The organism is Chelatococcus sp. KU-N122, from assembly GCF_055391085.1.
In genome coordinates this window covers 3307110-3362850 of record NZ_AP043981.1, presented here as the reverse complement: position 1 = coordinate 3362850, position 55741 = coordinate 3307110, and the positions used below count along the sequence as shown (strand labels likewise).

The following is a 55741-nucleotide window of genomic DNA, read 5'->3' as shown; positions in this document are numbered from 1 at the left end:
CCTGTCGGCCAGGGCTTTCTGCAGAATCGGGAAGATCTCGTCGCCGCGGAAGAGGTAGTCCCAGAGGAAGGCCACCGTCAGCCCGTCGAGCGTCGACGGTCTCGGCGCAGGCGCGAAGGTCGGAACGGCGGGCCCGCCACCGGGCCAGAGCGTTTCGTATTGGGCAGTAGGAATAGAGGAGAGATCGCGCATCTTGCTGTTCCATTCCGTGTTGCGACGACAAATGTCTTGCGCAGCGCGCCACCAGGACCTCTACACGGAGGTTTTGACTGGTTTGGCGTCGGCGGAGCCGCTGCGGACGTAGCCTCGCTGGCGGCTGTCGCAGGCGCACATCGTTTACCGCGTCATGGCCGGGCTTGACCCGGCCATCCATCCACTTGAAAAACAACACCATTCGGGCAGCCCTGTCGGGCCGGGGCTGCTCATTTTGATGGATGGCCGGGTCAAGCCCGGCCATGACGGTGGCGGGTGACCTCCACCTTTTTTGGATCATCTCCAAATTCAAGCGACGCGGCGGGTGTGCTTGTCCCAGAAGGGTTTTCGCAGGTCGCGCTTCAGGATCTTGCCGGCGCCGGACATGGGCAGGGGCTCGGAGCGCACCTCGACGCTGCGCGGGCACTTGTAGCCGGCGATCAGTTGCTTGCAGTGGTCGATGACCGCCGCCGGGTCGATCGTCGTGTCCGGTCTCACCACGACGATGGCGTGCACCGCTTCCCCCCAGCGCTCGTCCGGGATGCCGATGACGGCGCATTGCAGCACGCCGGGATACTGCGCCACCGCGTTCTCCACCTCGGTCGAGTACACGTTCTCGCCGCCGGAGATGATCATGTCCTTGATGCGGTCGACCACGTAGATGTAGCCGTCCTCGTCCATGGTACCGCCGTCGCCGGTGTGCATCCAGCCGTCGACGACTGCCTTGGCCGTCTCCTCCGGGCGGTTCCAGTAGCCCATCATGACGTTGCCACCGCGGGCGACGATCTCTCCGACAGTGCCGCGGGGCACCTCGCTGTCATCGGCATCGACGATGCGCACGTCGACGCCGATGGCCGCCCGGCCTGCCGAGCGGTGGCGGCCGGTGGCGCGGCCGGCAACGTGGTCGTACCACGGCAGCACCGTCGCGATCGGCGACAGCTCGGTCATGCCGTAGAGCTGGGTGAAGCTCGCCCCCGGCAGCGCCGCGGCCGCCCGGTCGAGCACCGCCTCGGAGATCGGCGAGGCGCCGTACATCACGCTCTTCAGCGACGACAGATCGCGCGTGTGGATGCCGGGATGGTCCACGAACATCTGGATCATCGTCGGGACGAGGAGGACGTCGGTCACCTTGTGCCGGTCGACGGCCTCCGCCACCGCATCGGGCGTGAAGGAGCGAATGACCGCGTGGGTGCCGGCGGCCGCCAGCATGGCGTACATGGCGGCACCGTTGGCGATGTGGAACATGGGTGCGGCGTGCAGGTAGACCGAGGAGGCCGAGACCAGGCCTTCAGCCAGCGCATGCAGTGCGTCGGTCATCAGGTTGCCGTGGCTCAGCATCACGCCCTTGGAGCGCCCGGTCGTGCCGCCGGTGTAGAAGATGCCCGCGAGATCCTCGCTCGTGCGCATGGCGTCCGGGATCGCCTCCGCCGCCGCCAGAAGCCCCTCGGTGTCGTGCAGGCCGGCCGGCACCTCGCCGTCGTCCATGTAGGCCATCACGAGGCCGGGAACGGCCTGGCCGAGAGCCTCGCCGGCCTGTGCGAACGCCTTGTCGACGAACAGGATCCGGGCGCCGCAGTCGCGCAGCGCGTCGGTGTTCTCGATGACGCTCCAGCGGATGTTGAGCGGCACGATCACCGTGCCGGCCCAGGCGGTGGCGAGGTAGAGCTCCAGGTAGCGGGCGCTGTTCAGCGCCATCACCGCCACGCGGTCGCCCTGGGCGGCGCCGAGCCCGCGGAGCACGTCGGCGAGCTTCGCCACCCGCGCCCCCAGTTCGCCCCAGGTCAACGTCTTGTCGCCCTCCAACACCGCCGTTCCATGCCTGTTGATCTGGAGCGCGCGCCGCAAACCTTGCGTGATGTTCATCGTCGTCCTCCCTGGCCTTTGCCGTCCGGAGCGGGCCGGATCTATTGGCCCTTCGCCAACGGACATTCGCTCTCGGCGAGGGGTCGGAAGGCCTGGTCTGCCGGTACTTTGGCGACAAGCTTGTAGTAATCCCAAGATCCTTTCGACTCGGCCGGCGATTTGACCTCGAATAGATACATGTCGCGCATGACGCGCCCGTCCTTCCGAATCTGAACATCCTTGCTCATGAAGTCGTTCACCAGCAGCTCACGCATCTTCGCGGCGACAGTCGGGCCATCATCTGTGCCGGCAGCCTGAGCGGCTTTGAGGTAGTGGTTGACCGCGCTGTAGACTCCGGCCTGGACCATGTTCGGCTTCTTCTTCGCCTCTGCTTCGAAGCGAGTGCTGAAGGCGCGGGTGCCCTCGTCCAAATCCCAGTAGAAGGATTCCGCGACCATGACGCCCTGAGCGGCGCCGAGGCCCAGCCCATGGATCTGATTGATCAGGAGCAGCAGGCCGCCCAGCCTCTGGCCGCCCGCCACCACCCCGAACTCCGCCGCCTGCTTGATGGCGTTGAGCGCATCGTTCCCGGAGTTCGCAAGCCCGACGATCTTGGCCTTCGAGGCTTGCGCCTGGAGGATGAAGGACGAGAAATCAGCCGTGTTCAGCGGGTGCCGAGCGTGTCCCAGAATCGTCCCCCCGTTGGCGACGATGACCCGGCTCGCATCCCGTTCCAGAGCGTGCCCGAACGCGTAGTCGCTGGTGACGAAGAACCAGGTGTCGGCGCCTTGGCGCACGAGGGCGCCGGCCGTGCTGGCGGCGAGCGCGTAGGTATCGTAGGCCCAGTGAAAGCCGGTTGGCGAACAGGCCTTGCCCGTGATGTCGGAGCTTGCCGGGCCCGACAGCAGGGCGATGCGCTTGAGCTCACGCGCGATGTCCTGGATGGCGAGGCCGGCCGACGAGGAGCCGCCGTCGACGATCGCTTTGACGTCATCCACGTCGATCCACCGCCGGACGATGCTGGCGGTGACGTCGGGCTTGTTCTGGTTGTCCGCCGTCAGCAGCTCGATCGGACGGCCGAGCACCTTGCCGCCGAAGTCCGCAATGGCCAGGCGCGCAGCGATCGCCGAGCCTTCGCCGGTGACGTCGGCCAACGGGCCTGCCCGATCATTCACGACACCGATGCGCAGCGGGCCGTCCGATGCTTGCGCACTCGGGCTGAGCCATAAGACCGCGGCGAGCAACGCGGTGAGCCTCGCAATGACGGCAGCCCGAGCCATAGATAGACCTCCGATTTCGGCAGTTCGATCAATAGGTTGAGATCGCCGAGCCAGCGTTGGGGACGGCGCGATCCAGCTGCCAGCTGGACACGCGGCCTCAACTGACACATCATTCAGTGATGATGCGTAAAGACATATCAGCATCCATAAATGTGTCAACGAGGTTTCCGCTATGGATGAGACGGTCCAGCTTCAGCCACTCGCTCAGGCGCTGGGAGATCCGGTTCGGCTGATGGTGCTCCAGCACCTGATGGGAGGGCCGACGACGGTCTCCGAGCTGGTGTCCCTCACCGGCTCGAGCCAGTCGAACATTTCCAACCACCTGGCCGTCCTGCGCCAAAGCAGGCTGGTGCGCTCGGTCAAGCAGGGCCGTCAGAACGTCTATGAGATTCGCGATGAGCGCGTGGCGCAGCTGATCGAGGCGCTCTCCACGCTCGCCGGTCCGGCGCCCAAGTCGGTGCGCGAGTCACCTGCCCTGGCAAAGGCGCGGACCTGCTACGATCATCTCGCCGGTCAAGCCGGCGTGCAGATCTTCAAGGTGCTTCTGGAGCGAGGAGCCATTACCAAGCCAGTGACCCTGCGGACGCTGAAGAACGCCGGCTCGCCGGTCGAGCTCGGCGAGCACGGGGCCGAGATCTTCGGTGCGTTGGGGATCGACGTCAAAGAGGTGATCAACGGACGCAAGCCCTACGCGTTCGGATGCCGCGACTGGACCGAGCAGGAGGCCCATCTCGGCGGGCGCCTCGGCGCCGCGCTCTGGGCGCGCTTCATCGAGCTGGGCTGGGTCGAGCGGCAAGCCGGAACCCGCGCCGTGGTGATCACGCCGGAAGGGCGGCGAGGTATCGAGAAGGCCTTTGGTATTTCTTTGGCAAACTGAGGCCGGTGCGCGACGACGACTGCCCTCGGACGTGCGCCGACGCGGTGTCGACGCGGCGTGGCGCTTTGGTAGCCTGCCGTCTGCTCGACGTAGCTGCTCGCCACGGCCCGCGACACGGGGCCTCGTGCTTCTTCAATGAGGAAGCACCGGTCCTCCTGACGCTAAAGATATACAGCGCATCCACGGTCTTCGAGTTCAGCAAACCACGGGGGCGGCGCGAGCGTGGTCACCCATCTCAGGTCGAGCTTCTCCAGGCGTGGGAGGGCCAGCAGGCTGTCGGGCAGGCTCGCGATGGGGTTTCCCCGAAGATCGATCTGCCGAAGCTCCGCCAATGCACCGACCGGCTCCGGCAGTGTAGCCAAACGGTTGTTGCGGAGATGCAGCTCGCGCAGCCGCGTCAGCTTCGAGATTGTCGGTGGGAGGCTGGCGAGGCGGTTGTCGGAGACCCGCAGCTCGATCAGGCTGGACATATCCGTTACCGCTTCGGGCAGCACCTCGAAGGCATTGTCGCTGATGTTCAGGTAGCGCAGCCGCGCAAGGCGCCCCAGCGACAACGGAAGCTCGGTCAGCGCGTTATCGTGCAGGTACAGGAAGTCGGTCAGATCAACGAGCTCGCCCAGTCGCTCCGGCACGCGCTGTAGCTTGTTGTGGCCGAGGTCGAGCATTCTCAGCGCCCGCAACCCACCGACCCGGTCCGAGATTGCCGTCAAATTGTTGTCGGCAAGCACCAGCGTCCGCAGTTCGGTTCTGTCCCACACGTGATCGGGCACGACGCCGAGCCTCTGCTTCCACAGCGAGAGATCCAGGTCCGACGTGTTTCCCATGCGCGGAGGATACCGTTCAGCAGAGCGGTGGCCAAGATTGCCGGTCCCCGACGGCCGCCATATCGCGACGGGGCTTCCGATCAGACGGGATCGGCGCGGTCCGCCAGAAAGGCATCGTCGACCGGCACGCCGAGCGCGGTCACCAGCCTGTTCGTCTCCGCGGCCATGCCGACGATGGCGATGAGCTCGGCGTATTCAGCCTCGGTCATGCCCTTGGCCCGCGCCGCAGCCGTGTGGGAATGGATGCAGTAGCTGCATCCATGAGCCGCCGATACGGCGATGTACAGCATCTCCTTGACCTTGGGGTCGAGTGCGCCGGGCCCCATCACCTCTTGAATGCTCTCCCAAGTCCGCTTCAGCGTCTTGGGATCGTGGGCGAGCGCCCGCCAGAAGTTGTTGACGAACTCAGTTTTGCGCTTTGCGCGTATATCGTCAAAGACGTCCTTGGCCTCCGGGGATAGCTCATGATCCTGGAGAAGCTTTACGGTCGCCATCGGCCTATCCTCGGTGGGTTCTCATCTGCGGGATCGTAAACGCGAACCGAGCGCCGATTGAAGAGTGGTGCACGGATGCGCCGGGCCGCCGGCTCGTCATGTATGGCCGCCCCCTTCGTCCGCAAGGCCCTCAAGCCGCTTGCGCATGACGACGAAATGCAGGTCCGCCCGCCTGGGGCGGCCGAAGCGGTCTTCGCCATATGGGAAGGGCTCGGTCTCGCCGGTCAGCGCGTAGCCGCGGCGCCGGTACCAGGCGATCAGCGTGTCGCGCACGTGGACGACCGTCATCCTGACCTCCCGGCCGCCGTGGGCCTGGACCCAGGCCTCGGCTGCGGCCAGAAGCTGGCGGCCGAGGCCGCTATTCTGCTGGCCGGGGACGACGGTGAGCGAGCCCAGATACCAGGCGCCCTCACCCTCGGGCGCGAGCCAAACGCAGCCCAGCAGAGGGGCCCCCGACGTCCGCCGCCACACCAGCATGGCCGCATCCGGATCGTAGGCCATGTCCTGCCGCAGCATGGTCTCGGTCGTCCGGGCGCCGTCGATGTAGTCGCCCTCGGTGGTCCAGCCCGCATCGGTCCCGCGGCCGCGGTAGGCCGCATTCATCAACGCCACGATGGCCGGGAGGTCCGCCTCCGTCGCGGCGCTCAGGTGGGGAACTGCCAAGGCGGCCACGCGGCCGCTGAGCGGGCGGGCCTCCAGGCGCGCCTCGATCTCGGCGATCTGCACCAGGAACGGCCCCCGCAGGCCGTCCGTGATCTCCTTCACTGCCGCCTCGACGAGCGGCCACACCTCGCGCTTGGAGCGCTCCAGCACACGGGCGCCGGCGGCCGACAGCGACAAGACCGTCTGGCGACGATCCGCCTCGCCGCGCCTGATCTCGATCAGCCCCGCCTCGGCCAGACGCTCTGCATTCCTGGTGATCGCGGGCTGGCTCATCCGCATGGCCTGGGCCAGCGCGCCGATCGTCTGCGGCCCGGCGTCGTCGAGGGTGGCGAGCAGCGGATACTGGCCGGGCTGGATCGCCATGCCGGCGCGCTGGGCCGCGAGCGTCACGTCCGCCTGCATCCGTTCGGCCAGGCGTTTGAGGCGGCTGCCGAGGAACAGATGCGGCCTGTCCTGGATCACGTCGGATGTCATGCTACTCTCACGGAAGATCCATAACCGGTTATATATATGCGGCCGCGGGGCGCTGGCAAATCGCGGCAGCCCCCGGCCCGTGCCCTGACCCGGCTCCGGTGCGCGTCAGCTGCGCTGGAGATCCCTGAGGTATGCACAGAACATGTCGGCCATGGCCTCGGCATAGGCGTCGATCTCGGCAGGCGTGCGCGGCGTCTCCGAGAATTGCTTGCCCACCGCGCCGAGCGTCGTGGTGATGAGGTCGCCGGCCAATGCCCGGGCCGCGTCAGAGGCCTCGGGCAGCGCCTCGCGCATGAAGACCTCGACCGTGCGGGCTCCCGACGCCTTCGCCTTCCGCGCCTCGGGCGCATCGCGGTACAGGGGAGCAGCGTCGTCGAGCGCCACGCGTACGGCGGCCTCGTCGCATTCCGATCGAACGAAGGTGTGGACCAGCGTGCGCAGCCGTTCGAGCGGCGGCCGGCCGGCATCCGCGAGGATGGCGCGCAGCAACTCGCCCGTCTGCCGCCACTCGTCGCTCTGCAGCCGGAACAGGATCGCCGCCTTGTTCGGAAAATACTGGTAGAGCGATCCGACGCTCACGCCGGCCTTCTCCGCCACCCGCGCCGTGGTGAAGCGCTGCGCGCCTTCCTTCGCCAAAACCTGAACGGCGGCGTCGAGGATCGCGGCGACGAGCTCCGTCGAGCGCGCCTGCCTGGGCTGCTTTCGTGAGGAAATCGAGGCGCTTCGGCGAACGGTCATGGGCGCGCGCGGCAATGCGAATAGGGAACCTGACGAATTAGTCGTATTTCTGATGCGGCGCAAGAATGCGCTCACCTCAGACCGGAGACCTGCATGACCACCCTCACCACCGCCCCGCTCGCGCCCCTGCTGGACCGCCTGTTCGACGAGGCCGCCCGGGCGTGGCCGGAAGCGAGCCCCGCCGTGGCCGCGCTATCCAGCGAGGAGCGATCACGCCTGATGCGGAGCAAGACCGATTACCTGGACCTCTACGGACGTCTGAAGGATGTTCCGCTCGCCGTCTCGCGCGAGACCGGTGTGCTGCTCTACATGCTGGCGCGCAGCATCGGCGCGCGGACCATCGTCGAGTTCGGCACCTCGTTCGGCATCTCGACCCTGCACCTCGCGGCAGCCCTGCGGGACAACGGCGGCGGGCGACTGATCACCACAGAATTCGAGCCGTCCAAGGTGGCGCGCGCCCGCGATCATCTGACGGCTGGCGGCCTCATCGACCTCGTGGAGATCCGGGAGGGGGACGCTTTGCAGACGCTGAGCGTCGATCTCCCCGAAACCATCGACCTCGTCCTGCTCGACGGCGCCAAGGCGCTCTATCCCGACATCCTGAATCGTCTGGAGAGCCGCCTGAGGTCCGGCGCCCTCATCGTCGCCGACAACGCGGATTATAGCCCCGAGTATCTGGCCCGCGTGCGCTCGCCGGCACATGGCTACCTGTCGACGCCCTTCGCCGACGACGTCGAGCTCTCCATGCGGGTCGGCTGAAGCCGACCTGCACGGCCCAGCCTCCGAGCGTGGGCGGCAGCTCCGATCCCATCGGAATGCCGCCACACTTGTTACTCCCGCCGGTCGATCGCCCGGTGCGAAACTGCCTCACGATCAACGACGGGCGATGAGCCGCGCCTGAAGCGGGCTTCGGCCTTGCGGCGCAGGCATCTGCCCAGATCAGGAGGTTTCCCTATGGCCATGGCTCAATCAACGCAGAACGGACGGACCGATGGACAGCCAGCCCTGCACGCGCCACCGGTGGTGTCGGCCGAAGCGTGGGAGGCGGCCCGTCAGCAGTTGCTCGTCAAGGAGAAGGCTCACAGCCGCGCCCGCGACGCCCTGGCCGCCGAGCGCCGGCGCATGCCTTGGGTGGCTGTCGAGACGGCGTATGCGTTTGAAGGGCCTGCGGGCAAGGTCAGCCTGCTCGACCTGTTCGACGGCCGACGCCAGCTCATCATCTACCGCGCCTTCTTCGAGCCGGGGGTGTTCGGCTGGCCCGACCACGCCTGCCGCGGCTGCTCCATGGTGGCCGACCAGGTGGCTCACCTCGCCCACCTGAACGCCCGCGACACCACCCTCGTCTTCGTCTCGCGGGCGCCGCAGGCGGACATCGCGCGGCTCAAGGCGCGCATGGGCTGGACGATGCCGTGGTTCACCGTCACCGACAGCTTCGACGCCGACTTCGGCGTCGGCGAATGGCACGGCACCAACGTGTTCTATCGCGACGGCGACCGGGTGTTCCGCACCTACTTCGTCAACAACCGGGGCGACGAGCAGATGGGGGGCACCTGGAACTACCTCGACATCACGCCGCTCGGCCGCCAGGAGGTCTGGGAGGACTCGCCTGCGGGCTATCCGCAGACCCCGACCTACAAATGGTGGAACTGGCACGACAGCTACGTCGCCGACGCAGCGCCCGACAAGCGGTGGGTCGAGGTGTCCGATGCCGGCGAGGCGGCGTTCCGGAACCAGGACGCGAGCCCGACGCCATGAGCCAAGCCTGCTTCGGCGAAGCCGGCGGGGAGACGCCCCGCCGGACGGCCGCCGCGCTCGGGGTCGCCGACAGGCTGGCGCTGGCGGCGTCGCCGACCTTCGCCTTCATGGCCCTGTTGACCGGCGTTGCGGGCGCCGACCCGGCGCAGATGCTGTGCTCGGCCGGACATCCGTCGCCGCTGACCGGAATGGTCACGATGTACCTGCTGATGAGCGGCTTCCACGCTGGCGCATGGCTGAAGTTGCTCCGCGCAAGGCGCATCAGGGCAGGCGCTCCCGCTTGATGAAATCGACGAAGGCGCGCAGCGGCGCCGGCAGGTGGCGGCGGCCCGGATAGTAGAGGAACGGGCCCGAAAAGCTCTGCCACCAGGGCTCCAGCACCGGCTCGAGGGCGCCGCTCGCCAGGTGAGGGTGCAGCCATTCCTCGAACAGGTGGATGATCCCTAGCCCGTCCACCGCGGCACCGATGGCGAGATCGACCGCCGCGCCGAGGCGCACGAGCAAGGGGCCCGTCGGATTGATCCTGACCACCTCGCCGGCGCGCTCGAATTCCCAGACGGGCGTCCTGCCACTCGCGAACTGCCCGCGCAGGCAGGCGTGGCCGAGCAGGTCGCCGGGGTGCTTGGGGCGGCCGTTGAGATCGAGATAGGCTGGGGAGGCGGCGGTGGCGAAGCGCTGCACCCGGGGCCCGATCGGAACGGCGATCATGTCCTGCTCGAGCCGCTCGTCGTAGCGGATACCCGCGTCGCCGCCCGCCGCGATGACGTCGACGAAACCGTCCTCGACGACCACCTCCAGGCCGATGTCGGGATAGGCCTTCAGAAACGGCGTGACGATCGACGGAAGCACCAGCCGGGCCACGCTCGCCGGAACATTCAGCCTGAGCGTGCCCGCCGGCCGATCCCGAAAGCTGTTGACCACGTCGAGCGCCGCCTCGACCTCGCCGAGCGCCGGCACCAGCCGGTCCATCAGCCGCGCCCCCGCTTCCGTGGGCGCGACGCTGCGGGTCGTCCGATTGAGGAGCCTGACGCCGTTCCTCGCCTCGAGGCGCTTCACCGCTTCGCTCAGGCCCGACGCCGACGTGCCGCCCGCGCGGGCGGCGTTCCGGAAGCCGCCGGCCCGCACCACAGCCACGAACGCCGCCAAGTCGCTGAGGTCGGTCATTGTGCGCGTGCCCGAACACCCTGTTCTTATTGTCAGGTCTTATCGGACAACAACGGGAAGTCCACATCCGTGCCAATCAAACGGCAGGAGAGATGCCATGCCCGATACCGCCACCGCCGGCACGTTCAAGCTCGGCGACTTCACCGTGAACCGCGTCGGCTATGGGGCGATGCAGCTCGCCGGCCCCGGCGTCTTCGGACCGCCGAAGGATCACGCGACGGCGCTGGCGGTGCTGCGCGAAGCCGTCGCCAGCGGCGTCAATCATATCGACACGAGCGACTTCTACGGGCCTCATGTCACCAACCGGCTCATTCGCGAGGCGCTGCATCCCTACCCCAAGGATCTGCTCATCGTCACCAAGGTCGGCGCGGTGCGCGGCGACGACGCCTCCTGGATCCCCGCGCTCACGCCGGCCGACCTCACGCGCGGCGTGCACGACAACCTGCGCAATCTCGGCGTCGATGTGCTCGATGCGGTGAACCTGCGGGTCGGCGGCCTCCACGGCCCCGCCGAGGGCTCCATCGAGGAGCCATTCGCCACGCTCGCCGACCTCCAGCGCCAGGGCCTCATCCGGCATCTGGGCCTCAGCAACGTGACCTCGGCCCAGTTGGCGCAGGCCCGCGCCATCGCGGCCGTGGTCTGCGTGCAGAACCATTACAATCTCGCCCATCGCGACGACGATCCGCTGATCGACGAGCTCGAGGCCCTGGGCATCGCCTACGTGCCGTTCTTTCCCCTCGGCGGCTTCACGCCCCTGCAATCCTCCACCCTGTCGGCGGTGGCCGCGCGGCTGGGGGCGACGCCCATGCATACCGCCCTGGCGTGGCTGCTCCAGCGCGCACCGAACATTCTGCTGATCCCCGGCACCTCGTCGCTCGCCCATTTGCGCGAGAATCTCGCGGCGGGACAGCTGTCGCTGGCGCCGGGCGTCTGTGCCGAGCTCGACCGCGTCGCCCGTGGCGGTGCCGGCGGGGACAACTAGAGCGCGCTTCGCGCTTGGGTGGAATCATCCAATCGCAGAGAAGCGGCCCAGATTCAAAAGGTTATGAGCATGTCTCCGCCATTGGATGACGTTCATTCAATGGCGGAATGCTCTAGTGTGGCGAATCCGAAATTCGCACCACCTCGGGGCATCGTTCGGAGCGAATTTCGGATTCCTAAGCCACACTAGCAACTCTATGATTCTAGTGTGGTTTAATGGATCTGAAGTTCCTGAACGTTGATGCCATGTGGGGAGCAGGAACTTCAGATCCACCACACTAGGATCGGGCGCCGCCGGCGCCGCGCCGGAAATTCGAGATACCGTGTCGGGCCGATGCGGCCTCGTTCGTCCTCGGGGCGTGGATCGGCGTTGCCGCCCATTCCGTCAATGCAGGGGATCAACGAGCATGCCCAACACCATACGCTTGCACCGCGTTCTGGCCACCAGCCCGGAGAAGGTCTATCGCGCCTTCCTCGAGGCGGACGCCCTGGCGAAATGGCTTCCGCCCAACGGCTTCGCCTGCACCGTGCACCATCAGGAGGCGAAGGTCGGCGGCACGTTCAAGATGTCCTTCCGCAACTTCACGACAGGCGAGAGCCACGCCTTCGGCGGGGAATACGTCGAGCTCGTCCCGGGCGAACGGCTGCGCTACACGGACAAGTTCGACGACCCGAACCTGCCCGGCGAGATGCAGGTGACGGTGGCGCTGAAGAAGGTGTCGTGCGGCACGGAGCTCGATATCACGCAGGCCGGCGTGCCCGACGTTATCCCGCCCGAGGCCTGCTATCTCGGCTGGCAGGAGTCGCTGCAAAACCTGGCCAGGCTCGTCGAACCCGACATCAAGGCGTAGCGCGACAGAGTCGAGCCGAGGCTCCGGCATCGGATCGCGCCGCCGACGCCCGCGATCCGGGGCCGGCGCTTGGCCCTTCTCCCATCGGGTGGCTTCTCCGGATCGGCAGGCACGCCTCAGCGAGGGGCTTCCCGGCGTTCGCAGCCTGGGCTATGGGAACGTCGGTCTTCATAGTCGGCGTCGTATCTGCTTTGCCTAAGTAGCCCCCGGTCTCGTCAGCCCACCAGATCACGCGGCCACGCGAATGCGTCGCCGTGCTCTTCAGCATGAAGCTCTTCATGGTGGCGGTTCGAGACCGGTTTGGCTTGGCTGAACCGTGCCGGCTTTGGTCGGCCGCCATCACATCTCGACACATTTCGCGCCCCCGCCACACCGCTCGATCCAGCCGTCGCCTGGTGAGCTTCCCGATCGGAAGCGCGAACCGGCATGTGCGACGTCCTACGGGTCAAGTGGACCATTGTTCCGCAAAAGGCGCCTCGACCCCTGCTCCACTGCAAGCGATGCGGCGGCATCAGCCCTTTCAGGGCGAGCGACAAAATCAGGGTGAACGCCAATGGCAAGCAAATCGATGCCTGGCTCATCTACAAATGCACGTCTTGTGACGACACCTGGAACCGACCGATCCTCGAGCGCCGGCATATCCGCTCGATCGATCCGCTCTTCCTGAGAGCGCTGCGGAGCAACGAGCCGGCACTGGCGCATCGCCTCGCCTTCGATATCGAAGGCCTCGGGCGTCGGGCGCCCCGGCTGGAGACGTTCGCCGAGGTCGCCATCCTGAAAGAGAGGCTGTCGGAGAGTTCTGAATCACCGCGCCGACTGGACATTCTCTGCGTGGCTCCGCATCCCGTCGCCCTGCGCATGGACCGCATGCTTGCGTCGGAACTGCTGCTATCCCGAAGCCAGATCCAAAGGCTGGCAAAATCCGGAGAGCTGGTTGTCGTCTCTGGCATTTCTCTGCCATCGGATGGGTCCGTCCCATGGCGAAATGCGCTAGGCCGGCCGGTGCGCGATGGCATGCGCTTGCTCATCGACCTTCGCGCGCAGGACGCGGGCCGGATAGCCGCCGCAGCTCACGACGGTGCTCGTCCCGCAATCGAGCGAACGCTCTGAACGGGTGAGCGCAAAGGACCGGGTGCCGTTCTGTTTCGGCCGCCGAAGGGCCGCGTGTCACCCTGCGCCGGAACGGGACGGGCTCGCCTCGACCTCGGGAACGAACTGCACCCCTTGCGACGGGACCAGGACGAAGGGCGCCTCGACCGCGGGAGCGGCGGCGCGCGACACCGCCCGGGCCGCCGCCGCCAGGGCCAGCAGGGCCGCAGCCGCGGCGCAGAAGTAGAGCACCCCGTCGATGTCGAGATGGTACATCAGCCATGAGCCCACGAACGGGCCGATGATGGAGCCGATGCCGCTGACGAGGATGAGTCGGCCGCTGACGGCGACGGCCATGTCGCCGCCCATGTTGTCCATCGCGTTCGAGACGCAGACCGGATACATCGTCGACATGAAGCCGCCGAGAATGGCGGCGAGCGGCAGCACCGCGCTCAGGTTGCGCGGCACGATGATCAGCGCCAGCGCGGCGACCGCATAGCCGAGCGCCAGGGCGCTCAGCAGCAACCGGCGGTCGAGGCGGTCCGACAGCAAGCCCACCGGCACCTGAAAGGCCAGTCCGCCCAGCACGGCGCTGAGCATGACCAGGCCGATGGTCTCCTGCGGGACGGACCGGGCCATCATCCACGTGGGCACCACGGCGTAGAAGGTGGCGCTGATCATGCCTGCGATGCCGGCGCCGAGCACGGCCAGCGGGGCGACGCGCGCCAGGGCCCCGTAGGGCAGCCTCGCCTCCTTCACGATGGACGGCGGCTCGGCCCGCGTCATGCTGACGATGACCAGCGCCAGCGCGAACAGCGCCACGATGATGTCGAACGAGGCCGAGCCGGTCGGCGACAGCCGCCCCGCCAGCAACTGCCCGCCGGCCAGCGCCAGGAACGTGCCGACCATGTAGGTGGAGAAGATGCGCCCACGCAGCGCCGGGCCGGCCTTGGCGTTGAGCCAGCTCTCCGTCGCCACGAACAGCCCCACGCAGCCGAAGCCGATGGCCGCCCGCAGCACGGCCCAGGCATAGCCGTCGACGACGAGGCTCATGCCGATCGTGGCGCAGATGACGATGCCGCCGAACGCCGCATAGCCGCGAATGTGCCCGATACGCTGGATGATGCGCCCGCAGGTCAGCGAGCCGATGGTGAAGCCCACGAAAAAGGCGCTCATGATCACGCCCTCCAACGCGGGCGCGAAATCCTCGCTGCCGAGGCGCAGCGCCACCAGCGTCGTGAAGAACCCGTTCGCCAGTTGAACGAGACTCGTGGCCAATATTATGGCTGCAACTTGTGCGTACAAATGCGAACCCCGCTGTACTCGGGACACCGATCCGGGCCGTGGCGCTGAGCGCGAGCGACGACCTTATCGGACAATGCTTGCCATGTCAGCGCTGGCGAGCGCAACGCTCGCCAGCGCCTTGGAAAGGGTCCTGGAGCATATCCCGATCAGGCGGACTCATCTGCTCGGAGTATGCGCCAAGTCTATGAATCTGGGGCGTTTCTACTGATCGAGCGCCCTGCCGATCAGGACGCGCTCCAGCCGGCGACGCCTGACGGTACGTCGACAAGATGGCGCGTCTTCAGGATCGCATGCAGGGAGGAAGCTTCGACGGCGACGGTGCGCCAACCGATCGGGTGGGCCATCGCATCACGTCCCGCTGACGTCGATGACGGCCTGCGCGAAGGCTTGCGGCGCCTCTTGCGGCGGATTGTGCCTGGTACCGCCAGTGATCAGCCCCGCCGATGCTCCTGCGTGCTGCTCGGAAACGCCGATATTGCTCATGGTCGGGCGTCGTCATGATGCGCTCATGAGGCACGCGGGGCAGCCTATGCAAGGGCGCGCCGCCTGCCCCTTGGGCCCCGCTCCTAGACGGGCAGTTCCTTGCCGGCCTGCTCGGCCACCAGGTAGGCGGCGTACCAGTCGGGCCAATTCTCATCATGTCGGCCGCCGTCCCGCGCCTCGTGCTCGCCATGGGCGGCGGCCGCCCGGCGGAGGGCGGCGGCGAGATCTGCGGTCGAGGCGAAGCTCGTCGCGTCCGGGTCGGTCCGCCCCGGGAGCCGGGCGGTGACCTCCTGAAGCAGCCAGCCGTTGCCGTCGGGATCCTTGAACGTGGCGAAGGAGACGTAGCTGCGGCCTTCCGGATCCCGGCCGTTCAGGGCCGGCTGTCCGGGGCCTGCGCGGTGGAACACCTCGCCCACGGCTGCACCGTGCGCGGTCAGCTCGGCGCGCGCCGCCTCGATGTCGGCGACGACGAGATAGAGGCCTTCGGCCGTTCCTGGCGCAGCCGCGGTGAGGCCCCTGCCGAAGTGGATCGAGCACGGCGAGCCCGGCGGCGTGAACTGCACGACCCGGAATCTGTCGCCCACCACGAAATCGGCATCGAGCCGCCAGCCGAGGCCGCCGTAGAAGCGCTTGGCGCGATCGACATCCGCGACGGGGAGGACCACCACCTCGAGCTTCATGTCCAGGGTTGGGGTCCGTGTCGCCGCGGCCGCCGTTTCCAAGATCCTCTCGTTTGACATGACGTGTCCTCCCTTCTCAGTTGTGGCAAGGCGTCCCTGAGGCGTTCCAGGCCGCGACGACCGGCCGATGGCGCTGCGCGCACTAGAACGAGGCCGCCGCCGCGGCGCGCCAGGCGGTCGGCGTAGATCGCTCCGATTCCGTTGCAGGCGCCGATGATCACGGCGGTGCCCTTCGCAGACGTGCTCATCGTCTTTCTCCCCTTTGATCTCGTTGATTCGGGGGCAGAGTGCCGATCGACCGTTGAATTCTCCGAGTTCCCCGGTTATATTTCCAGATATATTGTTCGAGGCTTCCATATATTCGAGGCTCCCGTGGCGAACTCGCAGAGGCGCGCCGTACAGAACTACCGGTCTCGCTTGAGTGAACGCGGCTTGGCACGCTTTGAAGTGCTGGGGCGCGATGGGGATCGTGATCTGATCCGCGCCCTGGCCCGCCGCCTCGCGGAGGATGACGCCGACGCATCCAGGCTGCGCGCCCTCGTCGGTCAAGCGGTCACCGGCGAGCCCCCGAAGGCTGGCGGGATCCTGGCTGCGCTCCGCAGGTCACCGCTCGTGGGGGCCGATCTCGATCTCAGCCGTGAGCGCGCAGAGGGGCGCAAGGTCGACCTGTGACCCGCTACCTGCTCGACACCAATATCATCAGCAACGTCGTCAAGCCGCGCCCATCGGAATCGTTGCTGGAATGGATGGCGGCGCAACGGGACGACGATCTGTTCATCGCCTCACTGACGATCGCCGAGATCCGACGCGGCATTCTAGAGAAGCCGCGCGGCAAGAAGCGCGAAGCGCTCGATGCCTGGTTCTCCGGCCCCGAGGGGCCGCAGGCCCTGTTCGCGGGCCGCATTCTGCCGTTCGACGACAAGGCGGCGCTGATCTGGGCGGAGCTCATGGCGGACGGCACAGCCGCGGGCCGGCCGAGGAGCGGGCTCGACATGATCATTGCCGCCGTGGCCGGCGCCAACGGGTGCGTTGTGGTAACGGACAACGAGACCGATTTTGCTGGGCTTAGGATCGTCAATCCGATGCGGGGGACGGCCTGAGGCTGCACACCGGCGCGTCCGATCGCATGCCCTACCCCTCCGGCATCCTGACCGGTGCCTCGATGTCGAGGTTGGCCAGCTCATACCCCCGGCGGAAATCGACGATGTGCTTGTCCATCCAGGCGCGGGCTTCAGTCGCGTCGCCGGCACGCAGCGCGGCGAGGATGCGCTCGTGGGCGAAGATCAACCGCTCGCCGGCGTTGAGGCGGGAGAACACCTGGAGGAAGGCAGGGTAGAACAGGCGGCTGATGGGCTCGCGGCAGAGCTGCAAGGCGCGGTTGCGCGAGGCCTTGGCGACGAGGTCGTGGAACTCGATGTCGAGCTCGGTGAGGCTGCGCTCGTCGCTGAGCGCCCGGTGGGTGCGCTGCACGTTGTCGGCGATGGCGTCGAGCTCGTCCGCCGTGATGCGGCCGGCCGCGCCTTCGGCCAGGCCCGGCTCCAGGCTCAGCATCGCCTCCCACAGCTCGAAGAAGCTCATCTCGCGCAGCACCATGGCGGCGGCGACGCGGGAGGCAATGTCGGCGTCGCGCGGCGCGCTGACGAACAGCCGCTTGCCGCCCTCGTGGCGCCGCACCAGCCCGTTCTGCTCGAGCACGCGGATCGCCTCGCGCATGGTGGAGCGGTTGACGCCCAGCTGTTCGGCCAGCGCCGTCTCGGACGGCAGCCGGGCGCCCACGGCCCAGTCGCCGCGCAGGATGCGGTCTTCGATGAAGCTCGCCACCGCGCGGTAGGCGAGGCCGGTGCGGGCCGGGACCAGGCCGAGGTCGACGCCGGTCATGGCTTGAGGTCCGGCTTGGAGGCCACTTTCGCGTATTCCTGGTCGCGCAGGTCGCGCCGCTTGATCTTGCCGGTCACCGTCAACGGCAGCGCCTCGATGAAGGCGACGGCGCGCGGATATTTGTAGGGCGCGGTGACGCGCTTGACGTGGTCCTGCAGCTCGCGCACGAGCGCGTCGGACGGAGCGTAGCCGCTGCGCAGCACGACGAAAGCCTTGACGATCTCGCCGCGCTCCGCGTCCGGGCTGCCGACCACGGCGCAGCCCTGCACGGCCGCATGCTCGAGCAGCGCGTTCTCCACCTCGAGCGGCCCGATGCGGTAGCCCGCCGAATTGATGACGTCGTCGGCGCGGCCGCGGTACCAGAGGTAGCCGTCCGCGTCGAAGCTGGCGCGGTCGCCGGTCAGGTACCAGCGCCCCTCCGGTCCCTCCACGTGGGCGGCCACGGTGCGCGCCTCGTCCTGCCAGTAGCTGAGCATCATCTGCGGGTTGGGCGTGAGCAGCGCCAAGGCGCCCTCCTCGCCCTGGGGCAGCCGCCGGCCCGTCTCGTCGATGACGGCCAGCTCGCTCCCCGGCGACGGCCGGCCCATGGCGCCGTACTTCACCGGCTCGCCGGGATAGTTGAGCACCGTCATCAGGGTCTCGGTCTGGCCGTAGGCCTCGTCGACGCGGATGCCGGTGGCGGCCTCCCAGCGGCCGGCGACGACCGGGTTCATGGCCTCGCCCGAGGAGACGACGCGGCGGAGCGCCGAGAGGTCGTAGGCCTTGATGTCCTCGTCGACGATGCGGAACAGCTCGGTCGCCGGCGCGCAATAGACGGTGACGCCATGCTCGGCGATGAGCTTGAGGCGCTCGCTCGGCACGAACGGGCCGTCGTAGAAGAAGCTCGCGGCGCCGCAGCTGAGCGGCCCGAACAGGATACTGGTGCCGGCCTTGCTCCAGCCGGTGTCGGCGGTGCACCAGATGCGCTCGCCGGGCCGCAGGTCGAGCCAGTACATGGCCGAGACGCGCCAGGCATAGAGGGCACGCGCCGCATGCAGCACGCCCTTGGGATGCCCGGTGGAGCCCGAGGTGTAGTACATGATCGCCGGGTCGTCGGCCTTCACCACGGCGGGCTCCAGCGTCCCGGCCGCCGCGGCCAGCTCGCGGCCCCAGTCGAGCCAGCCGGTCGGCGCGCCGGCCTCGCCGCCGATGGCGATGCGGACCGGCACCTCGCCGGCGACAGCGGTGAACTTGTCCGCCTGCTCGGCCCGGCAGATCACCGCCTTGGCGCCGGAATTGCGCACGCGGTACTCCAGGTCCCGCGGCGTCAGCATCTCGATGCAGGGGATCGGCACGGCACCGATCTTGAGCGCGCCGATCAGCGCGATCATCCACTCCGGGATGCGCGGCAGCATGACGAGGATGCGGTCGCCGGCTGCGACGCCGTGGGCGCGCAGGACGTTGCCGAGCCGGTTGGTCTCGGCCGCCATGTCGGAATAGTTGAGCGTGCGCGCGGCGCCCGCGGCGTTGCGCCAGATCAGCGCCGGCCCGTCCCGCTCCCTTGCCCAGCGGTCGATGACGTCGCTACCGAAGTTGAAGGTGGCGGGCACGTCCCAGCGGAAGCCGGCGCGCATGGCTTCGTAGCTCTCCGCCCGATCCTCGGCGCCCGCCGTCCAGATGTCCCGCATGGTCGTCCTCCCGCTCTCCTTAGGCCAGCCCGAGTTTCCTCTCGCGCGATGTGCCTCTGCCGTCATGGCCGGGCTTGACCCGGCCATCCATCAATCGAAACAAGTCAGCCCGCCAGGGCTGGCTAATCGGGCGTGTTCCCAAGTGGATGGATGGCCGGGTCAAGCCCGGCCATGACGCTGGGAGCGCCCTCGCCTTCTTCAATAACTGAGCTCGCCCTTGGCGATGCGCTGGCCCAGGGCCCAGCGGTGCACCTCGGACGGGCCGTCGTAGATCCGGAACGAGCGCACATCACGAAAAATGCGCTCGACGATGGCGTCGCGAGTGACGCCCAAGCCGCCGAGCACCTGCAGCGAGCGGTCGACCACCCGGTAGATCGCCTCCGAGCAGATCACCTTGGCCATGGAGCTCTCGTTGCCGCCCTGCTCGCCGCGGTCGAGCAGCCAGGCGGCGTGCAGGATGGTGAGTCGCGACGTGTGGATGTCCATCAGGTTGTCGGCCAGCATGAAGGAGATGCCCTCGTGCTCGGCCAGCGTCTTGCCGAAGGCGGTGCGGGTGCGGGCGTAGTCCGCCGCCACGTCGTGGGCGCGCATGGCGGAGCCGAGCCAGCGCATGCAGTGGGTGAGGCGCGCCGGCGCCAGCCGCACCTGGGCGTAGCGCAGCCCCTGCCCCGGCTGTCCGAGCACGGCGCTCGCCGGCACGCGCAGCTCGTCGAAGCGCACCACCGCGTGGCCGCCGGTAAAACTCGAATCGAGCGAGTCGAGGGCGCGCTCGATGACGATGCCGGGCGCATCCATGGGGCTCAGGAACATGGTGGCCTTGCCGTCGCCCTCACCGCCCTCGATGCGGGCCATGATGATGGCGAAGGCCGCGCCATAGGCGCCGGTGATCAGCCACTTCTGGCCACTGATGACGAAGTCTTCGCCGTCGCGCCGGGCCACGGTGGCGAGCTGGCGCGGATCGGAGCCGGCGCCGGGCGCGGGCTCGGTCATGCAGAAGCACGAGCGCACCTCGCCGCTCGCCAAGGGCTTCAGGTAGCGCTCGCGCTGCTCCGGCGTGGCGACGATCTCGAGCAGGTGGATGTTGCCCTCGTCGGGCGCGGCGCAGTGCAGCGCGATCGGCCCGAGCATGGAGTAGCCGGCGGCGATGAAGCTCACGGCGCGGCCGAGATGGCCGAGGCCGAGGCCGCCGAACTCGACCGGGGAATGCGGGGCGAAGACGCCGGCCTTGCGGGCGAGGCCGTTCAGCTCGCGGCGCAGCTCGTCGCTCGGGCCGTGGGCGCCCCAGCGCGGGTCGTTCTCGTAGGGGATGATCTCGCTGCGGACGAAGGCGCCGATGCGATCGGCGAGCTCCGTCAGCTCGGCCGGGATCTCGAATCCGAACGCGGCGCTGGTGGTGGGCTTCGACATCTCGTGGGATCTCCCTGGAACAGCAACGCCGCAGCACTAGCACCGCTGCGCCGCGATGGCATGCCCCGCCGACGAGGCGACGTCGGTGCCGCGCTGGTGCTCCTTATTGTCGGACAATAAAGTGTGTCGCGCGTCCGAGGCCCGACTGTCAAGCGGCGGATTGAGGCCGGCGTTCTTTGGTGGATGTATGGTCGGGTCAAGCCCGACCATGACACGTTTTGGCCGATGAGGCTTACCTTCCAACGTCATGGTCGGGCTTGATCCGACCATCCATCGCCACTCGGAATCGAACCCGAGCGCACGCCATTGACGGATCGGCGTCGTGCCCCTAGGCTATTTTTGTCGGACAATAATAGCCCGAAGATTAGGGAGGACGTGCATGCGCAAGCTATGGATCGCCGCGGCGGCGGTGGGCGCGGTGTGGGCCGGCGGAGCGTTGGGCCAGGGGGCGGAGAAGCCGGCAGCGGCCGCCACGACCGGCGGCATCTCTGACGGCGTCGTCAGGATCGGCGTCCTCAACGACCAGTCGGGCCTCTACGCGGACCTGAGCGGGCCGGGCTCGGTGCTGGCGGCCAGGATGGCGGTGGAGGACTTTGGCGGCACCGTGCTCGGCAAGCCGATCGAGATCCTCGCCGGCGACCACCAGAACAAGCCGGACGTGGGTTCGGCCATCGCGCGCAAGTGGATCGATGTCGACAAGGTCGACGCCATCGCCGACGTGCCGAGCTCGGCCACCGCGCTCGGCGTGCTCAGCGTCACCCGTGACCGCAACCGCATGCTGCTGCTGTCGGGGCCGGCGCTGTCGGACTTCACCGGCAAGCTGTGCGCGCCGACGACGATCCACTGGACCTACGACAGCTACGCCATGGCCAACGGCACGGCGCGGGCGCTGATCAAGCAGGGCGGCGACAGCTGGTTCTTCATCACCGCCGACAACGCCGGCAGCCACTCCCAGGAAAAGGACGCCGTGCGCTTCGTCGAGCAGGGCGGCGGCAAGGTGGCCGGCACGGTGCGCCACCCGCTCAACACCCTCGATTTCTCCTCCTACCTTTTGCAGGCCCAGGCCTCGAAGGCCAAGGTGATCGGGCTCGCCAACGCCGGCGGCGACACGGTGAACGCCATCAAGCAGGCCAAGGAGTTCGGCATCACGCCGGGGCAGACACTCGCCGGCCTGCTGATGTTCATCACCGACGTGCACGCCATCGGCCTGGCCGACGCGCAGGGGCTGGTGATCACCGAATCCTTCTACTGGAACCTGGACGCCAAGACCCGCGACTGGTCACGCCGCTTCATGGCCCGCCACGGCGGCAAGGCGCCGACCGCCGACCAGGCCGGCGTCTACGGCGCCGTGCTGCACTACCTCAAGGCGGTCCAGGCCGCCGGCACGGACGAGTCCCTCGTGGTGGCGGCGAAGATGAAGGAGCTGCCGGTCAACGACTTCTGGAGTGACAATTTCAGGATCCGCCAGGACGGCCGCCTGGTCCGCGACATGTACCTGCTGAAGGTGAAATCACCCGCGGAATCGAAGGAGCCCTGGGACTACTACGAGGTGCTCGCCCGCATCCCCGGCGACGAAGCCTTTCGCCCGATGGCCGACGGCGGCTGCCCGCTCGTGAAGTCGTGACCGGTCACCCCCGGTCCAAAGCCGCAATGCCTGATATGAAATGGCCTGCCGAGCGGACAGGATAGGCCCCTCTCCCGCGCGTGCCTCCCGGCGGGACAGCGACGTCTGGGAGGCTGCTTGCATCAAGGCGGGTCATGGCTCGGGCTGAACGTGATTGCCGCCACGCGGCCGAGCATGACCCTCAGATCAGCCGCCTCCTTCTTACCGAGCGCAGCCTCAAACGCGGCATGGGCGTGCCTCCATAGCGGCTCGGCCTCGGCCAATATCGCCCGCCCCGCATCGGTCAGGCTGACCTCCCGGCTACGACGGTCTTCGCCGATGGTCAGGCTGACGTAGCCCTTTGCTTCGAGCGGACGCAGGTTGTGCCCCAAGGTCGCTCGGTCCATCACCATGGACTCGGCGAGTGGAAGCAAGGATATCGGGCCCCGCTTATCGATCTCGTAGAGCATCGTATATTGGGTGACCCGCAGCCCCGACGGCGCGAGGATCTGATCGTAGAACTGCGAAACGTGGCGGCTTGCCTGGCGCAAGGCGTAGCAGTTGCAGAACGCGGTCATGCCTGTTTCCTGATCCGGCGCCCTGCGCCCTCATCGCTACGCTCGGGGCCACGGCGTCAGTCGAGGCGGCCCCCCCGGGTCGGCGCCAACCGACTCTTGCATCGGCGAGCGCTTGAATATTTAGTCTTATATGCCCATATATGAGGTGTAGCCGGCTGGTGTCCAGCGGCGTGCAGCAAAAGACCTGCGCGACGGAGGCCCCGTCGCGGGCAGGAGAAGGATCGACTCGGCTTCGTCCCGGCGCCGCCGTGCGGCGCCAAAAAGCGGCATCGATCAATATAGTCTTATATGCCCGTAATTCGGGAGCATTGCGCGCACGCCATGGGCGCGCCTGCCCTTCACAGCCCAGGAGAGATTCCGTGACAGATGCCCAGATCCCGCCATTTCCTGCCTTCGCCGAACACCGCATCGCCCGCGACCGCGGCGGGCTTCATGTCCGCGACTTTGCCGGAGACGGCCCCGCCTTCGTGCTGCTCCATGGCTTTCCGGACAATGCGCGCATCTATGACGGGATCATCCCCCATCTGGTCGCGGCCGGAAGGCGGGTCGTGACGGTCGATTTCCTCGGCTTTGGCGCTTCCGACAAGCCGCTCGACGCGGTGTACAGCTTCCCGCAGCAGCTCGGCGACCTGGAGGCGGTCGTCGAGGCCCTGCGGCTCGAACGGATCGTTCCGGTGGGTCACGACGCCGGAGGGCCGGCAGCCGTCAACTTCAGCCTGCGGCACCCCGAGCGCACCGCGGCCGTTACCTTGATGAACGCCTTCTACGGAGCCTCGCCGGGGCTCCGGGTCCCCGAGCTCATCGGACTGTTCTCGAACAAGGAGCTGCAGGCGCTCAGTCGCCATTTCCTGAGAAGCCCGGCCCAGTTTGCCTGGCTACTCGACTTTCAGCGGCACGAGCTTCTGAGCGGGCTGACCGACGCACAGAAGCGGCACAACCTCGAATTCCTGGGGCCGATCATCGACGACAATTTCCGGCAGCAGCCCAGCGCCGCCTTCGCTTTTGCGCAGATGACAGCCCAGTTGAGTGACGAAGTTGCCGCCAACACGGCGCGCCTTGTCGAGTTCCGCCGCTCCGACGTGCCGTTGCGGCTGATCTGGGGGAAGGCCGACCCCTATCTGCATGTCGGCGTCGCCGAGCATCTTCGGTCGCAGGCGCGGAGCGCGACGCAGCATGTCGTGGAAGCGGGCCACTGGCCGCAGGTGGATGCCGCCGCGCAGGTAGCCGGCATCATGATCGACGAACGGTAGCCATCGCGTGGCGCCGGGCAGGACGCCCGACGAGGTTCGCCGGCGGCCGGCTCGGGCGTGCCGGACGGCCCTGCTTTCAGCCTAGATCTGCATGCCGCCGGCGACTTCGATCCGCTGCGCGTTGACCCAGCCGAAGTCGTCGGACAGTAATCCCGCGATGACCGGGCCGACATCCTCCGGCAGGCCCGTGCGCCCGAGCGCGGTATGCTCGGCGACCATCCTGTTCACCTGCGGGTTGTCCCGCACGATGCCGCCGCTGAAGTCGGTGGCGATGGCGCCGGGCGCCACGACGTTGACTGCGATCCGGCGCGGCCCGAGCTCCAGCGCCATGTAGCGCGTGAGGGCCTCCACCGCCGCCTTCATCGGGCCATAGACGGCACGGCCGTTCATGGCGACGCGGGCGAGCCCGGACGAAATGTTCACGATCCGGCCGCCATCGTTGATGAGCGGCAACAGCTTCTGCGTCAACAGGAAGACGCCCTTGAAGTGGACGGCGAACTGCGCATCGAGCTCCGCTTCGGTGCCGTTCGCCAGCGTGGCAGTCGAGGAAATGCCGGCATTGTTGACGAGATAGTCGAAACGCTCGGCGCCCATCTGCACCAGGGCCTCCCTGACGCCGCCGACGAAGGCGTCGAACGAGCCGGCGTCGCCGGTGTCGAGCTGCAAGGCCGTCGCCGGCACGCCGGCTTCGGCCGCGAGCGCAACCACCTTCTCGGCCTCCGCCCGGTTGGTCTTGTAGGTCAGGATCGGCCGAACCTCGCGCCCGGCGAGGTTGAGCACCGTGCTGCGTCCGATGCCGCGGCTGCCGCCGGTGACGATTACTGTCCTTGGCACGGGCTTCTCAGTGTTTCCTGTCGACATTTCAGGCTCCGAGCTCAATTCGACCGAGCCTGTTACCTAAGCTGACCGCCGATCCTCGCGAATGCCGGAAGGCACCGATTTCTTGCCTATTCCTGCCCGCTCCTTTATTCCGGCTGGGAAGCCGAGGCGAGAAGGACCATGGGCATGTCAGGTGAATTGGCAGCGGCGCTCCTGCGCTACACCGATTTCCATCCCGGCATCAGCATCATCGACACCGGCGTGGGAGAGCTGGGCGTGCTTCGCTCGGACCACCCCAGGCCGCCGACCCACATGCTCTCCAGGCCGGCGATGTGCATCGTGGCGCAGGGCGCCAAATGGGCGACGTTCGGCGGCCATCGGCTGGTCTACAGAGCGGGCGAGGCTCTGGTGGTCGGGATCGCGACACCGTCGGTCGGCCGCGTCGTCGAGGCCACGCCCGAAAGGCCCTGCCTCGTGCTCGTGCTCGCGCTCGATCTCGCGATCATGCGCGACGTCGCCGAAGCGATGGACACGCCGCCGAGGGCCGCCGGCGAGGCCCGCCGCGGCGTGTTCGTGACGGATTTCCAGGGGCCGCTTGCCGACTGCGCGCTGCGCGTGGTGCGCCTGCTCGAGACGCCCAAGGCGATGGCGGCGCTCTATCCGCTGATCATTCGCGAGATCTGTTATTGGCTTCTCACCGGCCCGCATGGTGCGGACGTCATGCGGATGAGCCTGGCGGACAGTCCGTCGCAACGCATCGTTGACGCGGTTCACTGCCTGCGGGAGCGGTTCACGGAGCCGATCCGGGTCGAGGAGCTGGCCGCCATCGCGCGGATGAGCCCCTCGGCCTTCCATCGCCAGTTCAAGGCGCTGACCGCGCTGACGCCGTTGCAGTATCAGAAGCAGCTTCGCCTGCTGGAGGCGCGCCGGCTGATGATCTCGGACGCCTTGAACGTGGAGTCCGCGGCCTTTCAGGTGGGCTATGAAAGCCCGTCCCAGTTCAGCCGCGAATACTCCCGCATGTTCGGCACCCCGCCCAAGCGCGACACCAGGCGGATGGAAGCCGCATAGCGACGCGTCGGGACCGGCCGGCCGGCGACCCGCCCCGCGGGGGCATGCGCCTCGCCGCGGCGATCCGTCTACAGCAGTGCCTTGGCCAGCAGCATGTGGATGCCCTTGTTACCGTCGACGAGCTGGGTGACGCGCAGGTTGCCGGCCAGTGAGCACAGCATGTAGGCCTGATTGCGCGACAGGTTGGTGCGCTGGCAGATGTGCTTGACCATCTCGCGCGTCGCCTGCTTGGCGGCGTCGTCGAGGTCCTCGTCCAGGCCGATCGACATGAGGTGTGTCGCGCTCTCGGCGAACGGCCAGTCGAGCTCCATGTCTTTGCGTACGGTGAGGCGGAAGGTCCCGGTGACACCGGTTTCGAGCGCGGTGATGCAGACCTCGCCGTCGCCCTGCACGCCATGCCCGTCACCGGCGAAGAACAGCGCGCCCTCGTTGAAGATCGGCAGATAGAGCGTCGTGCCGGCGCGCAGCTCCTTGTTGTCCATGTTGCCGCCGAAGGCGCGCGGTACCGGTGAGCCGCAGCGCCCCCAGGCCGGCGGCGGCGCCGTGGCGATAATGCCGAAGAACGGGTCGAGCGGGATCTCCGTGCCCCAGGGCGTGATGCAGACGTTGCGGGCGTGATCGACCGTCGGATGGATCGTTTCGTAGTCGGTGAACTCGTCCGGCAGCGTGCCGAGCAGCGGCAGGATGGAGACGAAGCCCCAGTCCTGGCGCACCTTCACGTCGAGGATGTCCACCTGCAGCGCATCGCCGGGCCGCGCGTCCTTCACGTGGACAGGGCCGGTGATGAAATGCGGCCCGGCGCCCTGCGGCAGCGTGTTCAGCGCCGCCATGTAGTCGTCCGGCACGGGCAGGTTGTCCGGCAGCGTCTCCTTGCCGCCGGCCGGGAACGAGTGCAGCGTCACCACATCGCCCGAGGCGACCTCCAGCACCGGCGGCGTCGAGCTGTCGAGATAGCCCCACACCATGTTCTCGGGCGTGGCGGGGATTTCAAAGCGGCGCGACATGCGTGTCTCCTGGGATCGGGGGGCGGGGATGCGGTCAGACGGCGATGAAGCGGGTGAGGCGCTCACGGCTCATCGCCTCGGCGCGGCCGGCCTCGACGACGGCGCCGCGCGACAGGATGACGAAGGCGTCCGCGGTGGCGATGGCGAAGTCGAGGTACTGCTCCACCAGGAGGATCGACATCCGCCCCTTCAGCGCGCGCAGCACCTCGCCGATGGCGGCGACGAGGTTGGGCTGGATGCCCTCGGTCGGCTCGTCGAGAATCAGCAGGCGGGGGCGGGTGACGAGGGCGCGGGCGATGGCGAGCTGCTGCTGCTGGCCGCCCGACAGGGCGCCGCCCGGCCGCTTCCACATCTCGCGCAGCACCGGAAACAGGCTCACCGCCTCGTCCATCGCCGGCGTGGCGTGGGTGCCGTGGGCGCGGGCCGCGGCCTCGATGTTCTCGCCGACGGTCAGCTCGGAGAAGATCTCCCGGCCCTGCGGCACATAGGCGACACCGGCGCGCGAGCGCCGGTTGGGCGGCCAGGCGGTCATGTCGGCGCCGTCGAGCAGCACCCGCCCGGACGTCGGCGCGACGAGCCCCATGATGCAGCGGAGCAGCGTCGTCTTGCCGGCGCCGTTGCGGCCGAGCACGGCCAGGCACTCGCCCGGCGCGATCGTCAGGCCGACCTGGCGCAGCACCTGCGCCGAGCCGTAATGCTGGTCCAGAGCCTCGACACGGAACTCCATGCTCAACGCCCCAGATAGACCTCGACGACGCCCGCGTCGGCCCGCACCTTGTGCATCGGGCCTTCGAACAGCGTGCGCCCCTCGTGCAGCACGGTGACGCGATCCGCGATGCGCTCGACGAAGTCCATGTCGTGCTCGACGACGACGATGGCGCGGTCAGGCCGGTTGAGGGCGCGCACCAGCATGGCCGTGCGCTCGGTCTCCTCGTCGGTCAGGCCGGCCACCGGCTCGTCCAGCATCACCACCTTGGGGTCGCCGGCGAGCACCATGCCGATCTCCAGCCACTGCTTGTGGCCGTGGCCGAGCTCGCCGGCGAGGCGCTCGCTCTGATCGGCGAGCCCGACCGTCGCGAGCACCTCGTCGACCCGCTCCGCGAGCGCCGCGGCGGCGAGGCGCGCGCGGAAGCCGACGTCGGCGCCGATGGCGATATGCTGGCGCACGGTGAGCCCCTCGAACACGCTCGGCTTCTGGAACTTGCGACGGATGCCGGCGCGGGCGATCGCCGCCTCGCTCCGGCCGGTCAGCTCCACGGCGCCGTCGAACAGCACCCGGCCCTGCTGGGGCCGGGTGATGCCGGAGATCACGTCGAGCAGCGTCGTCTTGCCGGCGCCGTTCGGGCCGATGACGGCGCGCACCTCGCCGTAGTCGATGGCCAGCGAGAGGTCGTCGATCGCCCGAAAGCTGCCGAAGCTGACGGTGACCCCGTCGACCAGGAGCGCCGTGAGGCTCATGAGCGCGCCTCGCCGATCTCGGCGGCGAGCCGCCGTGCGCCCATGGGCCGGGCGAGCCTGAGCTTCGCCAGGTCGACCAGCCCGTTGGGAAAGACGAGCACGACCAGAACGATCAGGCCCGAGAGGATGAAGGGCCACACGTCCGGCGCAGCCGTGGAGAGCCAGAACTTCACCGCGTTGACGAGGAGCGCGCCGATGACCGCGCCGACGAGATGGCCGCGGCCGCCGATGGCCACCCACACGGCGATCTCTAGCGACAGCTCCGGCGACAGCAGGCGCGGGTTGATGATGCCGACCTGCGGCACGTAAAGCATGCCGGCGACCATGGCGATGAGCGCCGAGACGCACCAGACGATGAGCTTCAGCCGCAGCGTCTCGTAGCCGAGGGTGCGCAGGCGCGTCTCGTCGTCCCGGGTGGCCAGCATCAGCGCGCCGAAGCGGCCGCCGACGAGACGGCGGCACACCACCAGCATGAGCGCCAGCACCAGGACCGAGGCGACGGCGAGTGCCGTGATCGTGCCGCTGGTGCCCATCGGCCAGCCGAACAGGACGGAGAAGCCGGTCATGCCGTTGTTGCCGCCGAAGCCGGTGTCGTTGCGGAACATCAGCAGCATGGCGACGTAGACGAGCGCCTGGGTGATGATGGCGAAATAGACGCCGCCGACCCGCGAGCGGAACGAGACATAGCCGAACACGCCCGAGATCAGCAGCGTTGCGACGACCGCGACGGCGAGTGCGTAGGGGAAGGCGCCGAAGCCCGCCCAGTAGAAGGGAAACTCCTTCCAGCCCATGAACTGGAGGAAGTCCGGCACCGTGCCCGTGATCTCGAAGGAGTGCTTGAGCAGATACATGGCCATGACGTAGCCGCCCAGCGCGAAGAACAGGCCGTGGCCGAGCGACAGGATGCCGAGATAGCCCCAGATCAGGTCGAGCGAGAGCGCCAGCACGGCGAAGGCGGCGAGCTGGCCGATCGCGTTGGTGAGGTAGCGCGACGGCGCCAGCGGCGTTCCGGCGAGCAGCGGCATCGCCAGGGCGACGAGGCCGAGCAGCCCGACGGCGACGAGAAAAGGGCAGTCGGCTGTCCAGCCCTTCATTTGCGGCGGCCCTTCACGGCGAACAGGCCCTCCGGCCGCCATTGCAGGAAGGCGATGATCATCAGCAGCACGATCACCTTGGCGGCGACGGCGCCCCAGAGCGGCTCGATCAGCACGTTGATCTGGCCGATGCCCAGCGCCGCGGCCACGGTGCCGGCGATGGTGCCGACGCCGCCGAGCACGACGACCATGAAGCTGTCGATGATGAAGTTCTGCCCCATCTGCGGGTTCACGCTGTAGATGGGCGACAGCGCGAGGCCGGCGAGCCCGGCCAGGCCGGAGCCGAGGCCGAAGGCCATCATGTCGACCCGCCGCGTCGGGATGCCGATGCAGGCCGCCATGTCGCGGTTCTGCGTCACGGCGCGGATGTTGAGGCCGAGCGGCGTGCGCCGGACGACCGCCCAGGTCAGCGCCAGCGTCACCACGGCGAAGGCGATGGCGAACATGCGGTTCCAGGTGAAGATGAAGTCGCCGATCACCGGCACGCCGCCCGAGACGTAGAAGGACGTCTCGAACTGCAGGTTCTGCGTGCCGAAGACCACCCGCACGAGATTGACGAGGAACAGGCTCACGGCCCAGGTGGCGAGCAGGCTCATCAGCGGCCGCCGGTAGAGATGGCGCAGCAGCGAGGCTTCGAGCGCGATGCCGATGGCCGCCGTAACGGCGAAGGCGACGGGCACGGCGAGGATCAGATACCAGTCGAGCAGCGACGGCGCGACGAGGCGCAGGCCCTGCTGCACGAGCCAGGTGACGTAGGCGCCGATCATGATGAGCTCGCCCTGGGCGAGATTGATCACCCCCATCAGGCCGAAGATGATGGCAAGCCCGATCGCCGCCATGAACAGGATCGAGGCGACGCTCAAGCCGTTGTAGAGCGTCGCCAGCGCGTCACCGACGGCGATGCCGCGCCCGATGCGCACCGCCGCCGCGTCGACGGCCCGGCGGAAGGCGGGATCGGCGGCATAGGCGGGATCCCGGGTGAGCTCGGTGATCTGGGTGAGGGCGCGGCGGCTCGGGTTGTCGGCGATGCGGCCGATGGCGCGGATACGGGCGGCCGGATCGGCGGCGTTGAGCGCCGCGGTCTGGGCCAACCCCTCGATCTGCGCGCGCAGGCCGGCATCGCCCTCGCTCGCCGCGGCAGCCTCGAGCAGCCCCTCGGGGATGGCTGCCGGCCGCCGCTCGAGCGTCCGCAGGGCAGCGGCGCGCTGGGGCGCGGCAGCGGCGCTGCGCAACGCGAGAGCGGCGTCGGCGATCTCGAACGCGGCGCGATTCTTCAGGCTGAGCACGGGCGTGCGGGACGGGCCCGCTTCGGCGCGCGCCGCGCGCGTCAGCGCATCGAGGCCGCCGTCGAGCCGACCGCCGGCGGTATCGCAGGCGAGCTTGCGCTCGATCACGGCGCGGGCGAGCGGTGCCGCCCAGGTGCGGTCGTCGACGCCTCCGAACCCGGCCGCGGCGGTCAGCAGCGCGGCCGCGTCGCCCATCTGTCCAGCCGAGCCGCACAGGCCGGCGACCACGGCAGAGCGGTCCAGCGAGGCCGCGCCGGCGCCCGATGCGCAGAGGACGAGGACAGCCGATAGGCCGGCCAGGCGCGCCGGCAGGTGTCGGAGCCACGGGGGGACGCCGGGACGCCTCCCCTTCGCAGACGATCGGACGGCAGCCGACGCCGGATCAGCCATAGGGGCTAAACGGCACCGGCTTCGGCGTATCCTTCGACTGCCACAGGATGTCGAACCCCTGCTTGTCGTTGACCGAACCGATGAACACGCCGCGCCCGACGTAGTTGTTCTCGCCGGTCATAGAGATCTTGTAGCCCGATGGGCAGTCGAGGCTGAGGCCATTGAAAGCTTTCGAGACCTCGGGTACGTCGAACGAGCCGGCCTTCTGGGCCGCCATGGCCCAGAGGTGGACGGCGTCATAGGCCGACACCATCGGATCAATGGAGACGTCGCCCTTGAAGGGCACGTTGTTGGCCTTCACGTAGGCGGCCCAGTTCTTCAGGAAAGCGGTATTGGCCGGCCCGGCGGCGTTCTGCAGGTAGGCCCAGCAGTTGAGGTGGCCGACGAGCTTTGCCGTGTCGAGACCCTCGAGGTCGGCCTCCACCATGTCGAGGCCGAGGACGGGAATGTCGGTCGCCTTGATGCCCTGGTTGGCGAACTCGCGCATGAAGTCCGGAATCGAGTTGCCGACCACGGTCAGGACGACGACCGGCTGACCGCCGCCCTGGTCGGCGAAGGCGCGGATCTGGTTCACGAGGGTCTGGAAATTCGAGAAGCCGAAGGGAACGTACTCCTCCTTCCAGGCGCTCTCCGCGATGCCCTTGGACGTCCAGTAACCCTTGAGCTGCTTGTTGATGGTGCGGGGCCAGACGTAATCCGATCCCAGCATGAAGAAGCGCTTGGCGGAGACGCCCTCCTCGCTCATCAGATAGTCGACGGCCGGCAGCACCGAGCTCGCCGGCGGCGAGTTCACGTAGACGACGTTCTTCGAATTCTCGTCGCCTTCGAAGTGGAGGGGATAGTAAAGCAGGCCATTTTCCTGCTCGACGACGGGGAGGACGCTCTTGCGCGACACCGACGTCCAGCAGCCGAACAACGCGGCGACCTTTTCCTGCTGCAGCATCTGCTTGGCGGTCTGCGCATAGAGCGGCCAATCGGATGCCGGATCGGAGACGAGCACCTCGATGGTACGGCCGTTGACGCCACCCTTGGCGTTGATCTCGTCCGCCGCCATCTTGACCACGTAGTTCAGACGCCCCTCGAGGTTGGCCATGGTCCCCGACGACGAGAACAGGCAGCCGAGCTTGAGCGGGCTTGCGGCCTGCGCGCTGCGGATGATGGCGGGCATGCCGACGGGAGTGGCCAGCCCTGCGGCAGCAAGACCGCTCGCCTGAAGGAACGAACGCCGCGAGAACATGACCATGGGACGACACCTCGAGTGTTCGGAGATGTCGAAATTCTGTTGAGTGCGGGCCGGCGCGCAACTTCATATAATGTTCAGCATTGCCCAAACGCGCGCCAGCCGAGCCAGAGAACGGTCAGTTCTGGCACAATTGCCAAATCCATCCGCGGCCGAAACCATCGCCGCCGCCGCTGGCGGACGGCGCGGAGCCTTGCCGGTGCGGTGCAATGGACATTCGCGGCACCCCGCAATGCGCTATGATGGCCGCGATTGCTGCACGCCTACATCATGGGCGGGCGGAGAGCTGCCGCGCACGGCGGGGCGGCCAGGACGGAGGGATATCTTGTGGCAAAGGCCACCGTCACCCCACCCGTCGACGAATCCAGAGGGCGTTCCGATGCGACAGTCGCAGTTCACCGACGCTGAGATCATCCACCTCATTCGCGAGGCGGATGCGGGCGTGCCGATCGGCGAGATTTGCCAGACCGCGCACGTGTCGCTGCGCACGTTCTACCGTTGGCGCCGCCGCTTTGGCGGCCTGAGCGCCCCTGCCGTCATGCAGATGAAGGAGTTGCAGGCCGAGAACCGCCGGCTGCGGGCGCTGGTCTCCGACCTCGCCCAGCGCCTGCGGGCCATGCCTCACGGCGATCTGCCGCATCGGGTCGAGCCCGACGCGCCCCGCGGCGGCGCGAGCCTGCAGCCGGGCCGGGCCGCGGTGCTGGCGGCGGAGCGCTGTGGCGGCGCCGTGGTCGGGCGCTTCGCCTCGGTCCGCCTCACCCGCTGAGGCCGCAGCCTGCCGCTGCATCCGATGGAGGAGCGCTCCAGCGCCGCCGAGCGCGCTACGCCGCCAGCAGGCCCTCGAGCCGGCCGCGGATGATCGAGTGGGCTTCCGCCATGATGCGGTCGATCAGCTCCTTGCAGGTCGGGATATCGTTGATCAGGCCGGCGACCATGCCGCAGCTCCAGGCGCCGGCGTCCATGTCGCCGTCCACCATCACGCGAGGGTAGACGCCCGCCACCTCCGGCGCGATGTCGGTGAAGGTGATGTCGCGGCCGAGGGTCTTCTCCTTCTCCAGCAGGCGGGTGACGCCGGCGTTGACGAGCACGCGCTCGGTGTTGCGCAGCGGCCGCATGACCAGGCGCGTGTCGAGCTCGCTCGCCGCCAGGATCGCCTGCTTGACGTTGTCGTGCACCGGCGCCTCGCGGGTGGCGACGAAGCGCGTGCCCATGTTCATGCCGTCGGCGCCCATGGACAAAGCAGCGACCAGGCTGCGGCCGTCGGCCATGCCGCCGGACGCCACGAACGGGATCTTGAGCTCGTCGGCGGCGCGCGGCAGCAGGATCATGTTGGGGATGTCGTCCTCGCCCGGGTGGCCGCCGCACTCGAAGCCGTCGACGCTCACCGCGTCGCAGCCGATCGCCTCCGCCTTCAGGGCGTGGCGCACCGAGGTGCACTTGTGGATCACCTTGACACCGGCCTCCTGCAGGGCCGGCAACCACTGCTGCGGGTTGTTGCCCGCCGTCTCCACGACCTTGATGCCGGCATCGAGGATCACCCGGACGTAGCCCGGATAGTCCGGCGGCTTCACCGCCGGCAGGAACGTCAGGTTCACGCCGATGGGCTGGTCGGTCATCTCGCGGCAGCGGGCAATCTCGCGGGCGAGGTGTTCGGGCGACGGCTGCGTCAGCGCCGTGATGATGCCGAGGCCGCCGGCGTTCGACACCGCCGCCGCCATCTCGGCGAAGCCGACGTAGTGCATGCCGCCCTGGATGATGGGATGCCTGATGCCGAGGAGCTCGGTGATGCGCGTCTTCATGGGGTTAGACCTGCTCGGAATGGGAGGGAGTGGCGTTCGCCGCCGCCTCACCAGGTTTCGCGGAAGGGACGGAGCTCGACGTTGAACGACCAGGCCGACCGCGGCTGATGGGCCACGTGAAAGACCTCGTCGGCGATGTGCTCCGGCTGGATGAAGAAGTCGTCGGCCGCGTCGGTGTAGCGGGCGCGCGTCCAGGGCACGTCGATGACCGCGTCGATCACGACATAGGCCACGTGCACGCCCTTGGGCCCAAGGTCGCGGGCCATGGCCTCGGCGAGAATGCGCTGGGCTGCCTTGGTGGGTGCAAAGCCGGCAAAGTTGGCGCGGCCGCGCAGCGCCGAGGTGTTGCCGGTGGCAACGATGGCGCCCTTGCCGGCTGCCACCATGGCGGGCGCGAGGCGGCGGGCGAGATGGAGCAGCGCCATGACGTTGACGTTGAAGTTGCGCTGCAGGATGGCCGGGTCGATGTCGGCGAACGTGCCGAAGGCACCGCCCACGGCGTTGTGCACGAGGACGGTCGGCGCGCCCAGGCGGCCTTCGACATCCGTGAGCGTCTGCTCCAGGGCCGCGGCGTCGCTGACGTCGGTGGCGAAGGCGTGGCAGCTGGCGTGCGACTGCGCGATCTCGTCGAGGCGCTCGGCCGTGCGCGCCAGCATGGCGACCTCGTAGCCGCCGTCGGCGAAACGCCGCACCAGCGCGCTGCCGGTGCCGGGGCCAACGCCCGTGATCAGGGCAACGGGACGGGTCATGGCGGCCCCCTCATGCTGCTGCAAGCGCTTCGGCCTGCATCGCGCCAGTGTAGCGCGCCAGGTGATGGTCGGCGTCGCCGAACTGGATGTCGATGGCGGTCAACCGCTTGAAGTAGCGCCCCACCTCCAGCTCCTCCGACATGCCCATGCCGCCATGGATCTGCACCGCCTGCTGCCCCACCAGGCGGCCGGCTTCGCCCACCTGCACCTTGGCGGCCGCGGCCTGCTGCGCCAGCTCCGCGCTCGGCTCGCCGAAAGCCCGGTGCAGGAAGAAGCTGGTCGCCGCCGCCTCCTCGTGGGCGATGAACATGTCGACCATGCGGTGCTGCAGCACCTGGAAGCTCGCGATCGGCGTGCCGAACTGGCGCCGCGCCCTGGCGTAGTCCAGCGTGGCGCGGTTGAGCTCGGCCATGCAGCCGACCGCCTCGCCGCAGAGGCCGGCGATGGCGCGTTCGGCGGCGCGCTCGAGCAGCGGCAGTCCGCGCCCCTCCTCGCCCAGCAGCGCCTCCGCCCCCAGGCGGACCTGGTCCAGGGTCACGTCGGCGGCGCGGCGCCCGTCCAGGGTCCGATAGCTCTCCAAGTGGACACCGGCAGCGGCACGATCGACGACGAACAGGCTGAGGCCGTCCGGATCGGCGACATCGCCGCCGGTCCGAGCCGAGACGATGAGCGCATCGGCCCAGGGGGCCGCTGCGACGACGACCTTGCGGCCCGTGAGGCGGTAGCCCTCGCCGTCGCGCCGGGCCGTGGTGGCCACGTGGCCGAGGTCCGAGCGGCCCTGCGGCTCCGACCACGCCAGCGCCCAGATCCGCTCGCCGCCGGCGATCCCGCCGAGCTCGTCCTGCCAGCGATCGAGCCCGCCCTGCCGCAGCAGGCCCGCGGCCACGACCACGGTCTCCAGGTAGGGCTCGACCACCAGGCGGCGCCCGAACTCCTCCAGCACCACCATGGTGTCGAGGGCGGAGCCGCCGAGCCCGCCGACCGCCTCGGGCAGTTCGACGCCGAGCAGCCCCAGCTCGGCGAACTGGCGCCAGTGGTCGCGGCTGAAGCCGGTCTCGCTGTCGACGATGGCCTGGCGGGCGGCCAATCCGTACTTGTCGCCGAGCAGCTTGCGGACGCTGTCCCGCAGCATGCCCTGCTCGTCCGAGAACTCGAAGTCCATGGCTATACGTCCCGCATCTCTCTCGGTGTCATGGTCGGGCTTGACGGCTGCGCTAGAGGCCGAGCACGGCCTTGGCGATGATGTTGCGCTGGATCTCGTTGGAGCCGCCGTAGATCGAGAGCTTGCGCGTGTTCAGATAGATCTCCGTCGCCGTCTGGGCGTAGTCCGGCCCGGGGGCCTGCTCGTTGTGGCCGAGATCGAGCCCGTGGCGCAGCACCATGCCGTAGGGGCCGATGGCACGGTGGGTGAGCTCGGCGATGCGCTGGCGGATCTCGGTGCCGCGGATCTTCAGCAGCGAGGCGCCGGCGCCGGGATCGCGGCCGGCGGAGAGCGCCGAGATCATCTTGAGCTCGGTGAACTCCAGCGCCGCCAGGTCGATCTCGGTCCGCGCCACCTGACGGGCGAAGTCCCCATCGGCCAGGAGCGGCGCCCCGCCGGCCTGCTCCTCGGCGGCGACCGACTTCAGCTTGGCCATCGCCCGGCGCGCGTAGCCGGTGCCGGCCATGCTCGTGCGCTCGTTGCCGAGCAGGAACTTGGCGTAGCTCCAGCCCTTGTTCTCCTCGCCGATCAGGTTCTCGGCGGGGACACGCACATCCTCGAAGAAGATCTCATTGATCTCGTGGCTGCCATCGATGGTGATGATCGGCCGCACGGTAATGCCCGGCGTCTTCATGTCGATGAGCAGGAACGAGATGCCCTGCTGCGGCTTGGCCGAGGGGTCGGTGCGCACCAGGCAGAAGATCCAGTCCGCATGCTGGGCGAGCGTCGTCCAGATCTTGTGCCCGTCGACGACGTAATGGTCGCCGTCGCGCACCGCTTTGCACTTGAGGTTGGCAAGATCAGAGCCGGCGTCCCGCTCCGAATAGCCCTGGCACCACCAGTCGTCGCCCGAGAGGATGCGCGGCAGGAAGCGCGCCTTCTGCTGGGCGTTGCCGTAGGTGTAGATCACCGGGCCGACCATGGTGACGCTGAAGGCGAGCGGCGGCAGCGTGCCGGCGAGCGCCGTCTCCTGGGCCCAGATGTACTGCTGCACCGTCGTCCAGCCCGGGCCGCCATACTCCTTGGGCCAGTGCGGCGCGAGCCAGCCCTTGCGATGCAGGATGCGGTGCCAGAGCAGGCTCTGCTCCTTGGTGAGGTCCGTATCCGGGTTGGTGACCCGCATCTCGGCCGGATAGTTCTCGGCGATGAAGGTGCGGACCTCCTGCCGGAAGGCTTCGTCGTGCGGGGCGAAGGTGACGGACACGGGCGCTCTCCGGCTAGTGAGTTTGCACGAGGGTTTCGGCGGCTGCCGCAAGAGCCGCTAGCGGTCCAGCTGCCCACCTCGCCCCGCCTGCGGGGAGAGGTCGGATCGCGTGCAACGCGATCCGGGTGAGGGGGCGTTCAGGAGTGTGCTCGACGCGGGTCACGCCACGTGGCGAGGCCCCCTCACCCTGCCCTTTCCCCCCAGGCGGGGAGAGGGGAGCCCAGGGCTTGGCCGGCACCAGATCTTCCGAACGACTGCGCAATACGAACATTTGCCCTCGATCAGTCGCTGTCGGCCTGGAGGATCGAGCCGATCAGCTCCCAGCGCTCGCCGGTCCAGCGCTGCAGCTGCAATTGCGTCCAGGCCTGGTTGTTGTCCGGGCTGGTGTTCACCTTGATGCCCGGCAGGATCATCGGCAGCTGCAGGTCGCGGATGGCGTGCGCCTGCTTGTTGATGTTGTCGCGGGAGAGATCATCGCCACACTGCTTCAGCAGCTGCTCGAGGATCATGCCCTGGTTGTAGCCGGTGATGTAGTTGATGTCGTAGGGGTCGGCACCGGGCAGGTACTTCTCGGCGAAGGCGAGATAGTCCTTGGCCTCGCGGCCGTCCTTCCACGCCGCGTCGAACGGATCCTTGTAGAATACGGCGCTCAGCACGTCCTTGGCGTTCTCCAGCCCCGCCGGCTTCAACGTGGCGGACACCGAGCTCGACACCAGATTGATGATCCGCAGCGGCCGCCAATCGAGCTCCGCCGTCTTCTTGATCGCCTGCGCCGCGAACTTGGGCGTCGCCGCGATCAGCAGCGCATCGACGCCGGCGCTCTTCAGGCTGAAGATCTGCGAGTCGACCGTGGGATCGGCCACCTCGTAGGGCATCGCCACCACCCGCTGCGGGAACGAATCCTTCAGCACCGTCTTGAAGCCGGCGACGAAGTCTTTGCCGAGATCATCGTTCTGATAGAGGATGCCGACCTTGGCGCCGGGCTTGGTCTTGTCGATGAACTTGGCGTAGATCTTGGCCTCGGTCTCGTAGCTCGGCAGCGCCGTCGTGGTGAACGGGTACTCGGCCGCCCTGGTGAACTTGGCGGCGCCGGTGACGATGAAGGCGTCGGGCACCCTCTTGCCGTTGATGTACTTGATGGTGGCCGAATTGGCCGGTGTCCCGAGCGGGCTGAACATGAACGCCACCTCGTCCTGCTCGATCAGCTTGCGCGTCTGCTCGACGGCCTTGGGCGGGATGTAGCCGTCGTCCAGCGCGATCAGGTTGATCTTGCGGCCGCCCACGCCGCCGCGGTCGTTGAGCAGGTTGACGTAGGCGATCAGCCCCTTGCCGGTGTTGCCGAGCGCCGACGCCGGCCCGCTGAATGGCATGGTGGTGCCGATCTTGATCTCGCTCGCTGTCACGCCGATGGCGTTGTCTGCCGCATGTGCGGCGGTCATGCCGAGGCCAAGCATCAGCCCCAGAGCAATCGGCGATCGCTTCATCTTTCCCCACCTCTTGTTGTTGTCTATCTGTCCAACGATGTATTGAGCGAGCTGCGGCTACCACTTCTCGCCGAAGGGCCGGATCTCCACCTCCGACGTCCAGGCGTCGCGCGGCTGCTGGTAGAGGCTCCAGTAGGTCTCGGCCACGGCTTCCGGCCGCATCAGCCGGTTGGGGTCGAGATTGGCGAGCGCCGCGTCGCCCTCCTTCTCCCGGATCCGCTCGCGCACCCATTCGGTGTTCACGCCGGAATCGATGATGAGGTGGGCGACGTGGATGTTCTGGGGGCCGAGCTCACGCGCCGCCGCCTGGGAGACGGCCCTGAGGCCGAACTTGGCGCTGGCGAAGGCGGCGTAGCCGACCCCGCCGCGCAGGCTCGCCGTCGCCCCGGTCAGGAAGATCGCACCGCGGCCACGCGGCACCATCAGCCGGGCCGCCTCGCGCGTGGCCAGGAAGCCCGAGTAGCAGGCCATTTCCCAGACCTTGCGGAAGACCCGCTCGGTCGTCTCCAGCAGCGGGAAGTTGACGTTGGCGCCGATGTTGAAGATGCACAGCTCGAGCGGCGCATGGTCGTCGGCGTCCTTGAGGAAGGCCGCGATCTCCTCCTCCTTGCGGGCGTCGAGCGAGCGGCCGAAGGCCTTGCCGCCGGCGGCCTCGATCTCGCTGACCAGCGGCGCCAGCTTCTCGCCGCCGCGGCGGCCGACGAACACCGTGAAACCTTCCGAGGCAAAGCGCTTGGCGATGGCCGAGCCGATGTAGTCGCCGGCCCCGATCACGGCCACTGTGGCGTTTCTTGTCGTCACGTCGGTATTCCTTCGAATTGCGCGTCGATGGCGCAGGTGAAGACGTTAGCCGTGACGGGCGCCATTGGTGGCGGCCAGGGGGCCATCGTCCGTTGGGCCGTCAGGTCGTCCGGGCGGCCTCGGCCAGTTTGTGCTTCAGGATCTTGCCCGTCGAGCTGGCCGGCAGGGCGTCGAGGACGACGATCTCGGCCGGGCGCTTGTAGGGCGTGAGCAGCGGCCTGGCGTAGGCCAGGAGATCATCCGCCGAGAGCTTGGAGCCGGGCAGGAGCTGGACGTAGCCGACCACCTCCTCGTTGCCCTCGACCGTCCGGCCGACCACGGCGGACTGGACCACGTCGGGATGCGAGTTCAGCACCGCTTCCACTTCGGGCGGGTAGACGTTGAAGCCGGAGCGGATGATCAGCTCCTTCGAGCGCCCGACGATGTACATGTCCTCGCCGGTGAAGCGGGCGAGATCGCCGGTCTTGAACCAGCCGTCCGCGTCGAGGGCGGCCGCCGTCGCCTCGGGCGCCCGGTAGTAGCCGCGCATGACGTTGGGCCCGCGCACGTGCAGCTCGCCCACCTCGCCCACAGCGACGGTGCGGCCGGAGCGGTCGACGATCCTGGTCTCGACGCCCGGAAGGATGGTGCCGACGGTGTCGTCCTCGCGGTAGGTGGACAGCACCGAGGAGACGCCGGGCGAGCATTCGGTGATGCCGTAGCCGTTGAGCAGCGGCTGGCCGAGTTCCTCCTCCACGCGAGCCTTCAGCGTCAGGTCGAGCGGCGCGCCGGCGACGAACATGCAGCGCAGCCTGGCGGCCGTAAGCTTCGGCAAGCCGCTGACGGTCTTGTATTCGAGGAGCCGCTGATAGGTCGCCGGCACGCCGTAGATGATGGTGGTGTCCTCGGCGAGCGCCCGCGCCAGGTCGGCCGGATCCGCCTTGGGCACGACGCGGACGGCCGCCCCGAACATGACCGACGACAGCAGGATGATGGTGAGGCCGACGATGTGGGACATCGGCAGCACGCCGTAGATGCAGTCGGCCGGCCCGATCGAGCGCAGCGAGCCCGACACGAAGGCGCTGAACAGCAGGTTGCGATGGGTGAGCATCACGCCCTTGGGATTGCCGGTCGTGCCCGAGGTGTAGAGCAGCACGGCCACCTGGTCCTCGGCGCCGGCGTGCACCGGCTCGGGCACCGCGTCGGCATCGAGCGGTCCCACCGCGACCCGGCCGAGACCCGGCAGCGCCTCGACGACGGCCTGGTTGCGGCTGGCGTGCTCGGCCGCCTGCTCGCCGATGTCGACGACGTAGAAAGCCCGCCTGGCACCGGAATGGGTCCTGATCTGGTCGATCTCGCGACCGGACAGGCGCGGGCTTGCGACCACCGCCCAGGCATCGAGCCTGGACGCGGCGAAGAGCAGCCCCGCCAGGGCGAGCGAGTTCTCGCTGACGATCAGAATGCGGTCGCCCGGGCGGACGCCCAGGCGGGCGAGCGCGTGCGCCGTATCGGTGACGACGCGGGCCAGATCCCCGTAGGTCCAGGTGCGGCCGGGCTCGATGAGCGCGAGCCCCGTGGGCCTCACCTCCGCCATGCGGGTGACCACGTCGCTGATCCGGTTCGGCAGGCCCGAGAGCTGATCGGGCTCGGCCTGACGTGCGAGCGCTTCGTTCACCGTTCCCTCCCGTTGTGTCGCCAAGCGGCGGCCGTCGCCGCTGCTGGCCGGCGGCTGACGGGGCCTATCTAAGGTACCTATTTGGAACTCGTCAAGCGAGTTCTGTTTCGGAGCGCACGGATGGCCGGGTCAAGCCCGGCCATGACGCGGTGAGATTGGCGCTTCGCCCCGCACTGCCGCGGCCGATCTTACCTCTGCGTCTATCCTCTGAGGACACGTCGATGCGCCTGACGGCGCCGCCGGATTGCGATGATCCGGAGCATTGGTTATGGTTAAAATTCCAAAATAGAACTTATTGGATGCCGCGGAAGCAACCGGCGAGCGCGGCAACAAAGATGGGAGGAAGCATGATGGAGTTCGTCCGACTCGAGCGGGCCGTGCGCTGCACGGTCGTCGGTTTCGGCCTGCTGTGCAGCGGCGCGGGGCTGGCCGACACCGCCCCCGGCGTCACCCGGACCGAGATCAAGGTCGGGCAGACGCTGCCCTACAGTGGGCCGGCGTCGGCCTGGGGCGTACAGGGCAAGGTCGCGGCGGCCTACATCGCCCACGTCAATACGGAGGGCGGGGTCAACGGGCGCAGGATCAACCTGATCAGCCTGGACGACGCCTACTCGCCGCCCAAGACCGTGGAGCAGACGCGCAAGCTGGTCGAGTCCGATGAGGTGTTCATGCTGTCCGGGTCGCTCGGCACGGCGACCAACGTGGCGGTGCAGCGCTACCTCAATGCCAAGAAGGTGCCGCAGCTGTTCGTGGTGTCGGGATCCTCGCGCTTCGCCGAGCCGAAGACCAATCCCTGGTCGATCGGCTGGCTGCCGTCCTACACCACCGAGGCCACCATCCTGGCCAAGCACGTGCTGGCCACGGTTGCCAGCCCGCGCGTCGCGATCCTTTACCAGAACGACGACTTCGGAAAGGAAATGCTGGCCGGCGTCGAGGCCACCTTCGCGGCCAGCGGCGCCGAGGTCATCGTCGCCAAGCAGTCCTATGAGCCGACCACACCGACGGTGGATTCCCAGATCGTCACCCTGGCCGCGACCGGCGCCAACGTCTTCTTCAACCTGGCCGCGCCGAAGTTCGCCGCCCAGGCGATCCGCAAATCCCACGAGATCGGCTGGAAGCCGACGCAGCTCGTCTCCAACGTCTCGGGATCGATCGTGTCGGTGCTCAAGCCGGCCGGCCTGGACGCCTCCCGCGGCCTGCTGTCGGCGGCCTATGCCAAGGACCCGGGCGACCCGCAGTGGCAGGACGATGCCGCCGTCAAGGCCTACAAGGCCTTCATGCAGGCCCACGTGCCGGAGCTCGACCTCTACGACACCTCGGCGGTCACCGGCTATTCGACGACGCAGAGCCTGGTCGAGGTGCTGAAGCGCGCCGGCAACGAGCCGACGCGCGAGGACGTCATGAAGATCGCGACCAACCTTCACGAGCTGTCGCTGCCCATGTTCCTGCCGGGCGTGACGCTGGACACGCGGCCGGACGACTACCTCACCATCCGCAAGGAACGGGTGCGGCGCTTCGACGGCACCCAGTGGCAGATCATCGGCGACCTGGTCAGCCGCTAGAGCATTTCGCCATTGGATGGACCCATCCAATGGCAGAGAAATGCTCATCGTCTTTTGAATCTGGAGCGCCTTTTCGCGATTGGGTGTGTCCACCCAATCGCGAAAAAGCGCTCCAGAGGAGTTTTCGCCGCCCTCGCGAGCGGCGGCGGCACGCCAATCGCGGGAAGAACACTGTATGGACGGCACCGTGATCCGATCAGGTCGTCGCATCTGATCGGATCACCCTCCGTCGCATCGCGGGACAGATGCGGGAGCGAGCGTCCACAACCGCACCGTTCCTGCGTGCGCGCGGACATGGCCGATACCTGACTCTTGACTTGGCGCCGACTTGTGATATATTTGGAAAATACTGAATTTCCTAATTTTCCTCGCACGATGATGATGGTGGTGGGAGTCCTGGTCTTGGTGGTCGACAATGTGCAACGCCGTGCGCGTGGTCGCCCTTCGACACGTAGCGAAGACGAGACGAGAAAGCTGATCATCGACGCTGCGATCGCGGAGTTCGCCGCATCGGGATATGTGCAGACCAGCATGGAGAGCGTCGCACGCCGCGCCGGGATCTCGACGCGAACCCTCTACAAGCTTGTTCCGACCAAGGCGGATCTCTTCCGTATCGCCGTGGAGAGCCGAATCGAGTCGAGCCTCAGGTCGCTCGATGTCGCCAATGATGGCTCCGGCGATGCTGAAGCGTACCTTGAACAGATCATCCTCAGCTTTGCGCGCCTGTCGCTGAGCGAAGAGGCCTGGAAGACGATGCGCCTCGCCATAGCCGAGATCGACCAGTTTCCGGAAGTCATCGCGAGCTACAGGCAGGTCGCGCTTCGGATCGCCGACGCGCTGGCGGACCGGATACGGTCGCTTTGCGATGACGGCCTCATCGATTGTCCCGACCCGGAGCTGGCCGCCAACCTTCTGCGGAGCATGGTCGTCGGACCGCAACGGCAGATGATCCTCGGGGTGCGCCCGGCCATGACACAGGAGGAGATCGAAGCCTGGGCTCTCGCATGCACGCGCATGTTTCTGTGCGGATGCGGCATGGCGAGACAATGACTTCATGGGCGCGATACTTTGTCGATCCCCAGCATGGCTCGGCGGATCATCGGACAACTTGGCAAATCACCCCGGCGACGGCTGCCACCGCCTTCGTGATACGGCTGATCTCGCATCTTCGATCACACCGCACGTTCCCCAGCCACGCATGCGCCTCAAGGGGGCTGCGCTCGTCTCCGGACGATGACGCGGGGCGAGTTTCGGCAGGCATCATCCCCAAGCCCCGCCATGCACTGGCATCCATCCCGGCCCGACAGTGCCCTGCGACGAAGGTCAATCAACCTCCGAATCACGGGCAAACGAATCGTCGAACGCTCCGGTAATTATCTCGAATCAACCTTGCGAGGTAGGAATTGAATCAAACAATCGTAAATGTAATTTCAAAAATTCCATCGACGAATGCACAAAAAGTCGGCGATTAATTATGTCACACACGCTGTGATATCGTGATAATTAGGCAACATATATGCCAATATGGGCGATGAACGTCTCTATGCGTGAATCGCCGATTGATGTGAACGGTGGGATCATTATGGTGAGGCTCGGGCGGGCCAAGCGGATGCCGGCCCGACGCCTCATGGCAGTCGCACTGCGGCGTCGGGTTTGCAGCTGAAGTGGGAAGAGCGTTCCAAGGATCTCTAAGCATTTGGAGGTCATTGTGGACATCGCGAGGAGTATTCTCCGGAGACCGGCGGCCGGATTTATCGCTGCGACCGGGGCAGCCGCTGCCGATCTGCCCATGACGAAGGCAGCGCCCGCCGAGCATGTCAAAGCCTGCACGCTGACCGGGAAGACCGTCGGCGTCGAGGACGACTGGCTGACGCGCGTCCCTATCGACCGCAGATTCTGAGGCCCTCTCTCCGCCAGTGCGTCGCGTCCGGGCGAGCCGGAGCGTGCGAGCCCCGGGTCAACGCCGAGGCTTCCCCTCCGATCCGGGCATCGCCGTTCAATCGCTCTCCTCTTGCGGCCTTTGACGCATCACCGCATCGCGCTCGCGACGCGCACGCATGGACGATCGGGCCGCCCGCCGGAAGGAACCAACCCATGAGGCCAGTCAATACGCAGGCCATCGAAGATGCGCTCGCCCGCCTTGCGGCGGATCCACGAGGCCGCAAGCTCAGCGCCACGCGCCTTGCCGCAGAAGCCGGCGTCTCCCGGTCCACCATCTACCGCTCGCCGGAGCTGCTGCGACGCTTGCGCAATCTGGACGAGGATCGCATGCACGAGCTGGAGACGCAGGTGGTGGCGCTCAAGGGCCGCATGTCCAATGAACTGCGCAAGCTCTGGACGGAGAACCGGCACATGGCCCAGCGCATTCAGACGCTCAGCCAGCACGTGCAGGACCTGCAGCGCACCATTGCGCGACTCAAGGCGGCGGCCGAGGCCTGACGCCTGACGCCTGACGCCTCCCCTCTCGCGCCGCACCCGGGACGAGGAGCAGCCGACGGAGCGCCTATGCGCCGGCGGCGCCCCTCGAGCTGCTGCCGCAGGGAGCCCCGCACTTGTCCCGTTGCGCCCAGCCACATCCCCGGGCAGCAACAGCGCGGCGACGCAACCAATGTAAATAGAATTTTCTTTCAATCAAGCATCCATTACAAGTAAATCAATTCATATCTCGTTGTGATCTATGAAGTATTCGTGATTTTTGTGCAACAGGCTGATATTAAGCGAAATATCGAGCCTACAACTTGAATTTGCTGGTTGCCGGGCGCGAAGGGGAGATTATGGTCCGGCCCTGGGGGACCAAGCAGCGCGGGGCGGATGCCTCAGCGCGCGATCTCGGATTGTTCCGAGCTCATATAAATGGGAAGAACGTTCCAAGGATCTCTGCGAGTTTGGAGGTCATAGTGAAAATTACTAAGAGTATTCTTCTTGGGTCGGCGGCTGCATTATTGGCCGTGACCGGCGTGCGGGCTGCCGACCTTCCGCTGACGAAGGCCGCGCCGGTCGAGTACGTGAAGGTGTGCTCCGTCCACGGCGTCGGCTTCTTCTACATTCCGGGCACCGATACCTGCATCAAGCTCGGCGGCCGCGCTCAGTTCCAGTACGAGACGGCGCAATACCGGGCCCTGAACGCCGACCGCTCGGTGTTCTTCGGCGCCGGCCGCCTCCAGGTGGACGCGCGGACCTCCACCGCCTGGGGCACGCTGCGCACCTTCATCCGCTTCGACATCGCCAGCCGCACCGGCCAACAGCACGGCTCGACGGCGACCTGGCGCAACTACGGCCCGAACTCGTTCAACTCCACGGGCATCGACACCTACAACCGCGCCAACAAGTACGTCGAGGTCGACAAGGCGTTCATCCAGTTCGCCGGCCTCACCGCCGGTCGCGCCTCGTCGTTCTACGACTTCTACGTCTGGGACATCGAGCTGGCGGGCCTCTCGATCGCCTCGGGCATCAACACCAATCTCCTGGCCTACACCTATCAGTTCGGCAACGGCTTCAGCGCCACCGTGTCGGCGGAAGACCCGTCGTTCCGCCGCAACCCGCTGTTCTCGGTCAATCCGCAGAGCGCCATCCCCGGCGCCAACCTCGGCTTCAGCCAGCCCGCCGTCGGCAACATCGCCACGACGCTCTCGGCGCTGTGCACCAACGGCGGCGTCAACGGCTGCACCTACGGCTCGCCGGTCTACCTGTTCAACACAGCCGGCCAGCGGACGGGCTACGCCTTCGTCGACATCGCCCAGCGCCAGCAGTTGCCCGACTTCGTCGCCAACCTGCGCGTCGACCAGTCTTGGGGCTCGGCCCAGATCTCGGCGGCCGTCCACCAGGTCTCCATCGGTGGCTACAACAACCTCGGCGTCTACAATAACGCAGGGGTCGCGCAAGGCGGCTCCGCCGTTGCGGCGGCCGGCGTCTACCCGCAGCGCCCCGAGGCGGCCTACGGCTACGCGGTCCAGGGCGGCGTCAAGCTCCTGCTGCCGTTCCTGGCGCCGGGCGATGCGCTGTGGCTGCAGGCGGCCTACGCCCGCGGCGCCATGTCCTACACCGGCGTCGACAACCCGCTCGGCTACGAGTCCTCGACCGCCGGCGGCATCGGCGGCGGCGGCCGCTTCAACGCCTACAAGGTCGACGGCTACGTCGATCCCAACAGCGGCGATATCAAGCTGAGCCAGGCTTGGTCGGCGTCCGCAGCCTTCCTGCACTATTGGACGCCGCAGTGGCGTTCGGGCTTCGTCGTCAGCTATGGCGAGCTGCTGTATCCCGGCTCGGCGCGCACCGCCGGCCCGCTCGGCAACCTCTACGCCAACTCGGCCGGCATCGTGACGGCGGCCTCGGCGGCAGCCGGCTCGACCAACATCGCCTTCAAGAGCTTCAACGAGCTGGTGACCTCCGCCAACCTGGTGTGGTCGCCGGTCAAGGATCTCGATATCGGCCTCGAGGTGCTCTACCAGCGCATCGACCCGAAGGGCCGCGTGGTCGACAACAACAAGTACGGCACGCTCACGGGCAAGACCGTCAGCTTCGACGACAACTGGCTGACGCGCTTGCGCATCGACCGCACCTTCTGAGGGCGGCCGTACCAGGAGCGCGTCTCGGCCAGGCACTGCAGCGGGAGGAAGCCCCGGCGACACCGAGGCTTTCGACGGCTTGACGAGCGACGGCGGTCAGCTCATCGCGACCGCCTCAGCTCGCCGCTCGCGCTTCACGGACGGTACGAGAACGACGACGGGCCGAGCTGGGCGGCGAGCAGCGGCTGCGCCAGCTCGATCCAGTCGGCGAGCCGCGGCCGCGTCTCGCGCGGGTGGATGAGGTCGTGCACGGCGAAGCCGTCGGCCTGCCGGAACGGTGATTGCAGCGCGGCGAGTTGCGCCTCGAGCTCGGCGCGCTTGGCGGCCGGATCCTCCGCCTGGGCGATCTCGTGCTTGAAGGCGACGGCGACACCACCTTCGACCGGCAACGCCCCCATCTCGACCGTCGGCCAGGCCAGCACGAAGGCGCCGGGCGCGATGTGGGCATAATTCGCCAGGCCCATGCTCTTGCGCACCCTGACCGTCGCCCACGGCACCGTCGCCAGCGCCACGGTCGCGAGCGCCATGGCGCCGTAGCGCATGGTGGCTGAGCGCTCCGCCTCGGGGCCGATCATGAAGCCCGGCTCGTCGACGAAGGAAATGACGGGCAGGTGGAAGGTCTGGCAGAACTCGACGAAACGCCGCAGCTTCTGGGCGCCGTCGGCGGTGATGGCGCCGCCGAAGTGACGGGTGTCGTTGGCGAAGATGCCGACGGGGTAGCCGGCGAGCCGCGCCAGGCCGACGATCTGCCCCGGCGCAAAGCGCCGCCCCATCTCGAAGAACGAGCCCTGGTCCATGACCGACCGGATGATGGCGCGGGTCTCATAGACGCGGCGCCGATTGGCCGGGATGATCTCGTCGAGCGCCGCGTCCATGCGGCCCGGCGGATCGTCGGCAGGCCCGCGCGGCGGCAGCTCCCAGACGTTCTGCGGCAGGTAGGACAGGAAGGTGCGGATCGTATCGAACGCCGCAGCTTCGTCCTCCACCACGTCGTCGACGACGCCGCTCTTCTCGTGGATGGTCGGACCGCCGAGCTCCTCCTTGCTGACCTGGATGCCGAGCGCGCGCTCCACCAGGGCCGGCCCGCCAATGATGACCTGCGACGTGCGCGTCATGATCGTGTAGTGCGACGACACCAGCCGGCCGGCGGGCAAGCCGGCCACGGTGCCGACGGCGGCGCTGACGACCGGCACGGTCGCGAGCGCCTGGGCGATCGACAGGAAGCGGTGCCGCCCGTGGACCGGCTCGGGCAGGGACGGCGCGGACTTGTCGCTGCCGGCGACGCTGCCCCCCGAGCCCTCGTGAAAGCGGACCAGCGGCACGCGATACTGGATCGCCAGCTCCTCAGTGTAGACGCTCTTGCGCAGGCCGGCGGCATTGGGCGATCCGGCCGCCTGGGTGAAATCCTCGCCCGCGACGACGCAGTTGCGCCCGCCGATACGGCCGAAGCCGACGACGAAATTGCCCGGGGTGAAGGTGGTGCCGCCGCCGGCCGCGGTCTCGGATCGGCCGGCGATCGGCCCGACCTCGCGGAACGATTCAGCGTCGAGGGCGCGCTCGATGCGCTCGCGAATGGTCAAGCGGCCGCGCCCGTGCTGCTTGGCGACCGCGTCCGCGCCGCCCTGGAGCTTGGCTTGCGCACGCCGATGGTCGATCTCGGCGGCCTTGTCCCATTCGCTCACGCGCGCCTCCCTTGGTTGGCGGGCCTCGCCGCGCCGACGACCACGATAGATGCGGGTGCGCCGAAGCCAAGCCGCGCGCGGTCGCCATGCGCCGCCGGCCGACACGGCCGCAAGCGCCCGCCAACCGCTATCGTTCCGTTAAAGAACGGTCAAGAACCGCGGGCCGACATAACCGCCTATGTCCGACGTGGCCGCATTTTGAGGCACTTTGTGGAACATGCCGCCAAAAAGCGGCAGGACCATTGACCTTTGTGGACAAAAATGGAACCTGTAGGAGCGGGGTATTGAGACCTACGCGCGCGACGCCCATCTCGGCGCCATCCGCCGCTCGCCAGGCCAGATGGAGACAACGATGAAGTGGAACACGCTCGAAGAGGAGCAGTGCTCGGTGGCGCGCACGGTCGCAGTGATCGGCGACCGCTGGAGCCTGCTGATCCTGCGCGACTGCTTCCTGCGCGTCAGGCGCTTCGACGACTTCCAGGCCAGGCTCGGGATCACGCGTCATCTGCTCTCGGATCGGCTGAAGAAGTTCGTGCGCTATGGCGTGCTGCGCCGCGTCCCCTACCAGGACAGCCCCAAGCGCTACGAATACATCCTGACGCAGCGCGGCCTCGAGCTTTATCCCGTGATCATGGCCATCGTCCATTGGGGCGACATGCACATGGCGGACGAGCGCGGCCGCCCCTTGCTGCACGAGCACAAGCTGTGCGGCAAGCTGTTCGACCCGGTCATGGTGTGCTCCGAGTGCAACGAGCCGCTCTCGGCCAAGGACGTCCAGGTGCGCCCGGGGCCCGGCTCGACCCCCGAGCGCCACGTGCTGCCGCCGGCACAGCTGCAGCAGGCCGGCTGACGCGGGCCGGCTGACGCGGGCGCTGTGCGCCGAGGGCATTGCTGACCGAATTGAAGATGAGATCCGCGACGGTCCAGCCGCCTCGCCGTCATGGTCGGGCTTGACCCGACCATCCATCAAAGCGAGCAACGTCAGCCCGCCAGGGCTGTCCGAATGCTGTTGTTTTTCAAGTGGATGGATGGCCGGGTCAAGCCCGGCCATGACGCAGGTGCTGATGTCAGCCCGGCGCGCGCGCCCGGAAGATGCCCATGGCCTTCGGGTCCCTGGCCGAGGTGACCGTCGCCATCACCATGTCGGCGACATCGATGCCGCAATGGTTCTCCGGCGTGAAGCTCAGGGTGCCGAGCATGCCCTGGTAGCCCTTGGTGCGGTCGAGCGCAGCTTTCACGCGCTCCACGTCGAAGCTCTTCTCCTGCTCGATGGCCATCTTCAGCAGATAGAGGAAGTCGTAGTAGGGGCTGCCCGCCGCATTGACCTCGCTGCCCTTGGCGTCGGGAAAGGCGAGGATCTTCTTGGCGTAGTCGACCTGCCGCGGCCCGGGGCCCTCGGTGTCGGTCCAGGTCAAGGATTTATACCAAGTGCCGTAGACGTTCTTGAGCGCGTCCGGCGGCACCAGGTCGAGCAGTGATTCCAGGAACAGCGAGGTATGGCCGGTGATCGGCGGGAACCACTTCATCGCGTTCATGGCGTTGAAGATCATGGCCGAGTTCGGGATGTTCGACATCCACATCAGGATGCCGTCGGCGCCGGCCTTGCGCAGGGCCTGGACGTAACCCGACAGGTCCGGCGCGGTGATCGGGAACACCTGCACGTCGACCGGATCGAGCCCGCGCTTCTTCAGCTCCGCCTTGGACACCGGCGTGATCTGCTCGCCGTAGGCGGTGCTCTCCTGGAGGATGCCGATCTTCTTCAGCTTCAGCACGTCGACCAGATAGCTGACGCAGGCGACCGCCTGCTGGTCGGAATTGAAGATCAGCTGGTAGTGGTAGGGATACTTGCTGCCGTTGCCCATGTCGGCGGCGAGCGCATAGGTCGTCTGGATCATCTTGCGCGCCGTCGTGCTGGAGAGCGACGACAGCGCCTGCGACGAGCCGGTCGGGCCGCAGACGAAGTTGATGCCCGCCCCCTGATATTTGAGGATGATGCCGGGCTCCTTGGCGGGAGAGGCCTCATCGTCCTGCTCGTCGCGCACGATCGGCCGGCCCATGATGCCACCCGCCGCATTGATCTCGTCGATGGCGATCATGCCGCCCGCGTAGAGCGGCGCGAACGACGACGCGAGCCGCCCGGTGGTGGGCCGCACCCAACCGAGCTTGAACGGCTCGCCCGCCCCCTGGGCCAGGCCGAGGCTTGGCATAGTGAGGCTTGGCACGGCGAGGCCGCCGCCGAGCACCGCTGCCGCCTGCAGCAGCCCGCGCCGCGACATGTCGCCGTCCGGCCGCACGAGCGGGGCGCCGATATCCTTGGTCATGTCTTCTCCCTCCGTCGGCGCTACCCAGGAGCGGGTGCGCCGTTCTGCTATTCTGGTTGTCGGGCTGATGTCCCAGCGGAAAGCCGCCATGCGTTAGGCGGCGGATGCCCCGATCTTCTCGCGCTTGATGCGGATGCCCGCCGCCTCCCGGTCCCAGGTGTCGGCGGTCACCCCCTCGCTGCGCACGATATGCTTCTGCACCTTCTGCGTCGGCGCCTTCGGCAGGTCGGGCAGCACGCGCACGTAGCGCGGCACCATGAAGTGGGCCATGCGCGGCAGCAGGAAGGCGACCAGCTCGGCCGGATCGAGCTCCGCCCCCTCGGTGAGCGACACCGCCGCCAGCACCTCGTCCTCGGCGAACTCGCTCGGCACGGCGACGACCGCCGCTTCCTTCACCGCCGGGTGCGCGCAGATCTCGGTTTCGACCTCGAAGGACGAGATGTTCTCGCCGCGCCGGCGGATAGCGTCCTTCATCCGGTCGACGAAGAAGAAATCGCCGTTGGCGTCCATGCGGAAAGCATCGCCCGTGTGGAACCAGCCGTTACGCCAGGCTTTCGCTGTCGCCTCCGGGTTCTTGTAGTAGCCGTGGTTCATCGCCCACGGCCGATCGGTGCGGACCAGCAGCTCGCCCACCTCGCCGACCGCCACCTCGCAATCGTTACCGTCGACGACGCGCACGGCGACGCCCGGACGGGGCTTGCCACAGCTCGACAGCGCCGGCGGGTTGCGCTCGGAGACGATCGGGCAGGACGTCTCGGTCATGTTGAAGGTGGTGTAGACGTCGACGCCGAAGCGCTGCGAGAACAGCTCCGCGTCCTCGCACAGCGGCACCATGGTGACCGACTTGAGCCCGTGGCCGCGGTCCTCATCGGACGGCGGCTGCTTCACCAGGAAGGTCGCCATGACGCCGAGCAGCACCGTCGTCGTCACGCCGTGCTCGCGCACCAGACGCCAGAAATCCTGGGTCGAGAACGCGTCGAAGACGGCGACCGAGGCGCCGCGCACCAGCGAGCGATAGACGGCGCCGGTGCCGCCCGCGTGGAACAGTGGCAGGTTGCACATGCCACGGTCGTCAGGCCCGAAGTAGGGCCACGGCTCGGCCGACATGGAATAGAGGTGCAGGTAGCTCGACAGCACCCCTTTCGACGGCCCGGTGGTGCCGGAGGTATAGATGATCGACTGGGTGTCCCACGGCATGATCGGCCGCTCGAGCTCCGGCGGGTCGCTCGCCTCCACCGCGAGCACACCGGCCGGGTGCACGGCGAGCCCCGTCTCGGCCCCGGCCTCGCCGCCGATCACCACGGCCTCTTCCAGCTTGGCGCGGTCGATGGCGCCGAGCCGCCCGAGAAGCTCGGCGTGGGCCACGATCAGCCGGGCGTCGGAATTCTCTACCACGTGCGCCAGGATGCTGCCGCGGTAGGCCAGGTTGACCGGGACGTAGACTGCACCGAGGTAGTTGAGGCCGAACCAGACACGGAAGGCGTCGCGGCCGTTGGGGAGCCACGACAGCACGTGGTCGCCCTGCTTCACGCCGAGCGCGCGAAAGCCGTGGGCCGCCCGCACCGCGACCTCGCGTATCTGACGATAGGTCCACTCGCCGCCGTCGGCGAAACGCACGAAGACCTTGTCCGGCTGCTCGCGGACCCGTCGCTCGAGCACGTCGCGTAGGACGCAGACGTCCGGCGCAGGCACGCGCGGGTCGGTCCACCCCTTCTCCATAGTTTCCTCCTGCTTGTCGTTGTTTCCCGGCGTAGCGCCTTGGGGGGCGGCGCGCGTCCCGGTCAGATCGGGACGATGCTCCTAAATTTCGGCGGCTGGCGGTTGTCGCGCCGGGCCGGCGCCCGGCTCAGGACGGAGATGAGCTGCAGCCGGGTGTCGCGGGGATCGATCACGTCGTCGATGCCGAAGCCGCCGGCCGCCTCCAGCACGCCGATGTCGGCGCGGATCTTGTCGATCAGCTCCTGCCGGCGGGCGGCGGGATCGGGCGCCTTCTCGTAGTCCTGGCGGTAGGCGACGTCGACGGAGCCCTCGATCGACATGGCGCAGATTTCTGCCGTCGGCCAGGCGAAGCTCGCGTCGGCATCGAAGCTGCGGCCGCCGCACATGGCGAAATAGCCGAGGCCGTAGCCCTTGCGCAGCACGATGGAGATGCGGGGCACCGAGGCTTGGCCCAGCTCGAACACCATCTTGGCGCTGTGCCGTCCGAGCACGGTGCGCTCGGCGCCGGAGCCGATCGAGAAGCCGGGCACGTCGATCAGGTAGACCAGCGGCAGGCCGAAGGCGTCGCACACGGCGATGAAGTGAGCCGCCTTGTCGCAGGCGTCGGAGGTGAGCATGCCGCCGAGCCGCATCGGCTGGTTGGCGATGATGCCGACCGACCGGCCATCGAGGCGGGCGAGCGTGGTGACGATGTTCCTGGCGAAGGTGGGCTTGATCTCGAAGCCGCTGCCGGCGTCGACGACGAGGTCGATGACCTTGCGGATGTCGTAGACGCGCCGCGTGTTGGCGGGGACGATGTCGAGCAGCGCCTCGGCCCGGCGCGTCGCCGGGTCGTCGCTCGGCCGGATCGGCAGCGGCTCGCGGGCATTGGAGGGCAGGTAGGAGAGATAGCGCTTCACCGCGTCGAGCGCCGCCGCCTCGCTCTCGACGCCGAGATCGGCGAGGCCGTGGCGGTCGACCTGGGCTTCGGCGCCGCCCAGCTCCTCCAGGCCGATGTCCTCGCCGGTGCCGGCCTTCACCAGCGCCGGACCGGCCAGGCCCATGGTGGAGCGGCCGCGCACCATGACGACGAAATCGGCCATGCCGGCGTAGTTGGTGGGCCCGGCAAAGCCGGCGCCGAGCATGGCCGCGACCATCGGCACCCAGCCGGACATGCGCGCCAGCTCGTGGAAGAAGGGCCCTGCCTTGGCGAAGTGCCGGGAGTTCTGACCGCCCTGGATGCGGTGGCCGCCGCCGTCGAGCAGCATGACCAGCGGCATGCCGTGCTCGCGCGCGATATCGGCGATGCGGCTGGTCTTGGCGCTGCCGATCTCGCCGATGGAGCCGCCGAACACGCTGAAATCCTGGGAGACGATGGCACACCAGCGGCCGTCGACCTTGCCGGTGCCGACGATCACGCCGTCGGCGGGCGCCTTCTTCGCCGCGCCCTCCTTGGGATGGGCGAGGCCGCCGATCTCCTGGAACGTGCCCTCGTCGCAGAGGTAGGCCACCCGCTCGCGCGCGGTCATGTCGGCGCGCTTGCGCTGGCGCTCCAGGGCCGTGCTGCGGCGGGCGTCGGTCAGTGTCGCCTTCGCCTCTTCCACATCGCTCAGAAGGGCACGGGATTCGACCTGCATCGTCACGAGGAGCGTCTCCTTGTCGTCGTGTTGTTGGATCGGCAGGCCGCCGCCGGCCGCCGCCGGCGGCCTTTCGCGGGCCGCCGTCTCACCGCCGGGCCAGCGACCGGCGTGTGAACTCGGCATAGTGGTCGGCGAGCCACGCTGTGCCCTGCCTCTGCCACAGCTCGGTCAGGCGGGGGATCATGAGCGGCGCGCTGACGATCCAGCTCACCGCAGCCCGGGCGTCGGCCACATCAATGCTGCCGTCGGCCTGGCCCGCCTCCACCAGCTTGATGAGACGCCGGCCGAACTGGCGCTGGCGGGCCCGCACGGCCTTGAGGTCGTCCGCATGCAGCGAGTTCATGTCGGTGAGCACGGCGCAGGTGCCAAGGTCCGAGGTGATGCCCTCGACATAAGTGCGCGTGAAGGCGACGACCTTGTCGAGGCCCCGGCCGCTCAACGCCTCGGCCACGTCGAGCGCGTGCTCGGCCAGTTCGAAGCCGATCTCGACGCAGCTCAGCAGCAGATGGTTCTTGTCGCGGAAGTAATAATAGCAGACCGTCTTGGAGATCCCGAGCTTCACCGCGACTTCGTCCAGTGAAACATTGCGGAAGCCGCGCTCGTTGAAGGCCGCTCCCGCCTCGCGCAGGATGAGGCGGCGCTTGAGCGCCTGCTGCTCCGACGACGACTCGAACTCGCCATTCCACCGGGGCCTTGCCTGCGTCACGGGATCCTGCACCTTTCGAGCGCTACCTGGGGGCGGGGTTTCCTGGGTGGATGGATGGCCGGGTCAAGCCCGGCCATGACGAGGCTGGGACCTTGCCGCCCGTCCCTCAAGCGTCATGGCCGGGCTTGACCCGGCCATCCATCTCAAAATCCTAGAGACTCGTCGGCCACGTTGCCAGGCGGTGCTGGCTGATGCCGCCCTGCATGCGGCGCTGGTACACATCGAGCATGCGGATCAG

At 67.9% G+C, this 55741-nt stretch carries 53 protein-coding genes (2 of these 53 only partly in view); 18 read left to right on the top strand and 35 right to left on the bottom strand.

Annotated elements, in window-relative coordinates:
* From ACZ5PO_RS15065 to ACZ5PO_RS15055, 3 genes are all read right to left on the bottom strand, one after another.
* Nucleotides 1-192, bottom strand: the beginning of a protein-coding gene (locus ACZ5PO_RS15065; protein ID WP_464194799.1) for a UGSC family (seleno)protein. 1527 nt of this gene lie to the left of the window's left edge; 192 of the gene's 1719 nt are visible here — the first part of the coding sequence; the start codon lies at nucleotides 190-192; its stop codon lies off the left edge, out of view.
* Nucleotides 193-501: 309 nt separating this feature from the next.
* Complete coding sequence (locus ACZ5PO_RS15060; protein ID WP_464194797.1) at nucleotides 502-2055, bottom strand: acyl-CoA synthetase; 1554 nt, start codon at nucleotides 2053-2055, stop codon at nucleotides 502-504.
* A 41-nt stretch (nucleotides 2056-2096) separates the two neighbouring features.
* Nucleotides 2097-3473, bottom strand: a complete 1377-nt coding sequence (locus ACZ5PO_RS15055; protein ID WP_464194795.1) for an ABC transporter substrate-binding protein — start codon at nucleotides 3471-3473, stop codon at nucleotides 2097-2099.
* Nucleotides 3474-3486: 13 nt separating this feature from the next.
* On the opposite strand from ACZ5PO_RS15055, the gene ACZ5PO_RS15050 reads away from it, so the two are divergent.
* Nucleotides 3487-4191, top strand: coding sequence for an ArsR/SmtB family transcription factor (locus tag ACZ5PO_RS15050; protein ID WP_464194793.1), 705 nt, complete (start codon nucleotides 3487-3489; stop codon nucleotides 4189-4191).
* A 161-nt stretch (nucleotides 4192-4352) separates the two neighbouring features.
* Here ACZ5PO_RS15050 and ACZ5PO_RS15045 read toward each other — a convergent pair whose 3' ends face one another.
* The 4 genes from ACZ5PO_RS15045 to ACZ5PO_RS15030 all read right to left on the bottom strand — a co-directional run bounded on the left by ACZ5PO_RS15045 (nucleotide 4353) and on the right by ACZ5PO_RS15030 (nucleotide 7384).
* A complete protein-coding gene (locus ACZ5PO_RS15045; RefSeq protein ID WP_464194791.1) occupies nucleotides 4353-5015 on the bottom strand; it encodes a leucine-rich repeat domain-containing protein in 663 nt (220 codons plus the stop codon).
* Nucleotides 5016-5095: 80 nt separating this feature from the next.
* Complete coding sequence (locus ACZ5PO_RS15040; protein WP_464194789.1) at nucleotides 5096-5509, bottom strand: carboxymuconolactone decarboxylase family protein; 414 nt, start codon at nucleotides 5507-5509, stop codon at nucleotides 5096-5098.
* Nucleotides 5510-5605: 96 nt separating this feature from the next.
* Nucleotides 5606-6646, bottom strand: coding sequence for a GNAT family N-acetyltransferase (locus ACZ5PO_RS15035; protein ID WP_464194787.1), 1041 nt, complete (start codon nucleotides 6644-6646; stop codon nucleotides 5606-5608).
* Nucleotides 6647-6751: 105 nt separating this feature from the next.
* Entirely contained in the window at nucleotides 6752-7384 is a 633-nt protein-coding gene (locus tag ACZ5PO_RS15030; protein ID WP_464194785.1) for a TetR/AcrR family transcriptional regulator, read from the bottom strand.
* Nucleotides 7385-7477: 93 nt separating this feature from the next.
* On the opposite strand from ACZ5PO_RS15030, the gene ACZ5PO_RS15025 reads away from it, so the two are divergent.
* The 3 genes from ACZ5PO_RS15025 to ACZ5PO_RS15015 all read left to right on the top strand — a co-directional run bounded on the left by ACZ5PO_RS15025 (nucleotide 7478) and on the right by ACZ5PO_RS15015 (nucleotide 9423).
* Nucleotides 7478-8143 (top strand): O-methyltransferase, encoded by a 666-nt coding sequence (locus ACZ5PO_RS15025; RefSeq protein WP_464194783.1) that lies wholly within the window; start codon nucleotides 7478-7480, stop codon nucleotides 8141-8143.
* Nucleotides 8144-8344: 201 nt separating this feature from the next.
* Entirely contained in the window at nucleotides 8345-9139 is a 795-nt protein-coding gene (locus ACZ5PO_RS15020; RefSeq protein WP_464194781.1) for a DUF899 domain-containing protein, read from the top strand.
* Complete coding sequence (locus ACZ5PO_RS15015) at nucleotides 9136-9423, top strand: hypothetical protein (protein WP_464194779.1); 288 nt, start codon at nucleotides 9136-9138, stop codon at nucleotides 9421-9423. The genes ACZ5PO_RS15020 and ACZ5PO_RS15015 overlap by 4 nt, the downstream gene beginning before the upstream one ends.
* Here the strand turns inward: ACZ5PO_RS15015 and ACZ5PO_RS15010 are convergent.
* On the bottom strand, nucleotides 9401-10303 hold the full coding sequence (locus ACZ5PO_RS15010) for a LysR family transcriptional regulator (protein WP_464194777.1): 903 nt from the start codon (nucleotides 10301-10303) through the stop codon (nucleotides 9401-9403). The genes ACZ5PO_RS15015 and ACZ5PO_RS15010 overlap by 23 nt on opposite strands.
* A 97-nt stretch (nucleotides 10304-10400) precedes the next feature.
* Here ACZ5PO_RS15010 and ACZ5PO_RS15005 point away from each other — a divergent pair, with 97 nt between their 5' ends.
* The 3 genes from ACZ5PO_RS15005 to ACZ5PO_RS14995 all read left to right on the top strand — a co-directional run bounded on the left by ACZ5PO_RS15005 (nucleotide 10401) and on the right by ACZ5PO_RS14995 (nucleotide 13245).
* Nucleotides 10401-11285, top strand: coding sequence for an aldo/keto reductase family oxidoreductase (locus ACZ5PO_RS15005; RefSeq protein ID WP_464194775.1), 885 nt, complete (start codon nucleotides 10401-10403; stop codon nucleotides 11283-11285).
* 406 nt (nucleotides 11286-11691) lie between these two features.
* The gene (locus ACZ5PO_RS15000) at nucleotides 11692-12135 is read left to right on the top strand and encodes an SRPBCC family protein (RefSeq protein ID WP_464194773.1); all 444 of its coding nucleotides are present in this window, start codon (nucleotides 11692-11694) and stop codon (nucleotides 12133-12135) included.
* 543 nt (nucleotides 12136-12678) lie between these two features.
* Nucleotides 12679-13245 (top strand): DUF1062 domain-containing protein, encoded by a 567-nt coding sequence (locus tag ACZ5PO_RS14995; protein WP_464194771.1) that lies wholly within the window; start codon nucleotides 12679-12681, stop codon nucleotides 13243-13245.
* A gap of 57 nt (nucleotides 13246-13302) precedes the next feature.
* Here ACZ5PO_RS14995 and ACZ5PO_RS14990 read toward each other — a convergent pair whose 3' ends face one another.
* From ACZ5PO_RS14990 to ACZ5PO_RS14980, 3 genes are all read right to left on the bottom strand, one after another.
* Entirely contained in the window at nucleotides 13303-14502 is a 1200-nt protein-coding gene (locus tag ACZ5PO_RS14990; protein WP_464194769.1) for an MFS transporter, read from the bottom strand.
* 375 nt (nucleotides 14503-14877) lie between these two features.
* The gene (locus ACZ5PO_RS14985; protein WP_464197268.1) at nucleotides 14878-15012 is read right to left on the bottom strand and encodes a hypothetical protein; all 135 of its coding nucleotides are present in this window, start codon (nucleotides 15010-15012) and stop codon (nucleotides 14878-14880) included.
* Between the two features lie 83 nt (nucleotides 15013-15095).
* Nucleotides 15096-15752: a VOC family protein gene (locus ACZ5PO_RS14980; RefSeq protein ID WP_464194767.1), complete on the bottom strand. Its 657-nt coding sequence runs from the start codon at nucleotides 15750-15752 to the stop codon at nucleotides 15096-15098.
* Between the two features lie 312 nt (nucleotides 15753-16064).
* Here ACZ5PO_RS14980 and ACZ5PO_RS14975 point away from each other — a divergent pair, with 312 nt between their 5' ends.
* Together ACZ5PO_RS14975 and ACZ5PO_RS14970 are read left to right on the top strand one after the other, a co-directional pair.
* Nucleotides 16065-16364, top strand: a complete 300-nt coding sequence (locus ACZ5PO_RS14975) for a hypothetical protein (RefSeq protein WP_464196848.1) — start codon at nucleotides 16065-16067, stop codon at nucleotides 16362-16364.
* On the top strand, nucleotides 16361-16792 hold the full coding sequence (locus ACZ5PO_RS14970) for a PIN domain-containing protein (RefSeq protein ID WP_464194765.1): 432 nt from the start codon (nucleotides 16361-16363) through the stop codon (nucleotides 16790-16792). The genes ACZ5PO_RS14975 and ACZ5PO_RS14970 overlap by 4 nt, the downstream gene beginning before the upstream one ends.
* Before the next feature lie 31 nt (nucleotides 16793-16823).
* On the opposite strand, the gene ACZ5PO_RS14965 is transcribed toward ACZ5PO_RS14970, so the two are convergent.
* The 3 genes from ACZ5PO_RS14965 to ACZ5PO_RS14955 all read right to left on the bottom strand — a co-directional run bounded on the left by ACZ5PO_RS14965 (nucleotide 16824) and on the right by ACZ5PO_RS14955 (nucleotide 20644).
* Entirely contained in the window at nucleotides 16824-17570 is a 747-nt protein-coding gene (locus ACZ5PO_RS14965) for a FadR/GntR family transcriptional regulator (protein ID WP_464194763.1), read from the bottom strand.
* Nucleotides 17567-19237, bottom strand: coding sequence for an acyl-CoA synthetase (locus ACZ5PO_RS14960; RefSeq protein ID WP_464194761.1), 1671 nt, complete (start codon nucleotides 19235-19237; stop codon nucleotides 17567-17569). The genes ACZ5PO_RS14965 and ACZ5PO_RS14960 overlap by 4 nt, the downstream gene beginning before the upstream one ends.
* 198 nt (nucleotides 19238-19435) lie before the next feature.
* The gene (locus ACZ5PO_RS14955) at nucleotides 19436-20644 is read right to left on the bottom strand and encodes an acyl-CoA dehydrogenase family protein (RefSeq protein WP_464194759.1); all 1209 of its coding nucleotides are present in this window, start codon (nucleotides 20642-20644) and stop codon (nucleotides 19436-19438) included.
* A 379-nt stretch (nucleotides 20645-21023) separates the two neighbouring features.
* Between ACZ5PO_RS14955 and ACZ5PO_RS14950 the strand changes: the two genes are divergently transcribed.
* Nucleotides 21024-22268, top strand: a complete 1245-nt coding sequence (locus ACZ5PO_RS14950) for an ABC transporter substrate-binding protein (RefSeq protein WP_464194757.1) — start codon at nucleotides 21024-21026, stop codon at nucleotides 22266-22268.
* Between the two features lie 122 nt (nucleotides 22269-22390).
* On the opposite strand, the gene ACZ5PO_RS14945 is transcribed toward ACZ5PO_RS14950, so the two are convergent.
* Nucleotides 22391-22825 carry a MarR family winged helix-turn-helix transcriptional regulator gene (locus ACZ5PO_RS14945; protein WP_464194755.1) on the bottom strand — a complete coding sequence of 145 codons (435 nt, stop codon included), beginning with the start codon at nucleotides 22823-22825 and terminating at the stop codon, nucleotides 22391-22393.
* A gap of 359 nt (nucleotides 22826-23184) precedes the next feature.
* On the opposite strand from ACZ5PO_RS14945, the gene ACZ5PO_RS14940 reads away from it, so the two are divergent.
* Nucleotides 23185-24075, top strand: coding sequence for an alpha/beta fold hydrolase (locus ACZ5PO_RS14940; RefSeq protein ID WP_464194753.1), 891 nt, complete (start codon nucleotides 23185-23187; stop codon nucleotides 24073-24075).
* Between the two features lie 81 nt (nucleotides 24076-24156).
* Here the strand turns inward: ACZ5PO_RS14940 and ACZ5PO_RS14935 are convergent, their stop codons facing one another.
* Entirely contained in the window at nucleotides 24157-24936 is a 780-nt protein-coding gene (locus tag ACZ5PO_RS14935; protein ID WP_464194751.1) for an SDR family NAD(P)-dependent oxidoreductase, read from the bottom strand.
* Nucleotides 24937-25080: 144 nt separating this feature from the next.
* Here ACZ5PO_RS14935 and ACZ5PO_RS14930 point away from each other — a divergent pair, with 144 nt between their 5' ends.
* Complete coding sequence (locus ACZ5PO_RS14930) at nucleotides 25081-25965, top strand: AraC family transcriptional regulator (protein WP_464194749.1); 885 nt, start codon at nucleotides 25081-25083, stop codon at nucleotides 25963-25965.
* Between the two features lie 68 nt (nucleotides 25966-26033).
* Here the strand turns inward: ACZ5PO_RS14930 and ACZ5PO_RS14925 are convergent, their stop codons facing one another.
* The 6 genes from ACZ5PO_RS14925 to ACZ5PO_RS14900 form a co-directional block, all read right to left on the bottom strand.
* Nucleotides 26034-26969: an acetamidase/formamidase family protein gene (locus tag ACZ5PO_RS14925; protein ID WP_464194747.1), complete on the bottom strand. Its 936-nt coding sequence runs from the start codon at nucleotides 26967-26969 to the stop codon at nucleotides 26034-26036.
* Between the two features lie 34 nt (nucleotides 26970-27003).
* Nucleotides 27004-27696, bottom strand: coding sequence for an urea ABC transporter ATP-binding subunit UrtE (gene urtE, locus ACZ5PO_RS14920; protein WP_464194745.1), 693 nt, complete (start codon nucleotides 27694-27696; stop codon nucleotides 27004-27006).
* 2 nt (nucleotides 27697-27698) lie between these two features.
* The gene (gene urtD, locus ACZ5PO_RS14915; RefSeq protein ID WP_464194743.1) at nucleotides 27699-28427 is read right to left on the bottom strand and encodes an urea ABC transporter ATP-binding protein UrtD; all 729 of its coding nucleotides are present in this window, start codon (nucleotides 28425-28427) and stop codon (nucleotides 27699-27701) included.
* Nucleotides 28424-29521, bottom strand: coding sequence for an urea ABC transporter permease subunit UrtC (gene urtC / locus ACZ5PO_RS14910; RefSeq protein WP_464194741.1), 1098 nt, complete (start codon nucleotides 29519-29521; stop codon nucleotides 28424-28426). The genes urtD and urtC overlap by 4 nt, the downstream gene beginning before the upstream one ends.
* Complete coding sequence (gene urtB / locus ACZ5PO_RS14905) at nucleotides 29518-31035, bottom strand: urea ABC transporter permease subunit UrtB (protein ID WP_464194739.1); 1518 nt, start codon at nucleotides 31033-31035, stop codon at nucleotides 29518-29520. The genes urtC and urtB overlap by 4 nt, the downstream gene beginning before the upstream one ends.
* 154 nt (nucleotides 31036-31189) lie before the next feature.
* A complete protein-coding gene (locus ACZ5PO_RS14900) occupies nucleotides 31190-32440 on the bottom strand; it encodes an urea ABC transporter substrate-binding protein (RefSeq protein ID WP_464194737.1) in 1251 nt (416 codons plus the stop codon).
* A 376-nt stretch (nucleotides 32441-32816) separates the two neighbouring features.
* On the opposite strand from ACZ5PO_RS14900, the gene ACZ5PO_RS14895 reads away from it, so the two are divergent.
* Entirely contained in the window at nucleotides 32817-33203 is a 387-nt protein-coding gene (locus ACZ5PO_RS14895; protein ID WP_464194735.1) for a transposase, read from the top strand.
* Between the two features lie 55 nt (nucleotides 33204-33258).
* Here ACZ5PO_RS14895 and ACZ5PO_RS14890 read toward each other — a convergent pair whose 3' ends face one another.
* From ACZ5PO_RS14890 to ACZ5PO_RS14860, 7 genes are all read right to left on the bottom strand, one after another.
* Entirely contained in the window at nucleotides 33259-34236 is a 978-nt protein-coding gene (locus ACZ5PO_RS14890; RefSeq protein WP_464194733.1) for an NAD(P)H-dependent flavin oxidoreductase, read from the bottom strand.
* Between the two features lie 47 nt (nucleotides 34237-34283).
* Complete coding sequence (locus tag ACZ5PO_RS14885) at nucleotides 34284-34985, bottom strand: SDR family NAD(P)-dependent oxidoreductase (protein WP_464194731.1); 702 nt, start codon at nucleotides 34983-34985, stop codon at nucleotides 34284-34286.
* Between the two features lie 10 nt (nucleotides 34986-34995).
* Complete coding sequence (locus ACZ5PO_RS14880; RefSeq protein WP_464194729.1) at nucleotides 34996-36147, bottom strand: acyl-CoA dehydrogenase family protein; 1152 nt, start codon at nucleotides 36145-36147, stop codon at nucleotides 34996-34998.
* Nucleotides 36148-36199: 52 nt separating this feature from the next.
* Entirely contained in the window at nucleotides 36200-37390 is a 1191-nt protein-coding gene (locus ACZ5PO_RS14875) for an acyl-CoA dehydrogenase family protein (RefSeq protein ID WP_464194727.1), read from the bottom strand.
* Between the two features lie 281 nt (nucleotides 37391-37671).
* Nucleotides 37672-38874, bottom strand: coding sequence for an ABC transporter substrate-binding protein (locus tag ACZ5PO_RS14870; RefSeq protein ID WP_464194725.1), 1203 nt, complete (start codon nucleotides 38872-38874; stop codon nucleotides 37672-37674).
* A 57-nt stretch (nucleotides 38875-38931) separates the two neighbouring features.
* The gene (locus ACZ5PO_RS14865) at nucleotides 38932-39675 is read right to left on the bottom strand and encodes an SDR family NAD(P)-dependent oxidoreductase (RefSeq protein ID WP_464194723.1); all 744 of its coding nucleotides are present in this window, start codon (nucleotides 39673-39675) and stop codon (nucleotides 38932-38934) included.
* Between the two features lie 100 nt (nucleotides 39676-39775).
* Nucleotides 39776-41329: a class I adenylate-forming enzyme family protein gene (locus tag ACZ5PO_RS14860; protein ID WP_464194721.1), complete on the bottom strand. Its 1554-nt coding sequence runs from the start codon at nucleotides 41327-41329 to the stop codon at nucleotides 39776-39778.
* Between the two features lie 350 nt (nucleotides 41330-41679).
* Between ACZ5PO_RS14860 and ACZ5PO_RS14855 the strand changes: the two genes are divergently transcribed.
* From ACZ5PO_RS14855 to ACZ5PO_RS14840, 4 genes are all read left to right on the top strand, one after another.
* On the top strand, nucleotides 41680-42891 hold the full coding sequence (locus tag ACZ5PO_RS14855; RefSeq protein WP_464194719.1) for an ABC transporter substrate-binding protein: 1212 nt from the start codon (nucleotides 41680-41682) through the stop codon (nucleotides 42889-42891).
* A gap of 405 nt (nucleotides 42892-43296) precedes the next feature.
* On the top strand, nucleotides 43297-43941 hold the full coding sequence (locus tag ACZ5PO_RS14850) for a TetR/AcrR family transcriptional regulator (protein ID WP_464196846.1): 645 nt from the start codon (nucleotides 43297-43299) through the stop codon (nucleotides 43939-43941).
* A 1044-nt stretch (nucleotides 43942-44985) separates the two neighbouring features.
* Nucleotides 44986-45330 (top strand): hypothetical protein, encoded by a 345-nt coding sequence (locus ACZ5PO_RS14845; protein ID WP_464194717.1) that lies wholly within the window; start codon nucleotides 44986-44988, stop codon nucleotides 45328-45330.
* 509 nt (nucleotides 45331-45839) lie between these two features.
* Nucleotides 45840-47456 carry a porin gene (locus tag ACZ5PO_RS14840; RefSeq protein WP_464194715.1) on the top strand — a complete coding sequence of 539 codons (1617 nt, stop codon included), beginning with the start codon at nucleotides 45840-45842 and terminating at the stop codon, nucleotides 47454-47456.
* Between the two features lie 134 nt (nucleotides 47457-47590).
* Here ACZ5PO_RS14840 and ACZ5PO_RS14835 read toward each other — a convergent pair whose 3' ends face one another.
* Entirely contained in the window at nucleotides 47591-49138 is a 1548-nt protein-coding gene (locus ACZ5PO_RS14835) for an acyl-CoA carboxylase subunit beta (protein WP_464194713.1), read from the bottom strand.
* Nucleotides 49139-49490: 352 nt separating this feature from the next.
* Between ACZ5PO_RS14835 and ACZ5PO_RS14830 the strand changes: the two genes are divergently transcribed.
* Nucleotides 49491-49988: a winged helix-turn-helix transcriptional regulator gene (locus ACZ5PO_RS14830; RefSeq protein ID WP_464194711.1), complete on the top strand. Its 498-nt coding sequence runs from the start codon at nucleotides 49491-49493 to the stop codon at nucleotides 49986-49988.
* Between the two features lie 217 nt (nucleotides 49989-50205).
* On the opposite strand, the gene ACZ5PO_RS14825 is transcribed toward ACZ5PO_RS14830, so the two are convergent.
* From ACZ5PO_RS14825 to ACZ5PO_RS14805, 5 genes are all read right to left on the bottom strand, one after another.
* The gene (locus ACZ5PO_RS14825; protein WP_464194709.1) at nucleotides 50206-51459 is read right to left on the bottom strand and encodes an ABC transporter substrate-binding protein; all 1254 of its coding nucleotides are present in this window, start codon (nucleotides 51457-51459) and stop codon (nucleotides 50206-50208) included.
* A 93-nt stretch (nucleotides 51460-51552) separates the two neighbouring features.
* Nucleotides 51553-53178, bottom strand: coding sequence for an AMP-binding protein (locus ACZ5PO_RS14820; RefSeq protein WP_464194707.1), 1626 nt, complete (start codon nucleotides 53176-53178; stop codon nucleotides 51553-51555).
* A gap of 62 nt (nucleotides 53179-53240) precedes the next feature.
* Nucleotides 53241-54794, bottom strand: coding sequence for an acyl-CoA carboxylase subunit beta (locus tag ACZ5PO_RS14815; protein WP_464196844.1), 1554 nt, complete (start codon nucleotides 54792-54794; stop codon nucleotides 53241-53243).
* An 88-nt stretch (nucleotides 54795-54882) separates the two neighbouring features.
* Nucleotides 54883-55503 (bottom strand): TetR/AcrR family transcriptional regulator, encoded by a 621-nt coding sequence (locus ACZ5PO_RS14810; RefSeq protein WP_464194705.1) that lies wholly within the window; start codon nucleotides 55501-55503, stop codon nucleotides 54883-54885.
* 151 nt (nucleotides 55504-55654) lie between these two features.
* Nucleotides 55655-55741: the 3' portion of an acyl-CoA carboxylase subunit beta gene (locus ACZ5PO_RS14805; RefSeq protein WP_464194703.1), read on the bottom strand. 1449 nt of this gene lie beyond the right edge of the window; the window shows 87 of its 1536 coding nt (coding positions 1450-1536); the start codon falls outside the window, past its right edge; the stop codon is at nucleotides 55655-55657.

What these genes read in the sequence shown, in the direction of transcription:
- ACZ5PO_RS14955 (WP_464194759.1), bottom strand. Translation starts at nt 20,644, where the DNA reads ATGTCGAAGCCCACCACCAGCGCCGCGTTCGGATTCGAGATCCCGGCC.
- ACZ5PO_RS14855 (WP_464194719.1), top strand. Translation starts at nt 41,680, where the DNA reads ATGGAGTTCGTCCGACTCGAGCGGGCCGTGCGCTGCACGGTCGTCGGT.
- ACZ5PO_RS14845 (WP_464194717.1), top strand. Translation starts at nt 44,986, where the DNA reads ATGAGGCCAGTCAATACGCAGGCCATCGAAGATGCGCTCGCCCGCCTT.
- ACZ5PO_RS15030 (WP_464194785.1), bottom strand. Translation starts at nt 7,384, where the DNA reads ATGACCGTTCGCCGAAGCGCCTCGATTTCCTCACGAAAGCAGCCCAGG.
- ACZ5PO_RS14885 (WP_464194731.1), bottom strand. Translation starts at nt 34,985, where the DNA reads ATGACCCGTCCCGTTGCCCTGATCACGGGCGTTGGCCCCGGCACCGGC.
- ACZ5PO_RS15050 (WP_464194793.1), top strand. Translation starts at nt 3,487, where the DNA reads ATGGATGAGACGGTCCAGCTTCAGCCACTCGCTCAGGCGCTGGGAGAT.
- ACZ5PO_RS15000 (WP_464194773.1), top strand. Translation starts at nt 11,692, where the DNA reads ATGCCCAACACCATACGCTTGCACCGCGTTCTGGCCACCAGCCCGGAG.
- ACZ5PO_RS15060 (WP_464194797.1), bottom strand. Translation starts at nt 2,055, where the DNA reads ATGAACATCACGCAAGGTTTGCGGCGCGCGCTCCAGATCAACAGGCAT.
- urtE (WP_464194745.1), bottom strand. Translation starts at nt 27,696, where the DNA reads ATGGAGTTCCGTGTCGAGGCTCTGGACCAGCATTACGGCTCGGCGCAG.
- ACZ5PO_RS14815 (WP_464196844.1), bottom strand. Translation starts at nt 54,794, where the DNA reads ATGCAGGTCGAATCCCGTGCCCTTCTGAGCGATGTGGAAGAGGCGAAG.
- ACZ5PO_RS15020 (WP_464194781.1), top strand. Translation starts at nt 8,345, where the DNA reads ATGGCTCAATCAACGCAGAACGGACGGACCGATGGACAGCCAGCCCTG.
- ACZ5PO_RS14895 (WP_464194735.1), top strand. Translation starts at nt 32,817, where the DNA reads ATGCGACAGTCGCAGTTCACCGACGCTGAGATCATCCACCTCATTCGC.
- ACZ5PO_RS14985 (WP_464197268.1), bottom strand. Translation starts at nt 15,012, where the DNA reads ATGAGCAATATCGGCGTTTCCGAGCAGCACGCAGGAGCATCGGCGGGG.
- ACZ5PO_RS14890 (WP_464194733.1), bottom strand. Translation starts at nt 34,236, where the DNA reads ATGAAGACGCGCATCACCGAGCTCCTCGGCATCAGGCATCCCATCATC.
- ACZ5PO_RS14900 (WP_464194737.1), bottom strand. Translation starts at nt 32,440, where the DNA reads ATGGTCATGTTCTCGCGGCGTTCGTTCCTTCAGGCGAGCGGTCTTGCT.
- ACZ5PO_RS14980 (WP_464194767.1), bottom strand. Translation starts at nt 15,752, where the DNA reads ATGTCAAACGAGAGGATCTTGGAAACGGCGGCCGCGGCGACACGGACC.
- ACZ5PO_RS14950 (WP_464194757.1), top strand. Translation starts at nt 21,024, where the DNA reads ATGCGCAAGCTATGGATCGCCGCGGCGGCGGTGGGCGCGGTGTGGGCC.
- ACZ5PO_RS14880 (WP_464194729.1), bottom strand. Translation starts at nt 36,147, where the DNA reads ATGGACTTCGAGTTCTCGGACGAGCAGGGCATGCTGCGGGACAGCGTC.
- ACZ5PO_RS14820 (WP_464194707.1), bottom strand. Translation starts at nt 53,178, where the DNA reads ATGGAGAAGGGGTGGACCGACCCGCGCGTGCCTGCGCCGGACGTCTGC.
- ACZ5PO_RS14870 (WP_464194725.1), bottom strand. Translation starts at nt 38,874, where the DNA reads ATGAAGCGATCGCCGATTGCTCTGGGGCTGATGCTTGGCCTCGGCATG.
- ACZ5PO_RS14830 (WP_464194711.1), top strand. Translation starts at nt 49,491, where the DNA reads ATGAAGTGGAACACGCTCGAAGAGGAGCAGTGCTCGGTGGCGCGCACG.
- ACZ5PO_RS14945 (WP_464194755.1), bottom strand. Translation starts at nt 22,825, where the DNA reads ATGACCGCGTTCTGCAACTGCTACGCCTTGCGCCAGGCAAGCCGCCAC.
- urtC (WP_464194741.1), bottom strand. Translation starts at nt 29,521, where the DNA reads ATGAAGGGCTGGACAGCCGACTGCCCTTTTCTCGTCGCCGTCGGGCTG.
- ACZ5PO_RS14925 (WP_464194747.1), bottom strand. Translation starts at nt 26,969, where the DNA reads ATGTCGCGCCGCTTTGAAATCCCCGCCACGCCCGAGAACATGGTGTGG.
- ACZ5PO_RS15025 (WP_464194783.1), top strand. Translation starts at nt 7,478, where the DNA reads ATGACCACCCTCACCACCGCCCCGCTCGCGCCCCTGCTGGACCGCCTG.
- ACZ5PO_RS15005 (WP_464194775.1), top strand. Translation starts at nt 10,401, where the DNA reads ATGCCCGATACCGCCACCGCCGGCACGTTCAAGCTCGGCGACTTCACC.
- ACZ5PO_RS14965 (WP_464194763.1), bottom strand. Translation starts at nt 17,570, where the DNA reads ATGACCGGCGTCGACCTCGGCCTGGTCCCGGCCCGCACCGGCCTCGCC.
- ACZ5PO_RS15045 (WP_464194791.1), bottom strand. Translation starts at nt 5,015, where the DNA reads ATGGGAAACACGTCGGACCTGGATCTCTCGCTGTGGAAGCAGAGGCTC.
- ACZ5PO_RS15035 (WP_464194787.1), bottom strand. Translation starts at nt 6,646, where the DNA reads ATGACATCCGACGTGATCCAGGACAGGCCGCATCTGTTCCTCGGCAGC.
- ACZ5PO_RS15010 (WP_464194777.1), bottom strand. Translation starts at nt 10,303, where the DNA reads ATGACCGACCTCAGCGACTTGGCGGCGTTCGTGGCTGTGGTGCGGGCC.
- ACZ5PO_RS14825 (WP_464194709.1), bottom strand. Translation starts at nt 51,459, where the DNA reads ATGACCAAGGATATCGGCGCCCCGCTCGTGCGGCCGGACGGCGACATG.
- ACZ5PO_RS14960 (WP_464194761.1), bottom strand. Translation starts at nt 19,237, where the DNA reads ATGCGGGACATCTGGACGGCGGGCGCCGAGGATCGGGCGGAGAGCTAC.
- ACZ5PO_RS15015 (WP_464194779.1), top strand. Translation starts at nt 9,136, where the DNA reads ATGAGCCAAGCCTGCTTCGGCGAAGCCGGCGGGGAGACGCCCCGCCGG.
- ACZ5PO_RS14935 (WP_464194751.1), bottom strand. Translation starts at nt 24,936, where the DNA reads ATGTCGACAGGAAACACTGAGAAGCCCGTGCCAAGGACAGTAATCGTC.
- ACZ5PO_RS14930 (WP_464194749.1), top strand. Translation starts at nt 25,081, where the DNA reads ATGTCAGGTGAATTGGCAGCGGCGCTCCTGCGCTACACCGATTTCCAT.
- ACZ5PO_RS15040 (WP_464194789.1), bottom strand. Translation starts at nt 5,509, where the DNA reads ATGGCGACCGTAAAGCTTCTCCAGGATCATGAGCTATCCCCGGAGGCC.
- urtD (WP_464194743.1), bottom strand. Translation starts at nt 28,427, where the DNA reads ATGAGCCTCACGGCGCTCCTGGTCGACGGGGTCACCGTCAGCTTCGGC.